This window comes from Pseudomonas sp. MYb193 (assembly GCF_002966775.1).
Lineage (GTDB): Bacteria > Pseudomonadota > Gammaproteobacteria > Pseudomonadales > Pseudomonadaceae > Aquipseudomonas > Aquipseudomonas paracarnis.
Genome location: NZ_CP023269.1, coordinates 3,793,935 through 3,850,768, shown reverse-complemented (window position 1 = coordinate 3,850,768; position 56,834 = coordinate 3,793,935). Strand labels below are relative to the sequence as shown.

Annotated in this window: 52 protein-coding genes (2 of these 52 cut by a window edge); 22 read left to right on the top strand and 30 right to left on the bottom strand. The window is 62.0% G+C overall.

Annotated elements, in window-relative coordinates; translation table 11 throughout:
- Positions 1-1,131: the 5' portion of a lipid IV(A) 4-amino-4-deoxy-L-arabinosyltransferase gene (gene arnT, locus CLM72_RS17400; protein ID WP_105227263.1), read on the bottom strand. Its footprint begins 525 nt before the window's first position; the window shows 1,131 of its 1,656 coding nt (coding positions 1-1,131); the start codon lies at positions 1,129-1,131; its stop codon lies off the left edge, out of view.
- A 181-nt stretch (positions 1,132-1,312) separates the two neighbouring features.
- Complete coding sequence (locus CLM72_RS17395) at positions 1,313-1,993, bottom strand: histidine phosphatase family protein (RefSeq protein ID WP_105227262.1); 681 nt, start codon at positions 1,991-1,993, stop codon at positions 1,313-1,315.
- 274 nt (positions 1,994-2,267) lie between these two features.
- On the opposite strand from CLM72_RS17395, the gene CLM72_RS17390 reads away from it, so the two are divergent.
- From CLM72_RS17390 to CLM72_RS17360, 7 genes are all read left to right on the top strand, one after another.
- The gene (locus CLM72_RS17390; protein ID WP_020301318.1) at positions 2,268-2,936 is read left to right on the top strand and encodes an ABC transporter ATP-binding protein; all 669 of its coding nucleotides are present in this window, start codon (positions 2,268-2,270) and stop codon (positions 2,934-2,936) included.
- Position 2,937: 1 nt separating this feature from the next.
- Positions 2,938-5,400, top strand: a complete 2,463-nt coding sequence (locus CLM72_RS17385; RefSeq protein WP_105227261.1) for an FtsX-like permease family protein — start codon at positions 2,938-2,940, stop codon at positions 5,398-5,400.
- The gene (locus CLM72_RS17380; RefSeq protein ID WP_105227260.1) at positions 5,390-6,454 is read left to right on the top strand and encodes a lipocalin-like domain-containing protein; all 1,065 of its coding nucleotides are present in this window, start codon (positions 5,390-5,392) and stop codon (positions 6,452-6,454) included. The genes CLM72_RS17385 and CLM72_RS17380 overlap by 11 nt, the downstream gene beginning before the upstream one ends.
- 140 nt (positions 6,455-6,594) lie before the next feature.
- Positions 6,595-7,587 carry a hypothetical protein gene (locus CLM72_RS17375; protein WP_105229159.1) on the top strand — a complete coding sequence of 331 codons (993 nt, stop codon included), beginning with the start codon at positions 6,595-6,597 and terminating at the stop codon, positions 7,585-7,587.
- A 2-nt stretch (positions 7,588-7,589) separates the two neighbouring features.
- Positions 7,590-7,970, top strand: a complete 381-nt coding sequence (locus CLM72_RS17370; RefSeq protein ID WP_034128173.1) for a hypothetical protein — start codon at positions 7,590-7,592, stop codon at positions 7,968-7,970.
- A gap of 126 nt (positions 7,971-8,096) precedes the next feature.
- Entirely contained in the window at positions 8,097-8,453 is a 357-nt protein-coding gene (locus tag CLM72_RS17365) for a hypothetical protein (RefSeq protein WP_105229158.1), read from the top strand.
- Positions 8,454-8,604: 151 nt separating this feature from the next.
- Positions 8,605-10,041: a hypothetical protein gene (locus CLM72_RS17360; RefSeq protein WP_105227259.1), complete on the top strand. Its 1,437-nt coding sequence runs from the start codon at positions 8,605-8,607 to the stop codon at positions 10,039-10,041.
- A gap of 65 nt (positions 10,042-10,106) precedes the next feature.
- Here CLM72_RS17360 and CLM72_RS17355 read toward each other — a convergent pair whose 3' ends face one another.
- Positions 10,107-10,778, bottom strand: a complete 672-nt coding sequence (locus tag CLM72_RS17355; protein ID WP_105227258.1) for a sterol desaturase family protein — start codon at positions 10,776-10,778, stop codon at positions 10,107-10,109.
- A gap of 294 nt (positions 10,779-11,072) precedes the next feature.
- Here CLM72_RS17355 and CLM72_RS17350 point away from each other — a divergent pair, with 294 nt between their 5' ends.
- The 6 genes from CLM72_RS17350 to CLM72_RS17325 all read left to right on the top strand — a co-directional run bounded on the left by CLM72_RS17350 (position 11,073) and on the right by CLM72_RS17325 (position 17,933).
- Entirely contained in the window at positions 11,073-11,996 is a 924-nt protein-coding gene (locus CLM72_RS17350) for a substrate-binding domain-containing protein (RefSeq protein ID WP_014719049.1), read from the top strand.
- A gap of 63 nt (positions 11,997-12,059) precedes the next feature.
- The gene (locus CLM72_RS17345) at positions 12,060-13,568 is read left to right on the top strand and encodes a sugar ABC transporter ATP-binding protein (RefSeq protein ID WP_105227257.1); all 1,509 of its coding nucleotides are present in this window, start codon (positions 12,060-12,062) and stop codon (positions 13,566-13,568) included.
- Complete coding sequence (locus CLM72_RS17340; RefSeq protein WP_105227256.1) at positions 13,534-14,526, top strand: ABC transporter permease; 993 nt, start codon at positions 13,534-13,536, stop codon at positions 14,524-14,526. Before CLM72_RS17345 ends, CLM72_RS17340 begins: the two co-directional genes overlap by 35 nt.
- Before the next feature lie 25 nt (positions 14,527-14,551).
- Positions 14,552-15,631 (top strand): alcohol dehydrogenase catalytic domain-containing protein, encoded by a 1,080-nt coding sequence (locus tag CLM72_RS17335; protein ID WP_034128169.1) that lies wholly within the window; start codon positions 14,552-14,554, stop codon positions 15,629-15,631.
- Between the two features lie 2 nt (positions 15,632-15,633).
- A complete protein-coding gene (locus CLM72_RS17330; protein WP_105227255.1) occupies positions 15,634-17,166 on the top strand; it encodes an FGGY-family carbohydrate kinase in 1,533 nt (510 codons plus the stop codon).
- Positions 17,167-17,207: 41 nt separating this feature from the next.
- Positions 17,208-17,933, top strand: a complete 726-nt coding sequence (locus tag CLM72_RS17325) for an SDR family oxidoreductase (RefSeq protein ID WP_105227254.1) — start codon at positions 17,208-17,210, stop codon at positions 17,931-17,933.
- On the opposite strand, the gene CLM72_RS17320 is transcribed toward CLM72_RS17325, so the two are convergent.
- The 14 genes from CLM72_RS17320 to CLM72_RS17240 all read right to left on the bottom strand — a co-directional run bounded on the left by CLM72_RS17320 (position 17,930) and on the right by CLM72_RS17240 (position 34,261).
- Positions 17,930-18,934: a LacI family DNA-binding transcriptional regulator gene (locus tag CLM72_RS17320; protein WP_054897430.1), complete on the bottom strand. Its 1,005-nt coding sequence runs from the start codon at positions 18,932-18,934 to the stop codon at positions 17,930-17,932. The genes CLM72_RS17325 and CLM72_RS17320 overlap by 4 nt on opposite strands.
- A 58-nt stretch (positions 18,935-18,992) precedes the next feature.
- The gene (locus tag CLM72_RS17315) at positions 18,993-19,856 is read right to left on the bottom strand and encodes a LysR family transcriptional regulator (RefSeq protein ID WP_073526797.1); all 864 of its coding nucleotides are present in this window, start codon (positions 19,854-19,856) and stop codon (positions 18,993-18,995) included.
- Positions 19,857-20,479: 623 nt separating this feature from the next.
- Positions 20,480-21,883: an amidase gene (locus CLM72_RS17300; protein WP_105227252.1), complete on the bottom strand. Its 1,404-nt coding sequence runs from the start codon at positions 21,881-21,883 to the stop codon at positions 20,480-20,482.
- Positions 21,880-23,148 carry a Zn-dependent hydrolase gene (locus CLM72_RS17295; RefSeq protein WP_105227251.1) on the bottom strand — a complete coding sequence of 423 codons (1,269 nt, stop codon included), beginning with the start codon at positions 23,146-23,148 and terminating at the stop codon, positions 21,880-21,882. The genes CLM72_RS17300 and CLM72_RS17295 overlap by 4 nt, the downstream gene beginning before the upstream one ends.
- A 13-nt stretch (positions 23,149-23,161) precedes the next feature.
- Entirely contained in the window at positions 23,162-23,857 is a 696-nt protein-coding gene (locus CLM72_RS17290) for an ABC transporter ATP-binding protein (RefSeq protein ID WP_003192343.1), read from the bottom strand.
- Positions 23,857-24,606, bottom strand: coding sequence for an ABC transporter ATP-binding protein (locus tag CLM72_RS17285; RefSeq protein ID WP_014719039.1), 750 nt, complete (start codon positions 24,604-24,606; stop codon positions 23,857-23,859). The genes CLM72_RS17290 and CLM72_RS17285 overlap by 1 nt, the downstream gene beginning before the upstream one ends.
- A complete protein-coding gene (locus CLM72_RS17280; RefSeq protein WP_105227250.1) occupies positions 24,603-25,613 on the bottom strand; it encodes a branched-chain amino acid ABC transporter permease in 1,011 nt (336 codons plus the stop codon). The genes CLM72_RS17285 and CLM72_RS17280 overlap by 4 nt, the downstream gene beginning before the upstream one ends.
- A gap of 1 nt (position 25,614) precedes the next feature.
- Positions 25,615-26,475, bottom strand: a complete 861-nt coding sequence (locus CLM72_RS17275; RefSeq protein ID WP_003192337.1) for a branched-chain amino acid ABC transporter permease — start codon at positions 26,473-26,475, stop codon at positions 25,615-25,617.
- Between the two features lie 57 nt (positions 26,476-26,532).
- Positions 26,533-27,735, bottom strand: a complete 1,203-nt coding sequence (locus CLM72_RS17270; RefSeq protein WP_105227249.1) for an ABC transporter substrate-binding protein — start codon at positions 27,733-27,735, stop codon at positions 26,533-26,535.
- A gap of 236 nt (positions 27,736-27,971) precedes the next feature.
- The gene (locus tag CLM72_RS17260) at positions 27,972-28,739 is read right to left on the bottom strand and encodes a FadR/GntR family transcriptional regulator (protein WP_034127984.1); all 768 of its coding nucleotides are present in this window, start codon (positions 28,737-28,739) and stop codon (positions 27,972-27,974) included.
- A 112-nt stretch (positions 28,740-28,851) separates the two neighbouring features.
- Positions 28,852-29,607, bottom strand: coding sequence for a hypothetical protein (locus tag CLM72_RS17255; protein WP_057975027.1), 756 nt, complete (start codon positions 29,605-29,607; stop codon positions 28,852-28,854).
- Positions 29,608-29,714: 107 nt separating this feature from the next.
- Positions 29,715-31,127: an efflux transporter outer membrane subunit gene (locus CLM72_RS17250; protein ID WP_105227247.1), complete on the bottom strand. Its 1,413-nt coding sequence runs from the start codon at positions 31,125-31,127 to the stop codon at positions 29,715-29,717.
- Positions 31,120-33,090, bottom strand: a complete 1,971-nt coding sequence (locus CLM72_RS17245; protein WP_057974970.1) for a MacB family efflux pump subunit — start codon at positions 33,088-33,090, stop codon at positions 31,120-31,122. The genes CLM72_RS17250 and CLM72_RS17245 overlap by 8 nt, the downstream gene beginning before the upstream one ends.
- 1 nt (position 33,091) lies before the next feature.
- A complete protein-coding gene (locus tag CLM72_RS17240; RefSeq protein WP_105227246.1) occupies positions 33,092-34,261 on the bottom strand; it encodes an efflux RND transporter periplasmic adaptor subunit in 1,170 nt (389 codons plus the stop codon).
- 326 nt (positions 34,262-34,587) lie between these two features.
- Between CLM72_RS17240 and CLM72_RS17235 the strand changes: the two genes are divergently transcribed.
- From CLM72_RS17235 to CLM72_RS17220, 4 genes are all read left to right on the top strand, one after another.
- Complete coding sequence (locus CLM72_RS17235) at positions 34,588-35,070, top strand: sigma-70 family RNA polymerase sigma factor (RefSeq protein ID WP_105227245.1); 483 nt, start codon at positions 34,588-34,590, stop codon at positions 35,068-35,070.
- Positions 35,071-35,189: 119 nt separating this feature from the next.
- Positions 35,190-36,527 (top strand): lysine N(6)-hydroxylase/L-ornithine N(5)-oxygenase family protein, encoded by a 1,338-nt coding sequence (locus tag CLM72_RS17230; protein ID WP_105227244.1) that lies wholly within the window; start codon positions 35,190-35,192, stop codon positions 36,525-36,527.
- A gap of 85 nt (positions 36,528-36,612) precedes the next feature.
- Positions 36,613-37,833 carry a putative DNA modification/repair radical SAM protein gene (locus tag CLM72_RS17225; RefSeq protein WP_014719028.1) on the top strand — a complete coding sequence of 407 codons (1,221 nt, stop codon included), beginning with the start codon at positions 36,613-36,615 and terminating at the stop codon, positions 37,831-37,833.
- A complete protein-coding gene (locus CLM72_RS17220) occupies positions 37,830-38,711 on the top strand; it encodes a TIGR03915 family putative DNA repair protein (protein WP_105227243.1) in 882 nt (293 codons plus the stop codon). Before CLM72_RS17225 ends, CLM72_RS17220 begins: the two co-directional genes overlap by 4 nt.
- A 274-nt stretch (positions 38,712-38,985) precedes the next feature.
- Here the strand turns inward: CLM72_RS17220 and CLM72_RS17215 are convergent, their stop codons facing one another.
- From CLM72_RS17215 to ctlX, 7 genes are all read right to left on the bottom strand, one after another.
- Positions 38,986-39,483, bottom strand: a complete 498-nt coding sequence (locus CLM72_RS17215; protein WP_003192319.1) for an Lrp/AsnC family transcriptional regulator — start codon at positions 39,481-39,483, stop codon at positions 38,986-38,988.
- A 4-nt stretch (positions 39,484-39,487) separates the two neighbouring features.
- Complete coding sequence (locus CLM72_RS17210) at positions 39,488-40,318, bottom strand: ABC transporter ATP-binding protein (RefSeq protein ID WP_272911835.1); 831 nt, start codon at positions 40,316-40,318, stop codon at positions 39,488-39,490.
- Between the two features lie 3 nt (positions 40,319-40,321).
- Positions 40,322-41,035: an ABC transporter permease gene (locus CLM72_RS17205; RefSeq protein ID WP_054897441.1), complete on the bottom strand. Its 714-nt coding sequence runs from the start codon at positions 41,033-41,035 to the stop codon at positions 40,322-40,324.
- Positions 41,032-41,733, bottom strand: coding sequence for an ABC transporter permease (locus tag CLM72_RS17200; RefSeq protein WP_014719023.1), 702 nt, complete (start codon positions 41,731-41,733; stop codon positions 41,032-41,034). The genes CLM72_RS17205 and CLM72_RS17200 overlap by 4 nt, the downstream gene beginning before the upstream one ends.
- Positions 41,734-41,909: 176 nt before the next feature.
- Entirely contained in the window at positions 41,910-42,689 is a 780-nt protein-coding gene (locus CLM72_RS17195) for an ABC transporter substrate-binding protein (protein ID WP_032896457.1), read from the bottom strand.
- Between the two features lie 227 nt (positions 42,690-42,916).
- Positions 42,917-43,963, bottom strand: a complete 1,047-nt coding sequence (locus tag CLM72_RS17190) for an ornithine cyclodeaminase (protein ID WP_034127975.1) — start codon at positions 43,961-43,963, stop codon at positions 42,917-42,919.
- Between the two features lie 11 nt (positions 43,964-43,974).
- Complete coding sequence (ctlX, locus tag CLM72_RS17185) at positions 43,975-44,901, bottom strand: citrulline utilization hydrolase CtlX (protein ID WP_105227242.1); 927 nt, start codon at positions 44,899-44,901, stop codon at positions 43,975-43,977.
- Positions 44,902-45,124: 223 nt separating this feature from the next.
- Between ctlX and CLM72_RS17180 the strand changes: the two genes are divergently transcribed.
- Positions 45,125-46,018 (top strand): GNAT family acetyltransferase, encoded by an 894-nt coding sequence (locus CLM72_RS17180; protein WP_072446150.1) that lies wholly within the window; start codon positions 45,125-45,127, stop codon positions 46,016-46,018.
- Positions 46,019-46,154: 136 nt separating this feature from the next.
- Here CLM72_RS17180 and CLM72_RS17175 read toward each other — a convergent pair whose 3' ends face one another.
- The 5 genes from CLM72_RS17175 to CLM72_RS17155 all read right to left on the bottom strand — a co-directional run bounded on the left by CLM72_RS17175 (position 46,155) and on the right by CLM72_RS17155 (position 52,323).
- On the bottom strand, positions 46,155-47,174 hold the full coding sequence (locus tag CLM72_RS17175; protein WP_003192309.1) for a branched-chain amino acid aminotransferase: 1,020 nt from the start codon (positions 47,172-47,174) through the stop codon (positions 46,155-46,157).
- 203 nt (positions 47,175-47,377) lie between these two features.
- Positions 47,378-48,757 carry a dihydrolipoyl dehydrogenase gene (lpdA, locus tag CLM72_RS17170; protein ID WP_105227241.1) on the bottom strand — a complete coding sequence of 460 codons (1,380 nt, stop codon included), beginning with the start codon at positions 48,755-48,757 and terminating at the stop codon, positions 47,378-47,380.
- Between the two features lie 4 nt (positions 48,758-48,761).
- A complete protein-coding gene (locus CLM72_RS17165) occupies positions 48,762-50,027 on the bottom strand; it encodes a dihydrolipoamide acetyltransferase family protein (protein ID WP_105227240.1) in 1,266 nt (421 codons plus the stop codon).
- The gene (locus CLM72_RS17160) at positions 50,028-51,086 is read right to left on the bottom strand and encodes an alpha-ketoacid dehydrogenase subunit beta (protein ID WP_005789444.1); all 1,059 of its coding nucleotides are present in this window, start codon (positions 51,084-51,086) and stop codon (positions 50,028-50,030) included.
- A 1-nt stretch (position 51,087) separates the two neighbouring features.
- On the bottom strand, positions 51,088-52,323 hold the full coding sequence (locus CLM72_RS17155; RefSeq protein WP_105227239.1) for a 3-methyl-2-oxobutanoate dehydrogenase (2-methylpropanoyl-transferring) subunit alpha: 1,236 nt from the start codon (positions 52,321-52,323) through the stop codon (positions 51,088-51,090).
- A 195-nt stretch (positions 52,324-52,518) separates the two neighbouring features.
- On the opposite strand from CLM72_RS17155, the gene bkdR reads away from it, so the two are divergent.
- On the top strand, positions 52,519-53,007 hold the full coding sequence (bkdR, locus tag CLM72_RS17150) for a Bkd operon transcriptional regulator BkdR (RefSeq protein ID WP_003174877.1): 489 nt from the start codon (positions 52,519-52,521) through the stop codon (positions 53,005-53,007).
- A 681-nt stretch (positions 53,008-53,688) separates the two neighbouring features.
- Here the strand turns inward: bkdR and CLM72_RS17140 are convergent.
- Positions 53,689-54,552, bottom strand: coding sequence for an MBL fold metallo-hydrolase (locus CLM72_RS17140; protein WP_072446136.1), 864 nt, complete (start codon positions 54,550-54,552; stop codon positions 53,689-53,691).
- A gap of 94 nt (positions 54,553-54,646) precedes the next feature.
- Here CLM72_RS17140 and CLM72_RS17135 point away from each other — a divergent pair, with 94 nt between their 5' ends.
- The 3 genes in view from CLM72_RS17135 to CLM72_RS17125 are tightly spaced (at most 51 nt apart) and all read left to right on the top strand, a layout consistent with a single transcriptional unit that may run on beyond the window.
- On the top strand, positions 54,647-54,982 hold the full coding sequence (locus CLM72_RS17135) for a helix-turn-helix transcriptional regulator (RefSeq protein ID WP_003174875.1): 336 nt from the start codon (positions 54,647-54,649) through the stop codon (positions 54,980-54,982).
- Between the two features lie 51 nt (positions 54,983-55,033).
- Positions 55,034-56,278 (top strand): FAD/NAD(P)-binding oxidoreductase, encoded by a 1,245-nt coding sequence (locus tag CLM72_RS17130; protein WP_105227237.1) that lies wholly within the window; start codon positions 55,034-55,036, stop codon positions 56,276-56,278.
- Positions 56,279-56,834, top strand: the 5' portion of a protein-coding gene (locus CLM72_RS17125) for a sulfite exporter TauE/SafE family protein (protein WP_032896475.1). It continues 251 nt past the right edge of the window; the window shows 556 of its 807 coding nt (coding positions 1-556); the start codon lies at positions 56,279-56,281; its stop codon lies beyond the right edge, outside the window.

The following is a 56,834-nucleotide window of genomic DNA, read 5'->3' as shown; positions in this document are numbered from 1 at the left end:
CTCCGCATGGCTATTGCCGTACAGCGGGCGGGTGATTTGCAGGTAGATCAGCGCCACCATGGCTGTCATGCCAAGCACGAAATTGAGCGCGCCGTTGATGACTAGGGTGCGGGCCTTGCCTTGCTTGATCAGGTCGATCAAACCGTGGCCCATCAACAAGGCCAGGGGCAACAGGCACGGCATGATGTAGGTCGGCAATTTGCCTTTGCTCAGGCTGAAAAAGCCCAGGGGCAGCAACAGCCACAGGGCAAGAAAGGCAATCGCCGGTTGGCGCTTTTCCTGCCAGGTTTTTAGCAGGGTGCCGGGTAGCAAGGCGGCCCACGGCAGGCACGCCACCACCATGATTGGCAGGAAGAACCACATCGGCCGCGCATGCTGTGCGTTGTCGGCGGCAAAGCGGCGGATGTGCTCATGCCAAAAAAAGAAATGCCAGTAATCTGGTTCGCGCAGGTGGATCGCCAGGGCCCATGGCAGGCATACCAGCACGGCAACCAGTACCGCCAGCGGCCCGTAGCGCATCAACTCACCGACGCGACGCTGCCAGACCAGGTAGGGCACGGCGATCAAGACCGGCAACAGCCAGGCCAGGAACCCCTTGGTCATGAACCCCATGGCGCAGGCCACGCCCAACATTGCCCAGGCACCCAGGCGTTCCCATGGCGTGCGGCAGTCCAGGGCAAACCACAACGCCACCAGGCTCAGGTTCACCCACAGAGTGAATTGCGGGTCGAGGTTGGCATACCCGGCTTGCCCGGCCACCAGGCCAAAACTCAGGTAGAGCAGGGCGCAGGCAAAGCTCTTGCGCGGCTCGTTCCACACGCGACGGGCGAGCAGGTAGGCCAGCACCACACTCAGGCCCGTACTCAGCACTGAGGCGATGCGCACGCCGAACAGGTTTTCACCGAACACCGCCTGGCCGAGGGCGATGAGCCAATAGCCGGCGGCGGGCTTCTCGAAATAACGCACGCCCATGAAGTGCGGCGCCACCCAGTTACCGCTCATCAGCATTTCCTGGCTGACCTGGGCGTAGCGGGTTTCGTCCGGCGTCCATAAACCGTGAAAGCCCAGGGGCAACAGGAAGAACACGGCAACGCCCAGCAATAGCCAGGACACAGGGTTTATGCGGGGCATGCGCACATCGCTCCATAACGTTCAAGTACGGGCAATGGCGGTATTAACTTAATAGGGCGAAGCATCGTAAGGGTCACTAAGTTGTTGTTGGAGAGCATAACTAACAGGCGCGGCTAAACATGCCAGAGTGGGGCTGTCGTTTTGCTGAACGTCTCAAGGCTTAATATGTAAACAAGTGTAATTAAAGTTGTTTAAGTGCGGCGGTCCACTCTTCGCTGTTCATGGTGCCCATGGCCTTGAAGGTGCCGTTGGGTAGTACCTTGACGAAAAGTGCGCTGCCGTACTCTGCAGCGACTGCGTGAGGGAAGCCCAGGCTGGTCTGGAAATCGCTCATGCAGGCGCTGTGGGTGATCAGCATCAGGTTGCGTCCCGGCTGCTTGTGGCCGAGGATTTCATCGCCCATGGCGTCGCCGCAGATGGCCAGCGGGCCGGGGGACAGCTCGGTCTTGCCGAACATGAACAGTGACGTCTGGGCGGTTCGCGTGGTGGGGCTGCTGAGCACGTCGGTCAGAGCCATGCCCAATGAATCAAAGGCTTTGCCCAGTTCGGTGGCGCGTTGAGTTCCGTTGATTGTCAGGCCATCGGCGGGCCCGAAGCAGGGGTTGGCTGAGCGGTCGCAGCGCTCTTCATGGCGCACCAATATCACCAGCTCACCCTCGCGCCAACTGGCGAGCACCCCGGAGGTGACCAGGCGATTGCCCACGCTCAGGTCCGGCGGCGAGCTGGGCCAGAATAAAAAGCCCGCCAACAACAAGGCAGTAACGCTGATGCCAAGCAGGTGCAGGCGGTATTTTCTCAGGCGTTTTAACCTTGATCTTTTGGGTTGGGGGTTGGCCAGGATCATGTCTGCCACGCTGTTCATCCTCGGCACTGTTAATGGTGTTTATAAAAAGGCGGCACAACTGGGCAGTTGCCCTTGGTGAGGCAGGAGACTGTCACAACTCCGCTGTCTTTTTGCTGAACACTTGCATGTCAGGAGTGTCACTTGGATTAACTAATAAGTTGTGAGTCACTACGAGTTGGCGGGCACTTTAAAGTTCGGCGGATGGGCAGACGGTGAAATCCATGTGAAAAATTTGCGTAGGCACGAGCGTCAGCCGTTATTCTCATTGCTGGTCCTTCAGATGAGCGTTCTTATGTTGCAGGTGCAAGGTGTTGTTAAAAACTACGCGACCCCGCAAGGCCCGCTGACCGTCCTGGCCGGCGTCGACCTGCACCTGGGTGAGCGCAGCAGCCTGGCGTTGATGGGCGAATCGGGCAGCGGCAAAAGCACCTTGCTGCACCTGGTGGCCGGGTTGGACCGAGTGGACGCCGGCAGCATCCGCATCGGCGAGCAGCGCCTTGACCAACTCAACGAAGGGCAACTGGCCCATTGGCGCCGCACGCAAATCGGCCTGGTCTTCCAGCAGTTCAACCTGATCGGCAGCTTGCGCGTGGAAGACAACCTGGCGTTCCAGGCGCGGCTGGCGGGGCGTTTCGACCCGCACTGGCAAGCGCAATTGGTCGAGCGCCTGGGGCTGGGCGACTTGCTCCGGCGTTACCCCGAGCAACTCTCCGGTGGCCAGCAGCAACGGGTTGCCGTCGGGCGGGCGCTGGCCTCGCGACCGGGTTTGTTGCTGGCCGACGAACCCACCGGCAACCTCGACGAAGCCACCAGCGATGAAGTGCTGCAACTGCTGTTGGACCTGCTGCGGGACAGCCCCACCAGCCTGCTGATGGTCACCCACAGCCCGCGCCTGGCCGCACGGCTTGACCGGCAAGTGGTGCTGCACCGTGGGCGTGTCGTGCCGATGGACGCTCGCTGAGATGGCGCTGTTTTACTGGACGCTGCGCGCGTTGCTGAGCCACTGGCGGCGTCATCCGGTGCAATTTTTCAGCGTGCTCACCGGCCTGTGGCTGGCCACCGCGCTACTGACTGGCGTGCAGGCCCTCAACAGCCAGGCGCGGGATAGCTACGCACGTGCCAGCCAATTGATCGGGGGCGAACCCCAAGCCAGCCTGGTTGCGCCGGACGCCGCCAGTTTCCCCCAGGCACTGTTTGCCGAGCTGCGCCGCGCCGGCTGGCCGGTATCCCCGGTGGTGCAGGGGCGAGTGGTGCTCCAGGGGCGTGACCAACAGCGTCTGCAACTGATGGGCATCGACCCGGTGTCGTTGCCCGGCAGCGGCAGCGTGGCGGGGCAACGCTTGAGCCAGGCGCAGATGCTGGCGTTTTTCGAGCCGCCGGGGCGTACCTGGGTCGCTGCGCAAACGTTAGAGGCGCTGGGGTTGCAGGCGGGCGAGCAGCCGCTGACGTCCACCGGGCAACGCCTGCCACCGTTGCAGGTACAGGCCGATATGGCGCCCGGCCTGCTGCTGACCGATATCGGCTTTGCCCAACCCCTGCTCAACATGCCTGGGCGCCTGTCGCGCCTACTGTTGGACAACACCTTCGCCGCCCACCACCCCACGCCACCCGCCGCGCTGCAACTCAAGCAGGGCGAGGACAGCAACCTGTCACGCCTCACCGAAAGCTTTCACCTGAACCTGGATGCGGTGGGTTTTTTATCCTTTGTGGTGGGGCTGTTTATCGTGCATGCGGCCATCGGCCTGGCCCTGGAACAGCGCCGCGGCCTGCTGCGAACCTTGCGCGCCTGTGGGGTCAGCGCACGCATGTTGATCCTGAGCCTGGGCGTCGAATTGGGCGCTTTGGCGGTGTTGAGCGGTGTGCTCGGTATCGCCAGCGGCTACCTGCTGGCCAGCCTGTTGCTGCCGGATGTCGCCGCCAGTTTGCGCGGCCTGTACGGCGCCGAAGTCGCCGGCCAATTGAACTTGAGCCCCTGGTGGTGGCTGGCCGGCCTGGGCGTGAGCCTGCTCGGTGCGTTGCTTGCCGGAGCCGGCAGCCTGTGGCGCGCAGCGCGTTTGCCGTTACTGGCGCTGGCCAACGCCCAAGCCTGGCATCAAGCCCATGGGCGCTGGCTGCGGCGCCAGGGGTGGGTGGCGTCCGCGGCCCTGGCGATCGCGCTGTTGGCGCTGTGGCTGGGCGATAGCCTGGCCGCCGGGTTTGTGCTGATGGCGGCCTTGCTGTTGGGCGCGGCGTTGGCATTACCGGTGCTGCTCAACGGGTTATTGAAAGCGGTGCTGGGGCGTAGTCGCTCGGTACTGGGCCAGTGGTTCCTGGCCGATTGCCGCCAGCAACTGCCGGCCTTGAGCCTGGCGCTGATGGCGTTGCTGTTGGCCCTGGCGGCGAATATCGGCGCCGGCTCCATGACCTCGGGCTTTCGCCAGACCTTCACCCATTGGCTGGAGCAACGCCTCACCGCCGAGCTGTACCTCAACCCGCAAAATCCGCAGCAGGCCGAGCAACTGAAGACGTGGTTGACCCGTCAGCCCCTGGTGCAGGCCGTACTGCCCGCCTGGCAGGTGGCGGTGCAGCTGCAAGGCTGGCCCGCGGAGGTGTTCGGCGTGGTCGACAACCCCACTTATCGTCAACACTGGCCGCTGCTGGAGGCGGTGGACGCGCCCTGGGACCGTTTGCTGCAAGACGACAGCCTGATGCTCAGCGAACAACTGGCGCGACGCCTGAAGGTGCAACTGGGCGATACGGTGTCCATCCCCACCCCGCAGGGCACCTGGGCGCCGAAGATCGTCGGCATTTATGCCGACTACGGCAACCCCAAGGGCCATCTGCTGGTCAATGCCCGGCACCTGTTGGCGCATTGGCCGACGCTCTCACCGGCACGCTTCAACCTGCGGGTAGCGCCCGCCGACGTGCCGTCGCTGATACGTGAAGTGCAGCGTGAGTTCGCCCTGGAAGACAGCCGCATCGTCGACCAACAGCAACTCAAGGGGTGGTCCAGCCAGGTCTTCGAACGCACCTTCGCTGCCACCGCCGCGTTGAACAGCCTGACCCTTGGCGTCGCGGGCGTGGCGTTGTTCATCAGCCTGCTGACCCAGAGCCAAAGCCGACTCGGCCAACTCGCGCCGTTGTGGGCGCTGGGCGTGACGCGCCGACAATTGATGCTGCTCAACCTCGGCCAGACCTGGCTGCTGGCGGTACTCACGTTGATCCTGGCGTTGCCGCTGGGGCTGTTGCTGGCGTGGTGCCTGGATGCGGTGATCAACGTGCAGGCCTTCGGCTGGCGCCTGCCGCTGCAGGTATTCCCCGGGCAGCTTGCGCAATTGCTGGGGCTGGCGATGCTTGCCACCTTGCTCGCGTCGGCCTGGCCCTTATGGCAGTTGTACCGCAGCCGTCCGGCGGATTTGTTGAGGACGTTCGCCCATGAAGATTAAGGCATTGGCGTGCATTGCCTGGTTACTGCTGAGCGGCTGCGACCAAGCGCCCGCACCCGAGGACAGTTTCGCCGGGCTGGGCAGCGATGCGGCGGACTTTGCCCAGGTAGTGCCCGGCAAAGTCTTCAGTTTTCCCGAGGACCACGGGCCCCACGACGGCTTTCGTATCGAATGGTGGTACGTCACGGCCAACCTCAAGGATGCCCAGGGCAATGTCTTCGGCGTGCAATGGACGCTGTTTCGCAACGCATTGAAGGCCGGCCCCGTCCAACCGGGCTGGCGCGATTCAACCGTGTGGCTCGGCCACGCCGCCGTCACCTCCGCCACCCGCCACTACGCCGCCGAACGCCTGGCCCGGGGTGGCGTGGGGCAAGCCGGGGCCCAGGCAGAGCCGTTCAACGCCTGGATCGACGACTGGAACTTCGCCAGCCGCCCCGGCGCCGCCAGCCCCCTGGCCGACATGCAACTCAAGGCCAGTGGCGCGCAATTTGCCTACGACCTGCACCTGACCTCCAGCCGCCCGCTGGTGCTGCAAGGCGACCATGGCTACAGCCGCAAATCCGACCAGGGCCAGGCGTCGTACTACTACAGCCAGCCGTTTTTCACCGCCAGCGGCAGCGTCAGCCTCGACGGCCACACCTACCAGGTCAGCGGCCCAGCGTGGCTCGACCGCGAATGGAGCAGCCAACCCCTTGCCGCCAGCCAGACCGGCTGGGACTGGTTCTCCTTGCACCTGGACCGCGGCGCGCAACTGATGCTGTTTCGCGTGCGGCAGAAAGACGGCGCCGGTTACCTCACCGGCACCTGGATCGACGCCCAGGGCCACACCGAGACCTTGCACAACCGCGACATCCAGCTCACACCGCTGACTACCACGGCCATCGACGGGCGCAGTATTCCCACACGCTGGTCGCTGAAAATTCCCGGCAAACAGCTGGACATCACCACCGAGGCCGTCAACCCGAAGGCGTGGATGGACTTGGGTATTCCGTACTGGGAAGGGCCGGTGCGGTTTGAGGGTGGGGTGGGTTATTTGGAGATGACGGGGTATTAGGGGCGCTTTCTGTAGGCGTTCATCTTTTGCTGTGTAGGCAACTTCCCAAACGTAATTTTTGACCCCCGCCTGCTTGTGTCCGGGCTGTGGGTGCTTACTTATATTTCGATGCCATCTTTCTCGGTATCGGAATCCAGGACATGGCGTACGGCTACATCAATCAACAGGCTACATCCTACTCATTTTTGAAATCACAGCTATGGCACGCAGGGTTGTTGCAGGGCCCAGATCATTTTGATGTGCTGAATAAACACCTGCGCCAAGGAATGGTGAGGCCGGGTGAGTTGGTGATTGTTCCAGAAACGTCCAGTGCCCATTGCTCAATCGAAGAAGCCTGGTTGATGCGCCATGCTGAAGAGATTAGTCGCCAACTGGACCAGAATGTGCCGCTCGATAGAGCAAGAAACACAAATTACGACTTGGCGCAGAGCATTCTGGGGTATGGGTCGATAGGCATCGGCAGCGCAACGTCGGCTTGGAGCCGGCACCTGCAGGCGGTTGCACAGACTTTGGAGGAAATCGAGCAGTTGCATCGGCAATTGAAGGACGGTGGTTTGGACAAAGAGTTGTTTATACGACAGCGTCAAAGGATGTTTGGCGTTTTGGATATGCAACTGCAAGGGGCTGCGCGATTTGGTTCTGGATTGCGTGGCAATCAACCGCTTAAGGAGGCGCTTGGGATCTCGACCAAAAGCTATCTGCATCAAGGCGAAATTGTGGGGTATGCGCAACGGGTTCAGACGATTACGCAGATGTCGAGATGGTTAAAGCAAGGAACATATCTGGGGTTGGCGTTGGATGTAGGCGTGGCGGGTTTGGAAATCAAGGAGGCGTGTGTGGTGGGAAGGGAGGCGCAGTGTCGGCGGGCGAAGTATGTGGAGACGGGGAGGTTGCTGGGTGGAGTATTTGGGGCTGCTGTTTTGGGCAAGCGTGGAGCAACTATTGCTCGCAGTGCATGCCGGATTGCATTGGGTGTTTCACTGAAAGGCAACGGTGAACTGGCTTGTGGAATTATCGGAGGGGCTGTGGGTGGGGCGGCGGGAGGCGCTTTTTTTGGTGAGTTTGGTGGGTTTTTGGGGGGAAGAATATTGGCAGTCGACGGCGATCTGATATTCCAACCCGAGGGCACATAACGATGTCCCTTTTTCTTGTGTATAGCATTGTGATGTTCGCTTGGGTGTTTGTCGTCTTCGTACTGATAGTGTTTGCTGAATACGCAAAGTTGGATGAACTGGAAAGTTACTTCAGTGAGAACGAGAAGGTTCTTAGACATAAGCGTTTCAGGGAAGGATATGATCCGATCGATAGATATCATCGAATGAGCCTGATGATCGACATCCTGTCAGGGCCGAAAGCTTTTCTGAAGGCAGGCCTTGTGACCGAAGCCGAGCTGGCGTCTGTCCCCTTGACGCTTAAGCGCTGGGCCTTGTGGCCGTATCGCCTCGCGGATGTTTGTATCATCGAAATGATTGTGTGGGAAGTATGGCGCAGATGGTGCGATATCCCAATTCCATAGAACTAGGCCTCACTCGCGAAAACACCTCATGAGTTGGCAATTGGTAGACGTGCGCGAACCTGCAGGCGGTCATTACGGGGCGTTATAGATCAAGAGTGATTCGATTTTCCCACCTGGGGCATGACAATGTCGTTTTTTCTCGCTTACACCCTGGTGATGGTGGTTGGAGCGTTCGTCATTTTGGGATTAATGCTCTTTGTCGAACGAACAAAACTCGAGGCGTTGGAAGGTTACTTCATTGAAAACGTGCAGGTGCGTAAATATCAGCAACGCTGGGGACGAAACCAGCGACTCGTCAGGTTTCATCGCATGTGTCTCATGATTGATATCCTCCGCGCGCCAGAACGCTCCGTGAAAGAAGGTTACATGACCGAGGCAGAGCTAGCCGTCATTCCGCCAGCGCTCAAGCGTTGGGCTGTATGGCCCTATCGGCTCGCGATAATGTGGGCGATCAGTTGGGGCTATTGGTGCACCTGGCTTTAGAGGTGCTCTCGCTTCTTGAGCCTGAATTCCAGGCTCACATTTTTTAGAAAAGTGCTGTACATGCATACAGTCTTATCCTACAGTCCATCCCAGGTGACCGGATGTCACCGGTTACCTGAGCTTCAATTTTTTAACTATGGATGGATAAAAAATGAAATCGAAAATAGCCTTTATGCTAGGCGCGGCCATGATGGCCTCCTGCTTCGTTTCGGCCTTTGCCCTGGCTGATCAAGCGCCTGCGAAACTCAGTGCCGAAGCGGTCAAGCAGGCCGTGAACAAAGCGCTCAAGTCCGGCGGCAAGCTGGACGCCTCGAAGGTTTCGACCGAACTCAAGAAAAAACTGCTGGTGGCCAAGTCTGGTCAGTCCAAGGCCGTGACCCGATCCCTCAAGTCCGAGCCGTTCGACAGCGTGGTGAGTGAGTTGAAAAAGCCGGCGCAAGGCGCGTTGAAAGGTGCGGCTATCGCGGCGTTTGAACCGCTGTTTCCAACCCTGGATATCAACACGCTTTACACCGTCGATGCGGTGCAGGCCGGTAACGAGTTTGCCTACCACTTCAACCTGCCGCAGAACGCACGAGTGCAGGTGCAACTGGTCAACCAGAGTGCAGGCGCGGATATGTCGCTGACCCTGTTTCAGGATGACGGCCAGGGCAACCTGAGTGTGGTCGGTTCGTCGGATGCTGCAGGCAATGCCGATGAATACCTCAACGGTGTGCTGCCGGCCGGCGACTACTACTGGTACATGGTGGCCAAGGTCGCCGATAACGCGCAGTTCAGTTTCGGCGTGGCGGTGGACAGCAACATCGACGCGTTCGAGCCCAACGACAGCGCGCAAACCGCGTTCGTATTGCCCGATTCGATGAACAAGGTCAGCGGCAATCTCGACAGCGCCAACGATGTCGATTACTTCGACTTCACGGCGGTCCGTGGCCAAAGCGTGAGCATGTACCTGGCGGGCGACGAGAACGGCAGCCGAAACCAGTGGATCTTCGACCGCTTTGATGGCGCCAACTGGGTCACCGTGCCGGCCGGTTCTACCTCGACCTACCCGAGCGTCGCGCCGGGCACCACGGTGAAGGTGCGTGTACGGGCCAACCCGGCGGTGGCGCAGGACCCGAGCAAGTATTACCAACTGAGCCTGGGTTCCACACCGCGCTTGAACACCAGCAGTGTCAAAGGTGACAACATCGTGCGGGTGACGGAAGTGTGGCTGGCCACGCAAACCGCTCGGCTGTTGAACTGGTCGACCCAATGGTCGGACTCCACCGGCGCGCCGTTGCTGGGGGTCACGCCGGTATTGCGCGTCGATAACCACTTCGTCGACTTGAACTACCGTTGGGTTGACTACAAAGCGACTACCAACAGCGCGGGTGTATCAGAGGCCACGGCTAATATCGGTACTTGCTTCGGTGACTACACAACGGTGATAAACGACAGCAGCACCGGTGTGCCGTACAAGTGGCGTACCACCTACAACGAGGGTGGCTGGCGTATTGAGCTGGCCGAGTTCCCGGGTGTGGGCGTTGGCGGTGAGAACGTGCAATACGTCAGCCTGGGGCATATCTGCACTCAGGACATCATCCACTGATAGCGTGATGTGAAGTAGAAGGGGCGGCCTCTAGAGGCCGCCCCTTTTTTGTGGCTTTTTCCTGATCATTTCTGGCTATCGGGAGGACGCGGCTCCCAATACAAAGTGCCAAACAGATAGTCCATCAACGGCAGCACGATGTTGAAATTACGCCCCTGCATCAGCTCACGGCGGTGGTGCAAGGCATGCAGGCGGTGCATCTGGCGAATCCATGGCAGGCGTGCCACCGGGTGTTCGGCAGGCAGGTGTTCGCAGGCATGGAACACTTCGTAGAGCAGGTAGCCAAGGATCATGCAGCCTGCAAACAACCCGGCAACGTTGGGGCTCAGTTGGCTGAGCAGCCACCAGGCGGGAAGGGTGATGGCCAGGCTGTGCAGCATGATCAGCCAGGCTGGAAAGAGGATGACGCGCCAGTCCCGAGGGCTGTCGTAGGTCATGTGGCCGGGGGTGAAGAAGCTGTGGTGATCGCCGGTGTGGCGTGCGTAGAACAGCCGGGCGAATGCATGTTTGTGATGGCCCAGGTGGCGGTGCACGAGGTAGATGCACAGGTTGAAGAACAGCAGGGTCAGGGGCACGGTCAGCCACTGCAGGGCGGTGATATCGGCGGTGGAGGACCAGGCCAGCGTGATGCACGCGATGCCGTAGCCAAGCACGAATGCGGCGTGCAGCCAGGGGTTGTAACGCGGGTTGACGCTTGCGCGGTAACGGTCGCGGAAAGTCTCGGTCGGGTGGGGCATGGCCGGCTGCTCGCTGTGTTTTTATTTGAGGCTGAGCTTAGTTGGCGTAAGCGGATGTGCGAGTTTTTACTGACCACCTCATCCCCCTGTGGGAGCTGGCTTGCCTGCGATGGCGGTGTATCAGGGCCAGATAAGTAGACTGACACTGCGCCATCGCAGGCAAGCCAACTCCCACATTTTTGCCCGAGACCGACCAGTGGAGGCTTGCACAGGTCTGAATTACTTGTTAGTTTCTGGCAAAATGTTAACGATAACATTTGCTCTAAAAATAAAAACAAAACAGAGACCCACGCCATGAAAATGCTCCCCAAAACCCTGTGTTTACTGGCTGCCAGCATCACCCTGGGCAGCGCGACCCCCGCTTTTGCCGACGCTGCCAAGCCCATCCGCATCGGCGCCTCGTTCCAGGAAATCAACAACCCCTATTTCGTCACCATGAAAAACGCCCTGGAAGAAGCCGGCGCGACCATCGGTGCCAAGTTGATCATCACCGACGCCCGCCACGACGTGTCCAAGCAGGTCAGTGATGTCGAAGACATGCTGCAAAAGGGCATCGACATCCTGCTGATCAACCCCACTGATTCGGTCGGCGTGCAATCGGCCGTCAAGTCGGCCCATGCTGCCGGTGTCGTAGTGGTGGCGGTGGATGCCCAGGCAGATGGCCCGTTGGATTCATTCGTGGGGTCGAAGAACTTCGACGCCGGTTTCCAGGCCTGTGAGTACCTGGCTAAAACCATCGGTGACAAAGGCAATATCGCCATCCTTGACGGCATCGCCGTGGTGCCGATCCTCGAACGTGTGCGCGGCTGCAAAGAGGCGGTGGCCAAGCACCCGGACATCAAGATCGTCAGCATCCAGAACGGCAAACAGGAACGCGATCAGGCCCTGACCGTCACCGAAAACATGTTGCAGGCCCAGCCCACCCTCAAGGGCATTTTCAGCGTGAATGACAATGGCTCCCTCGGCGCGCTGTCGGCCATCGAAGCCAGCGGCATGGACGTGAAGCTGGTCAGCGTCGACGGTGCGCCGGAAGCGATCAAGGCGATCCAGAAACCCGGCAGCCATTTCATCGCCACCTCGGCCCAATACCCCCGCGACCAGATCCGCCTAGCCCTGGGCATCGCCCTGGCCAAGAAGTGGGGCGCCCAAGTACCGGCCAGCGTGCCGGTGGACATCACCCTGATCGACCAGGCCAAGGCCAAGGACTTCAGCTGGTAAACCCAACAGGCCCCGCGTAGTTCGTGGGGCCCAGGTCTTCCTTCTGAGTGCGAGGTCGGCGGTATGAGCAGTCTTCTGAAGCTGGAAAACATCTGTAAGCGTTACCCGGGGGTGCAGGCCCTCAAGGCCATCAACCTGCAAGTGGAGCGCGGCGAAATCCACGCCTTGCTCGGGGAAAATGGCGCGGGCAAATCCACCCTGATGAAGATTCTGGGCGGTGTCGAGCATCAGGACGAAGGGCAGATCCTTATCGACGGGCAGGCCCGAAAATTTGCGACCTATCGGGATGCGATTGCCGCCGGGATTGGCATTGTGTTCCAGGAGTTCAGCCTGATTCCCTACCTCACGGCGGTAGAAAATATCTTCCTCGGCCATGAACTGAGCAACCGCTTCGGCCTGTTGCGCAAGCGCGAAATGGCCGAGGCCGCGCAGGCGTTGTTCGAGCGCCTCGGGGTCAGCATCGATCTGCACTGCGCGGTCAAGCACCTGAGCGTGGCCGAGCAGCAGTTTGTCGAAATCGCCAAGGCCCTGGCTTTGGACGCACGCCTGCTGGTGCTCGATGAGCCGACCGCGACGCTGACTCCCAGTGAGGCCGAGTTGCTGTTCGGCATCATGCGCGAACTCAAGCGCCAGGGCGTGGCGGTGATTTTTATCTCGCACCATCTGGAAGAGATTTTCCAGATCTGCGACCGCATCAGCGTGCTGCGCGACGGCGGCAATGCAGGCGTCACCGAGGTGGCCGACAGCGACATCGACCACCTGGTCGAGATGATGGTCGGCCGTCGCCTGGAGTGCAGCTTTCCGCCTAAACCCACTACCGCACGCGGTCCGTTGCTGCTGGAGGTCAAGGACATCCAGCTGGTGCGCAACGGCCCCCATAACCGTTTCAATGTGCACAAGGGCGAGATCCTGGGCTTCGCCGGTCTGGTGGGCTCGGGCCGCACTGAACTGGCCCTGGGCATGATGGGCGCGCTGCCCACGGTGAGCAAAGACGTGTGGCTGCGCGGAGAAAAAGTCAGCCTCGATGACCCGGCCCAAGCCCTGGCCTGCGGCATCGGCCTGCTCCCCGAAAGCCGCAAGAGCGAAGGGCTGATCACCGCCTTCAGCATTCGCGAAAATATCTCGCTGAACAATTTGCCCAAGTATCAGCACGCCTCGGGCCTGATCGACAAGGCCCGCGAGTGCGCCAGCGTCGAAGCGCTGATGCGCCAGCTGTCGATCAAGGCACCCAGTGGCGAAAGCCTTGTGGTGAACCTCAGCGGCGGCAACCAGCAAAAAGTCGTGATCGCCCGCTGGATCAACCACCACTGCGACGTGCTGGTGTTCGACGAACCCACACGCGGCATCGACGTGGGTGCCAAGGCGCAGATCTACGCGTTGATGCGCAGCCTCACCGAACAGGGCTACGCGATCATCATGATTTCCTCCGAGCTGCCCGAAGTCATCGGCATGTGCGACCGCGTCGCCGTGTTCCACAAGGGCGCCATCGTCAAGGTACTGGAAGCGTCCGCCGTCAATCCTCAAGAGGTCATGCGCCATGCAACAGGGGGCTCAAGTGAATACGTCCATTAACACCGCCGGCAACGGCCGCTTGCGCCTGAACCTGGCGCGGCTGCTGCGTTCGCCGGCGTTTTATCCCTTTGTCGGGCTGGTGGTGGTGACCCTGGTGATGATCCTCGCCAGTGACACCTTCCTCACTGCCAGCAATCTCTCCAACATCGCCCGCCAGGTGTCGATCAACGCGATCATCGCAGTGGGCATGACCTGCGTGATTCTCACCGGTGGCATCGACTTGTCGGTGGGGCCGGTGATGGCGTTGTCCGGCACCTTGACCGCCGGGCTGATGGTCGCCGGGTTGCCGCCGGGCCTGGCGATTGGCGCCGGGCTGCTGGTGGGCGTGGCCTTCGGCATCGGCAACGGGCTGTTCGTGGCGTACCTGCATATGCCGCCGATCATCGTCACCCTGGCGACCATGGGCATCGCCCGCGGGTTCGGGCTGATGTACACCGACGGCTACCCGATTTCCGGCTTGCCAGAGTGGTTCGCGTTCTTCGGTCGCGCCAGTGTGTTTGGCCTGCAGGTGCCGATCCTGATCATGCTGATCACCTACCTGGCGGCCTATGTGCTGCTGCAACACACCCGCATCGGCCGCTACATCTACGCCATTGGCGGTAATGAAGAAGCGGTGCGCTTGTCCGGGGTGCGAGCGGCGCGTTTCAAGCTGCTGGTGTATGGCATCAGCGGCTTCACCGCCGCGATTGCCGGGCTGGTGCTCACCTCGCGCTTGATGAGCGGCCAGCCGAATGCCGGCGTGTCGTTCGAGCTGGATGCGATTGCCGCCGTGGTACTGGGTGGTGCGTCGATTGCCGGCGGCCGCGGCGTGATTATCGGCACCTTGCTCGGCGCCATGCTGCTGGGCGTGTTGAACAACGGTTTGAACATGCTTGGCGTGTCGCCCTACGTCCAGAGCGTGATCAAGGGCGGGATCATCTTGCTGGCGATTTTTATCAGCCGTCAGCGCCATCGTTAATACCTCACCACACAGGACCGAACACATGGACAAGCACACTCACATGCAAGCCGTCGTCTGCCACGGCCCGAAAGACTACCGCCTGGAGCGCATCGGCAAACCCCAGGCGCGTGCCAATGAGCTGGTGATCCGTATCGCCGCCTGCGGCATCTGCGCCAGTGACTGCAAGTGCCACTCGGGCGCGGCGATGTTCTGGGGCGGCGACAACCCCTGGGTCAAGGCACCGGTAGTACCGGGCCACGAATTTTTCGGCTACGTGGTCGAAGCCGGCGAGGGCGCCGAGGAGCACTTTGAGGTCAAGGTCGGTGACAAGGTCATCGCCGAACAGATCGTGCCGTGTGGCAAGTGCCGCTTCTGCAAGTCAGGCAAATACTGGATGTGCGAAGTGCACAACATCTTCGGCTTCCAGCGCGAAGTGGCCGAAGGCGGCATGGCCCAGTACATGCGCATTCCCAAGACCGCCATCGTGCACAAGATCCCTGAGTCGGTGTCCCTGGAAGACTCGGCGCTGGTGGAGCCGATGGCCTGCTCGATCCATACCGTCAACCGTGGCGATATCCAGCTCGACGACGTGGTGGTGATTGCCGGCGCGGGCACCCTGGGCCTGTGCATGGTCCAGGTCGCCGCGCTGAAGACCCCGAAAAAACTGGTGGTGATCGACATGGTCGATGAACGCCTGGAGCTGGCGAAAAAGTTCGGCGCGGATGTGGTGATCAACCCCGCCCGTGACAACGCTCGCGAGATCATCAACGGGCTGACGGACAACTACGGCTGCGACGTCTATATCGAAACCACCGGCGTACCGGCCGGCGTCACCCAGGGCCTGGACCTGATCCGCAAGCTCGGGCGCTTTGTCGAGTTCAGCGTGTTTGGCGCCGAGACCAGCGTGGACTGGTCGATCATCGGCGACCGCAAGGAGCTCGACGTACGCGGCGCGCACCTGGGCCCGTATTGCTACCCCATCGCCATCGACCTGTTCGAGCGTGGCCTGGTCACCTCCCAAGGCATCGTCACCCATGATTTCCCGCTGGACGACTGGGCCGAGGCGTTTGAATTGGCCAACTCGACCAAGTCGATTAAGGTGCTGTTGAAGCCGGTGCTCTGAATATGGACTACGTCATCGGTGTAGACATTGGCACCCAGAGCACCAAGGCGCTGCTGGTGGATGCCCAAGGCACGATCATCGCCCAGCATAGCCAAGGCTACCGGGTGGACACCCCGAAAGTGCGCTGGGCCGAGCAGTGGCCGCAGGTGTGGCTGGATGCTGTCGAAACGTGCGTGGCCCAGTGCATGGCCAAGGCCGGGGTGCCGGCGCCGCAGGTCAAGGCGCTGTGCATCAGCAGTTTGTACGGCGGCTCGGGCATTGCCGTGGATGCGCAGATGACGCCGCTGCACCCGTGCCTGATCTGGATGGACCGGCGCGCCGGCGAGCAGGTGGCCTGGGTGCGTGAGCATGTGGACCTGGAGCGCTTGTTCGCCATCACCGGCAACTCGCTGGACAGCTACTACGGCTTCACCAAGATGCTCTGGCTCAAGCAGCACCAGCCTCAGGTGTGGGCGAATACCCGTTACCTGTTGCCGCCCAACAGCTACATCAATTGGTGCCTGACCGGCGAGTTGGCGGTGGACCACAGCAGCGCCGGGAATATCGGCGGTGTCTACGACGTGGCGGCGCGCAACTGGTCAGGCGAGATGCTGGATGCGCTGGGTATCGCGCAGTCGATGATGCCCGAGCGGTTGCTGTATTCCGGCGAGGTGGTGGGTGGTTTGCTTGCAGACTGGGCCGCACGCCTGGGCTTGCAGGCGGGCACGCCGATCCTCGCTGGGGGCGTGGACGCGGCCATGGCGACCCTGGCGGCGGGTGTCACTCAGCCAGGCAATCATGTGGCGATGATCGGCACCAGCATGTGCTGGGGCTATCTGAACCAGCAGGTGGATGCACGTCACGGTTTGGTGAGCATGCCCCACGTCTACAACGGCCACCGCGACCTGTACATCTTCGGCGGTGCGATCACCGCCGGGGCCTCGGTCAGCTGGTTTCGCGAGCAGTTCTGCCAGGCCGAAGAACAGCAGGCCCAGGCCACGGGGCAAGACAGCCTGGCGCTGCTGGAGCAGAGCGCGATGAAGATTCCGGCAGGCAGCGAAGGCGTGGTGTTTTTGCCTTACTTGATGGGCGAGCGCAGCCCGGTGTGGGATGACCGCGCCAGCGGCAGTTTTGTCGGGCTCAACCTCTACCACAGCCGCTTTCACCTGTACCGCGCGGTGCTGGAGGGCGTGAGTTTTGCCCTGCGCCACAATATCGAAGCGGGCAGCCAGGGCGCGCATTCCCTGGACCCGCGCTTGATTGTGGTGGGCGGGGCGAGCCATTCGGACCTGTGGATGCAGATCATCGCCGACGTCACACGCTACCCGGTGTACACGATCGTGCAGGAGGTAGAAGCAGCCCTGGGCGCGGCGTTGTTGGCGGCGCATACGATGGGGTTGGTGAGTGATGGGCAGATGGACACGGGTTGGGTGCAGTTGCAATTGCGGGCGCAGCCCAAGCGGGAGAATGTCATGACCTATGACCGGGCGTTTGCCGAGTACCTGAAGCTGTATCCGGCCCTGAAACCGGTCATGCACAACCTGCAATCCACCTGATTCAACACAGTGGGTCTTCATTGGCTTTGAGATCTTTATTTATGTCTACCACCTTCGACTTCTCGTACCAGCGCATCCTCGTCACCGGTGCCAGCAGCGGCATCGGTCGCGAAATTGCCCAGCAACTGATCGCCAGCGGCGCCGAAGTCTTCGCTCTCGGTCGCGATGCCCAGGCGTTGGCGGCATTGGGGTGCCGCACCTTGTGCGTGGATATCGCTGACAGCATCGCCCTCGATAAAACCCTGCAAGATTTGCCGCCTCTGCACGGCCTGGTCAACTGCGCCGGTATCTCACGCCTGGAGCCCGCCGCTGCCATCAGCGCCAACGCCTTCGACCAGGTAATGCATGTCAACGCCCGCGCCGCTGCGCAAGTGGCCAGCCGGGTCGCGGCAAAGATGATCGAGGCGAACATGGCCGGCAGCATCGTCAACGTCTCCAGCCAGGCGTCGTTGGTGGCGCTGGACGATCACCTGAGCTACTGCGCCTCCAAGGCTGCACTGGATGCGATCACCCGCGTGCAATGCGCCGAGTGGGGCCGTTTTGGCATACGCGTCAACAGCGTCAACCCCACCGTGACCTTGACGCCGATGGCGGCCATGGCCTGGTCCGACCCGGCCAAGCGCGACCCGGCGCTGGCAGCGATTCCGTTGGGGCGTTTTGCGCAACCGGTGGAAGTGGCGCTGCCGGTGCTGTTTTTGCTTAGCGACGCGGCGAGCATGATCAGTGGCGTGAGCCTGCCTGTGGACGGCGGCTACACCAGCCGCTAGCCGTTTTCCAACTGCCCGGCGATAACCACTTTGTCCCGTGGCTTGTGCGGGTCTTGCAGGCGATCAAGCAGCAGGCGCACCGCACTGCTGCCGGCCAGGGATGCGTCGTGGGCCACGCAGGCAATCGGCACGCCAAAGATATCGGCGAAGGGCAGGCGGTCGATGCCGCAGATGGTCAGGCTGTCATGGGCGATGTTATGCATGCGCAACGCACGCAGGGCGCCCAGGGTGATCAACTGGTTGAAACCCATGATCGCGTCCGGTGCCGAGTGCGCGGCCAGGTAATCGAGGGTATGCAGGTAAGCCGGCATCAGCGTGTAGTCGCCCGCTTGCACCTCGACCTGAATGTCGGGGTGTTCGGCCAGCACTTCCCGCAGGCCCTTGAGGCGTTCCACGCTGATACGCGAGTGCTCGGGGCCGGTCAGCACCAGCAGGCGCTTGAGGTTCGGGGTTTGGCGTAACAGGTAGTGCGCGGCTTGCAGGCCGCTGTGGTAGTTGTCGAGCACCACGCGGCTGAACGGGCTGTCGTGGATCGTGCGATCGAGCAGCACCACTGGGGTCTTGCCGTTGCCCAGGCGCTCCAGGTAATCGGGCTGGTAGCTCGGCTCGTCGGAGACCGGCGACAGGATGATCCCCGCCACGCGATAGCCCAGCAGGGTATCGACCGCCTTGCTTTCCAGTTCTTCCAGCTCATCGGTGTCCACCAGCATGATGGTGTAGCCGTGCTTTTTCGCCTCGCGGGAAATCGCCTTGATCATCTCGCTGTAGAACGGGTTGTCTACCGATGCGGTGATGACCCCGATGATCAGGCTTTCACTGCGCTTGAGCCCGCGGGCGAAGGCGTTGGGCACGTAGTCCAGCTCGCGTGCCACTTCCAGGATGCGCGCCAGGGTGGCGGGTTTGACCAGGTCGGGTTTGCTCAAAGCGCGGGACACCGTAATGGTGGTCATGCCGACCCGTTTGGCGATGTCGCTGATGGTGACGGACTTTTTCTTGTTCATCGGTAAGACTGCGAGAGTAAACACCAGCAGGCTAGCATGCGCGCAGGCGTAGAGTGATTCAAATCAGCGGATCCCAGCGTTGCGACCAGTCGCCTTCGGCCTTCACCACCTCTCGCAGCAGTTCCAAGGCCTGCTGCAACACCGCTGAATCTCGCGCCCGCGAATACACAAGGTAGGTCGGAAAGCTGAATTCCGGCGCCTTGGGCACGCGCTGCATGACGCCGCTGTCCAGGTAGCTCTGCACCACCCGCGTGCGGAAGTAACCAGCCCCGCCATTCTCCAGGATGTACTGCAACGCCAGCGGCCCCAGGTTGAAACTCAACGCAGCACGCGCACGGTCGGGCAGGGCGGCGTCGTGTTGCTGGCGAAAACCCTGGCCCCAGTCGATATACACGTAGGGCGAGGGTTTGCTCGCCAGTTGCACCAGAATCAGTTTTTCTTCCAGCACCTGCTCCACCTGCAAGCCCGGCCAGTATTGCGGCTGGAACACCAAGGCGGCGTCGAGCACACCCAGCTCCAATTGGCGCAGCAGGTATTCGCCTTCACGCACTTCGGTACGCAGCGCGTGCCCCGGTATCTGCTCGCGCAGCGCCTTGGCCCAGCCGAGCATCAACGGGTTGCACAGGCTGACCTCCCCGCCGATATGCAGCACATTGCGATAGCCGTCCGGCAATGGCAGGTCACGGCGGGCGGCTTCCCAGGTTTGCAGCAACTGGTTGGCGTACACCACGAAGGCCTCGCCGTCGGCGGTCAGCCGCGCACCGGCACGGTTGCGCACGAACAGCGTGCAGCCGAGCTGGTTCTCGAGGTTTTTGACACGAGCGGTGATGGCGGTCTGGGTGACGTGCAGTTTCTCGGCCGCCGCGGCCAGGCTGCCGCAGCGGGTGATTTCGAGGAAGGTGCGTGCCAGTTCGATGTCCATGAAGCCCCCGGGGATGAATGGGGGACAGTATAAAGGAATGCGGTCAAACCTGTGGGAGCGGGCTTGCCTGCGATGGCGGCCTTTCAGCCGACGCTTCTCTACCTGACACCCCGCAATCAAACTGTGGGAGCGGGCTTGCTCGCGAAGGCGGCCTGGCAGTCAACACAGTTGGATGGTGTACATATCCATTGCTGCGGTAACGGCCACTTAGGGTTCCGCCCTGACGGCGGCTCACTTTGCAAAAGCGGCAAAGTAAGCAAAACGCTCTTGCCCCACCACTCGGCACCTCGCTTAGGCTCGGTGTGCCCGTAATCCGCCAGTGATTTGGGGGGGCGCCGCCACGCGCCATCCATGGCGCGGGGCGGCTAAACCGGCATCCCTGCCGGTTTACCCCCCAAATCACTGTCGAATTCCGGCCAGCGTGGTTTAACGGGGCGCCTGAGATCAAGATCAAAAGCAGATCAAGAGCAAGATCAAGAGCGGCTCGCTTCGCATCGTGGTTACCGTTGGCTGCTACAACCTACAAAATTGTGTAGAAGCTGCGACGGCGGTGTGTCAGAGGCCAATGTGCTGACTGAACCTGTGCTATCGCAGGCAAGCCAGCTCCCACAGTTGTAGGTATTTCAGGTCGGGATTTTCGGTGTGTGCAAGTGCGCTGTGGGGAATGCTTGTGCATACGCGTGACACACCCTAAGTACCTGCTCATCGGCAAACCGTGCACCCACCACATGCAAGCCCACCGGCAAGCCATTTGCCGCCAACCCACAGGGCACTGACGCCGCCGGTTGCTGGGTGAGGTTGAACGGGTAGGTGAACGGCGTCCATTCCATCCACTCAGTCATTCCCGAACCCGGCGGTACGTTGTGCCCGGCTTCGAACGCGGTGATCGGCATCATCGGTGACACCAACACATCGTAATGCTCATGGAAGGCTGCCATCCGTGCAACCAGCGCCGCCCGGGCTTCCAGGGCTGCGTTGAAATTGTCCAGGCTCAAGCGCTCGCCCCGTTGCGCAATGCGTAGCAGCCCTGGGTCGAGCAGTTGCCTTTGCGCCTCGCTCATCGTGCCGGTCAGGCGAGCGGCACCGGCGGCCCACAAGGTGCTGAAGACATCCAACGGGTCGCTGAAGCCAGGGTCGATCTGCTCGACATGGGCGCCCAGTTGCACCAGGCCCTGCACAGCCTGATCCACTACCTGGGCAACTTGCGGGTCGACTTTCACATAGCCGAACGTGGGGCTATAGGCGACACGCAACCCTTTCAAGTCCGTCCCTGGAACGAGCCAGGGCGTGGTTCGCGGCGCGCCGATCAAGCCGTCCCGTGCATCCGGTCGCGCCACGGCTTGCAGCATCAGCACACTGTCTTGCACGGTGCGCGTCATCGGCCCCAGGTGCGACAGGATCGTCATGGAGCTGGCCGGCCATTGCGGCACATAGCCGAAGGTCGGCTTGATCCCGAAGGTGCCGGTAAACGCACAGGGAATACGGATCGAGCCGCCGGCGTCGCTGCCCTGGTGCAGCACGCCCAGGTTCAACGCCGCCGCCGCAGCGGCGCCCCCGGACGAACCACCGGCGGTGGTGCGCGTGTCCCACGGGTTGCGGGTGATGCCGTACAGCGGGTTGTCGGTCACGCCTTTCCAGCCGAATTCCGGGGTGGTGGTCTTGCCCAGCAGCACCGCGCCGGCCTTGCGCATGAAGGCCGAGAAGGGCGCGTCCACGTCCCACGGGCCCTCGGCACTGGAGGTGCGCGAGCCTTTGCGCGTGGGCATGCCGACTGTCAGCGTGAGGTCCTTGATCGACGCCGGCACGCCATCCAGGGCGCCGCAAGGTTCGCCCTTGAACCAGCGTTGTTCCGACGTCCGCGCAGCGTCCAGAGCGCCTTGCGGGTCGACATGGCAGTAAGCATTCACTGCCGGGTTGTAGCGCTCGATGCGCAGCAACGCGTCTTCGGTGACCTCCACGGGCGACAAGGTCTTGTCGCGAAAGTGCTGCAGCAGTTGCACCGCCGTCAATTGGCCGATCTCACTCATGCTGGAACTCCCTGCGCCGCGTTGACCATGGCGCGCAGCAACACCGCGCAGCCTGCGGCCAGATCATCCGGCGCGGCGTTTTCGATTTCGTTATGGCTGATGCCGCCTTCGCACGGCACAAAGATCATCCCGGCCGGGCCCAGTTCAGCAACGAAGATCGCGTCATGCCCGGCGCCGCTGACAATGTCCATATGGCTCAAGCCCAATGCCTGGGCAGCCTCGCGCACGGCATTGACGCAGGCAGGGTGGAAGTCCAGCGGCGGGAAGTCGGCAGTCGGCGTCAGTTCAAACGTCAAGCCGTGGCGGGCGGCCGCGTCTTCGATCACTGCGCGCACTTCATCGACCATGGCTTGCAGCTTGTCGGCGTGCAGGTGACGCAGGTCGATGGTCATGTGCACCTGGCCGGGGATCACGTTGCGCGAGCCAGGGTGCAGGTTAAGGCAGCCGACGGTGCCGCAGGCGTGAGGCTGATGCTGATGAGCGATACGGTTGACCGCGCTGACCACCTCGGCAGCGCCCACCAGGGCATCCTTGCGCAGGTGCATGGGCGTAGGGCCCGCATGCGCCTCTACGCCGGTGAGGGTCAGGTCGAACCACTTCTGGCCCAGGCAGCCCATCACCACGCCCAGGGTAATCGCCTGGTCCTCCAACACCGGGCCTTGCTCGATATGCGCCTCGAAATAAGCGCCCACCGGATGGCCCAGCACCGCACGCGCACCGGCATAGCCGATGCGCTGCAATTCGCTGCCCACCGACAGGCCTTGATCGTCGAGCTTGTCGAGGGTCTCCTGCAAGTCGAACTTCCCGGCAAATACCCCGGAGCCCATCATGCACGGCGGGAAGCGCGAGCCTTCTTCGTTGGTCCACACCACCACTTCGATGGGGGCCTGGGTTTCGATCTGCAAGTCATTGAGCGTGCGGATCACTTCCAGCCCGGCCATTACCCCGTAGCAACCGTCGAACTTGCCGCCGGTGGGCTGGGTGTCGATGTGGCTGCCGGTCATGACCGGGGGCAGGGTGGGGTTGCGTCCAGGGCGCCGCGCGAAAATATTGCCGATGGCATCCACACTGACGCTGCACCCGGCGGCTTCGCACCACTGCACGAACAGGTCGCGGGCCTGGCGGTCCAGGTCGGTGAGGGCCAGGCGACACACGCCGCCCTTGGCCGTGGCGCCGAGCTGGGCCAGGTCCATCAGTGACTGCCACAAACGGTCGCGGTTGATCAGCGGGGCATCGCTCTGGAGCGGTTGCGCAAGACTATTCATCAGGAATCTCCACTCAGGCACTCAAGGCCAGGTAACGGTTTTTGATCGTCGGGTCGGCGCGGAAGTCAGCGGCGCTGCCCTCGTACACCACGCGGCCCTGTTCGAGCACGTAATGGCGGTCGGCGAGCTTGTCGCAGACCATCAGGTTCTGTTCCACCAGCAACACCGGCAGGCCCTCGTCCTTGACCTTGCGCAGGATCTTCACCAGCTCGTCGACGATCACCGGGGCCAGGCCTTCAGTGGGTTCGTCGAGGATCAGCAGCTTGGGGTCGTTCAGCAGGGCGCGGGCGATGGCGAGCATCTGCTGTTCGCCGCCGGACAACGCATGGCCGGCGTTTTTGCGCCGCTCCTTGAGGCGCGGGAACATGGCGTACACGTCTTCCAGCTGCCAGCGGCTGTGCTTGCGGGCGGCGATGCGCAAGTTTTCCTCCACCGTCAGCAGGCGGAAAATCCCGCGGTTTTCCGGTACCAGCGCCAAGCCCTGGCGCGCAATTTCAAAGATCTTTTGCCCCACCAGCGCCTGGCCGTTGAAGTGGATCTGACCCTGGCGCGGGCAGATGATGCCGAGGATGCTGCGCAGGGTGGTGGTCTTGCCGGCACCGTTACGGCCGAGCAGGGTCACCAGTTCGCCAGGGTTGACGCTCAGCGACACGCCCTCCAGCACATGGCTTTTGTCGTAGTAGGAATGGATATTCTCGACGATCAGCATCAGGCAGCCTCCCCAAGATAGGCAGTACGCACACGTTCATCGGCGCGCACGAACTCCGGCGTGCCTTCCACCAGAATCTGCCCATGGCTCATCACCGTGATGCGTTGGCTGATGGACATGACGATGCTCATGTTGTGTTCGATCAACAGCACCGTATGGTCGCGGCCAAGGTCGCTGATCAGTTGGGTCATGATCGGGATATCGTCGATGCCCATGCCCGAGGTGGGCTCGTCGAGCATCAACAGTTTGGGTTTGGAGCAGATCGACATGCCCACCTCCAGCACCCGTTGCTGGCCGTGGGACAACTCACCGGCCAGGGTGTCGGCGCGTGCCGTGAGTTGCAGGCGTTCCAGCACCTGGTCGGCCATCTCCAGGTGTTCGCGCTGGCTGTCCACTCGACGCCAGAAGTTCAAGGCACGCGAGCCATCGCGGCCCTGGGCGGCCAGGCGCAGGTTTTCGCGCACGCTGAGGTTCTGGAACAGGCTGGTGAGTTGGAACGAGCGCGCCATGCCCAGGCCGACGCGGCCGTGGGCGGGCTTGCGCATCAGGTTCTTGCCGTCGAAATGGATCGCCCCGGCGGTGGCCTGGCGTTCACCTGTCAGGCAGTGGAACAGGCTGGTCTTGCCCGCGCCGTTGGGGCCGATGATGGTGTGGATGGTGCCGGCTTCAACCTTGAGGTTGACGCCATTGACCGCATGGAACGCGCCGTAGGCCAGCTCCAGGTTCTGGGTTTCAAGCAAGATACTCATAGCCCGTCCTCCTTGGCGACGACCGCGGGTTTGCGCGCGCCGCGCACCTTCTCGAATAGCGACGCGAGGCCGCCCCACAAACCGCCGCGCATGAATATCACCACCAGGATCAGGATTACCCCCAGCAGCATCAGCCAGCGCGGCCACAGGTCGGAGAGAAAGTCGCCCAGCAGCACGATGGAGCCGGCGCCCAACAGTGAGCCGAACAGCGAGCCGGTGCCGCCGACGATGGTCATGATCAAGATGTTCTCGGACATTGCCAGGTCGATATTCGACAGCGGCACAAAGTGCAGCAGCATGGCGTACAACGCCCCGGCAATCCCGGTGACCGCACCGGACAGCACGAACACCAGGATCTTGAAGTGGCGCGTGTCGTAGCCTATGGCCGAGGCGCGGGTTTCGTTCTCGCGGATCGCCATCAGCGTGCTGCCAAACGGCGAAGCGATGACCCGGCGTGCGCCGATGAAAATCAGCAGGAACAGCACCGCGACAAAACCATAGAAGGCACGGGCATCGGTCAGGGACAGCAACACGGTGTCGCCCACACGAATTTCCGGGCGCGGCACGCTGAGCAGGCCGTTGTCGCCGCCGGTCCAGTCGCTCAGGGTGTAGGCGACGAAGTACGCCATCTGGCTGAACGCCAACGTGAGCATCACGAAGTAAATGCCCGTGCGCCGAATTGCCAGGGCGCCCACCAGCAGCGCCAGGAAACCACCGGCAATCGCCGCGCCGAGCAACGCGGTGAACAGGCCCAGTTGCAGGTGAATCATCAACAGCGCCGCACAATAAGCACCGGCACCAAAGAAGATGCCTTGGCCGAAGGACAGCAGCCCGGTATAGCCCAGCAGCAGGTTGCAGGCCAGGGCGGCCATGGCAAAGATCAGGATCTCGGTGGCCAGGGTCGCCGAGGGCAACACCAACGGCAGGCCGATCAGCACGGCCAACACCCACAGCAACATGGCTCTGGATTGGGTCTTGGCAAACGGCAGCGGGTTTTTATCGCTCATGTCAGGCTCTCCCGAACAGGCCATAAGGGCGTACCAGAATCACCACGGCCATCGCACCGTAGATCATCAGGCTCGCACCCTGGGGCCAAAGTGTGGTCATCAGGCTTTGCACCACGCCCACCAGCAAACCGCCGACCAGCGCACCGCTGAACGAGCCCATGCCGCCGATCACCACCACCACGAAGGCGATGCCCAGAATCTCCGGGCCGACGAAGGGCTGGGCGCCGCGCAACGGCGCGAACAGCACCCCGGCGACACCGGCCAGGGCGACGCCGAGGGCGAAGGTCATGGAGAACAGGCGGAAAATATTGGTGCCCAGTAGCGACACGGTTTCGGTGCTTTCACTGCCAGCGCGCACCAGAGCACCGAAGCGCGTACGTTCCAGCAACAGCCACAGGCCCAGGCCCACCAGGCCGGAAAACACGATAAGGAACAGGCGGTAGTAGGGGTAGACGAAATCACCCACCACCAGCACGCCGCGCAACAGTTCCGGCACGGCGACGCTTTTGCCCACCGGGCCCCAGATCATCACGCTGGCTTCCTGGATGATCAGGGCGATCCCCAGGGTCACCAGAATCTGGAACATGTGGGGCAAGTGGTAGATGCGCTGGATCAGCAAGCGCTCGATCACCCAGGCCAGTGCGGCCACCACCAGCGGCGCGATCAGCAGCGCCAGCCAGAAGTTGCCGGTGAGGCTCACCGCGGTGTAGCAGATGTAGGCACCGAGCAGGAAAAACGCGCCGTGGGCGAAATTGACGAAGTTGAGCAGGCCGAAAATGATCGTCAGCCCCACTGCGATCAGGAAGTAGATCATCCCCAGCCCAAGGCCGTTGAGAATCTGGAACAGGTACAAATTAAGCATGCAGGCACCCTCCGCAGACGGCCGCTTGCACGGCCCTGCGCGACAAAAGTTAAGCGGTCAGCCGAGCGTGCAGCCCGTCGCCTCGACTGCGGGGAACGATTGGCCAGCGCTGAGCACTTTGGCGAGGTCGTCCTTGTCGGCCATGTCGCCGCTGGCCTTGCCGATCAGCAGGTAGTAATCCTTGATCACCTGGTGGTCGCCGGCGCGGATTGACTCCTTGCCGGTCGGGCCTTCGTAGCTCAAGCCTTGCAGGGCCTTGGCCACGGTCGGGCCATCGAAGCTGCCGGTCGCGATGATGGTGTCGAGCATGACTTTGGTGCTGATGTAGTCGGCGGCCAGCGGGTAGGTGGGGTTGATGCCGTACTTGGCCTGGGTCAGCTTGACCAGTTCACGGTTGAGCGGGGTGTCGACCTGGTGCCAGTACTGTGCGCCGAGGTACACGCCCTCGAGCACATCGCTGCCCAGTTCCTGGAACTGATCCAGGCCGGCAGACCACACCAGCAGCACCTTCATGCGCTCCTTGATGCCGAAGTTCACGGCCTGGCGCAGGGTGTTGGACGATTGGCTGCCAAAGTTGAGCAGCACCAGCACATCGGGCTTGGTGGAAATGGCGTTGGTCAGGTAACCGGAGAATTCCTGTTCCTGCAGCGAGTGGTAGCTGTTGCCCACGTGTTCCAGGCCATGTTCCTTGAGTACGCTTTTGGCGCCTTCGAGCAAGGCTTCGCCGAACACGTATTGCGGGGTGATGGTGTACCAGCGCTTGGCGTCCGGCAGCAGCTTGATCAGCGGCACCATGGTTTCGCGTATCGCGCCGTAGGTGGGCACCGACCAGCGGAAGGTCGCCTTGTTGCAGTCCTTGCCGGTGACTTCATCGGCGCCCACCGGGGTCATGAACACGCCGCCGACCTTGTCCACTTCCTTGGCCACGGCCAGGGCGGAAGACGACAGCGTGCAGCCCTGGAAGAACCGTGCGCCGTCCTGCGCGATGGCCTCCTGCACCTTGCGCACTGCCTTGCCGGCGTTGCCTTCGGTGTCGATGACCTTGTAGTTCAGTGGGCGGCCGAGCAATTGGGCGTGTTGCTGCACCGCCAGGCGCGAACCCATGTCGGCAAATTTGCCATAGCTGGCAAAGGCGCCAGACATGGACTTGAGGCCGTAAAAGGTAAAGGGCTCGGCGGCGAATGCCGAACGCACGCTCAGCGGAAGGCTGAGGGCGGCGGCCGCGGTGAGGCTGGCTTTCAATAACGTACGACGCTGCATGGGGTGACTCCCTGGTTTAGTTATTGGCAGGAGCGGCAAGGGCGATACGGTGGAGCAAGGGCCTGTGGGCAGGCTTGTTGTTGGATAACTCGATTTCGCGGGTGAACGGGGTCAACTGTGGGAGCTGGCTTGCCTGCGATGGCATCGACTCGGTCCCTCTGTAACACCGAGGCGCCCGCATCGCAGGCAAGCTGATCCCACATTGATCGGGTTCCCACATTGGATTGTTGGCGTGTTTAAGGGTGGTCGAACTCCAAGAGGAAATGCGGGCTCACCTGGCCTTCCAGCGCGGTCATATGGTGTTCGGCATCGCACATGTGTTCATGCATCAAGCTGCGCACCGCGCTTTCGTCCCCGGCGCGAAAGGCGATCAGCAGTTGCTTGTGATAGTCGAGGTTGGCCGCGTCGAACTGCTTGCGCTTGGGCTTGTAGGCTTTTTTCAGCACCACCAGGTCGCGCAGCAAGTCATTGAGAAACTGCGCCATGAAGCTCAGCAGCGGGTTGGGGCAGGCCCGGGCCAGCAGGTTGTGGAACTCCAGTTCCGCCAGGCGTTGTTCGCGCTGGCCGGCTTCGCTGTCTTCGGGGGCGCTGCAAAAATCCACATTGGCTTGCAGGGCGGTGTAATCGTTTTCGCTCAAACGCCCGAGCACCGACACCGCCAATTCCACTTCGATGACCTTGCGCAGTTGGTAGACCTGCTCGCCGTCCAGGTGCTGGAAGTGCAGGTAATTGCGCAAGGCGCGGCTGGCCGGCTCGGTGCCGGCCTGGTTCAAGTAAGCCCCGCCGCTGGGGCCGGTGCGCGTGCTCACCAGGCCCTCGACCTCCAACGCCTTGAGCGCTTCGCGTGCCGAGCCTTTGGAACACTGGAAGCTTTCCATCAACTCGCGCTCGGTGGGCAGGCGGTCGCCGGGCTTCAAGGCGTCGGTGACGATCGAGCGCTTGACCGACTCGACAATCACATCGGACAGCTTCTGGCGTTTGCGGCGTAGCGGGCGAGTCAGCATGGCGGTGATTTATCGTATTAATGCGGATAAATAGCACTTAATAACGATTGGGGAAGTGCGTCAACGCAGGCTGTCGTTTTTGGTGGCAAGAGGTCGTAAATGCGTGGGCTACTTACTCCCAGGCGCTGAGGTCGAGACAGCGCGTGGACGCCGGCGGTTGTCTACCATAGGCGAGAAAATCCCCCAGCCAGCGGTTGACACAGCCGTCGGCGCCTGCGCGCGCCGACTCCTTGAGCAAAAGTTGCTCGACACCGGTGGCGACTGCTTCGCCAGGCTCGGCATTGATCAGCACCATGCGCCCGACACGCTCGGGAAACAGCGTACCGTAGCGGCTGCCGAGGCGGGTGGCAGCGGCGTTGCCCAGGTAGTTGAGGCGCGCCTCGTCAAGTTGCCCGCGCACGAACTCCATGTCCCGCGCGGCCTGTTCCACGGCATTGCCCTCGCGCAGGTCGCGGGCGCTCAGCTCGATGACGTCATAACGGTCGACCAGGGTGCGATAGGCCTGGGTGGCAAGCGACTCCCAGCGGCTGGCGAGGTGAAGAACGAAAGGCGCGTCCTTGGCCTGGAGGGGTTCGCCGGCCTGGATGAACACGACACCTTCACGGTTGAGCGGTTGCCGTGCGCCTACCCGTGTCACGCTCAAGCTTAGGCGGCCGCGCTGGGGGGCGGCATGGTCGCGGGGGACGTTGACCAGGCCGCATTGGGTGCGGCCAACCACTTGCGGGTTCAAGTGCGCCGTCGTGGTGAGGGGGCAGTCCAGCAGCCAGTCGATTGCGGTGGGGGCGATCAAGGGCTTGGCCAGCGCCAGGTTCGGTATCAACCAGCAGCCAATGCAGGCCAGGCCTTTTACAACAACGCTGGGTTTCATCATGAGGTCCCGGGCTTCCGTGTGATAACGGCTTTTTTACCAAGGACCTTGAGGTGGAGAATGTAGGGTGAAGAAACAACTCGTGTATGAAATATGAGTTTCGTTTATCAGATGTTGGTTTTCCAGCCACCGCCTAATGCCTTGTACAGGGCGATGCTGGCTTGTAGGCGCGACAGGCGCAGTAGCACGTTCTGGTCCTGGGCGCCGTACAAAGTGCGCTGGGTTTCCAGCACCGTGAGCAGGTCTTCGGCACCGGCTTCGTAGCGGCTCTGGGCAATCTGAAACGCGGTCTGCGCCTGTTGCAGCTCCTCGCTTTGCCACTGGCGTTGCTGGTCAAGGCGGGTGATGCTGCTGAGGGCTTTCTCCACATCGGCAAAGCCATTGATGATCGCTCCGCGGTAGGTTTGCAGCAGTTCATCCTGGCGTGCCCGAGCCTTGTCGCGTTCGGCGCTCAGCCGGCCATTGTTGAAGATTGGCGCCATCAGGCCCGAGGTCAGGGTGTAGAAGGGGCTGCGCAGGACCTCTTGGGCCTTGTATGCGCCAGAGCCGAGGGTCGCGCCCAATGTCACTGAAGGCAGCATCGCTGCACGGGCCACCGTGACGTCGGCACGGGCCGCTGCCAACTGGGCCTCGGCCTGGGCGAGGTCGGGGCGCCGGCTCAATAACTGGCTCGGTACACCGGGCCCGATACTCGGCCAGGTCAATGCCTGGAAGGGTTCAGCGCCCAGTTCCAGAGCCTGTACCGGTTGACCGAGCAAGGCGGCCAAAGTGATTTGCGACTCTTCGACCGATTGCTGGATCAGCGGCAACTGCCGTTGCTGGCTGGCCACCAGGCTCTTCTGTTGTGCCAGTTCCAGGGCCGTGGCGGAACCTGCGTCGTGGCGGGTCTGTACCAGGTTCAGCACATTGCGTGCATTGGCCAGGTTGAGCTCGGCAATCTGCAGGCGCTGGCGTGCGGCCAGGGTTTGCGCGTAGCGGTCGGCGACATTGCTGAGCAGGGTCAGCTCTACGTTGGCCTGATCGAACTCACTGGCGTGCAGGCTGTGCACGGCGCTGTCGCGCGCAGCGGCGCGGCCCCCCCAGAAGTCGATTTCATAGCTGGCGGTGAGGCTGGCGTCGTAGCTGTTGACGGTCCGGTTGCTTTCGGTGGCGTCCAGGTCCGAGTTGCCGCTGCCGCGCAACAGCCTTTGCCGGCTGGCGGTGAGGTTGAACTTCAGTTCCGGCAGCAGCGGTGCGCCGGCAATCACCGCCGTGGCCTGGGCCTGACGGACCCGCGCCATGGCGGCTGCTACGTCGAAACTGTCACGACGGGCCTGGTCGATCAGGCGGTTCAACGCCGGGCTGCCAAACTGCGTCCACCAGCGCTGGTTGATGGCTTGGGTCGCTTCGCGTTCTGCATAGTGCCAGGTGGCGGGCGCGGCGAGGCCGCTATCAATGGCGGGTGGGTTAGCGCCACAGGCCGTGAGCAACAGGCACAGGCTGAGCGCTGACAACGGCGGGGTGATTGATCGTTTATTCACTGGTCAACGCCTTAACCGGATCGAGCCGGGCAGCTTTACGGGCCGGCATAAAGCCGAATACGACGCCGGTGACCAGCGCACAGCCAAACGCGCCGAGCACCGCCACCAGGGAAAACTGCACCGCCACTTCAGCCAGCACCAGCACGCCGCCCACCAGCAATGCCAGGGCAATACCGAACAGGCCGCCGACCACCGAGAGCATCACCGCCTCGGTGAGGAACTGGCGCAGGATGTCGCGCTGGCGCGCCCCGGTGGCCATACGGATGCCGATTTCACGGGTGCGTTCGCGCACGGTCATCAACATGATATTCATCACGCCGATGCCGCCCACCAGCAGGGAAATCGCCGCAATCGAGCCGAGCATCAGCGACAGGGTGTTCTGGGTGCGGGCTTCGGCCTGAATCATCGCGGCATTGTTGGTCAGCTCGTAGTCGCGCTTGCCGTTGTGCAGCTTCAGCATCAGCTGGTCGATGGCGCGTTCGGCTTCATGCACCTTGCGTGCATCGGTGGTGGCAATCGCCACGTATTCGGGGTTGTAGCTGCCGAACAGGCGGACACTGGCGGCGCTGTAGGGAATGGCGACACGGTCGTCACTGTCCTTGTTGCCGGAGCTTGAGCCTTTTTCCGCAAGTACGCCGACCACCTGGAAGGGTACGTTCTCGATCAGGATGTATTGGCCGATAGGGTTGGCCACGTCCTTGAACAGTTTTTGGCGGATGCGCGCGCCGATCACGGCGACCGTGGCGGCGGCGCGTTCGTCGGCCTCGGTGAAGTAGCTGCCCTCGACCACCGGCCAGTTGAAGATCTCCGGGAAGTTGGTGTCGTTGCCCCCCACGTAAGCCATGTAGTCGACGTTGCCGAAGCGCACACCCGCGTCGGTGCCGTTGACCGGCATGATGCGCTTGACTTGAGGCAGCGTCGCCAGGGCCGCGACATCGTTGAGGGACACGATACCCAGCGGCGTACGCGGGTTGGGCGAAGACCCGCTGAGGTAGATGATATTGGAGCCGAACGCGCCCATCTGCGCCATGACCTGGCGCTTGCTGCCTTCGCCCACTGCCAGCATCACCACCACCGACGCGACGCCGATGATGATGCCCAGCAGCGTCAGCGCCGTGCGAAAACGGTTAATCCACATCACCCGCCAGGCGGCCTGCACGGCGTCCAGCAATTCGGCTTTCCAGGCACCATTGTGCTCGGCGCCGTCGACCAGGCGTTGGCGCAGGTCCACGGCGTGCAAGGCGCCGGCCGCCACGCTGGGCGTGGCCGCGCGGGTGTCAGCCGAATCGCTGATGATCTGGCCGTCGCGAATCTCAATGATGCGGTTGGCTCGCGCCGCCACTTCACGGTCGTGGGTAATCAGGATGACCACATGGCCCTGGCTCGCCAGTTCGTCGAGCAAGGCCATGACCTCGGCGCCGCTATGGCTGTCGAGGGCGCCGGTGGGTTCGTCGGCGAGGATGATATGGCCGCCGTTCATCAGGGCGCGGGCGATGGACACCCGTTGCTGTTGCCCACCCGACAGCTGGTGCGGCCGATTGCCGGTGCGCTCGGCCAGGCCCAGGCGGGTGAGCAGGGCGCTGGCGCGGGCATGGCGTTCGGCGGCGCTGATGCCGGCATAGATCGCCGGCATCTCGACGTTTTCCTGGGCGGAGCCTGAGGGAATCAAGTGGTAGCCCTGAAACACAAAACCGAAGGCTTCGCGGCGTAGCCAGGCCAGTTCGTCGCTTCCCAGGTGGGCGACGTTTTCCCCGGCGAACAGGTAGTCGCCCTCGGTGGGGCGGTCGAGGCAGCCGAGGATGTTCATCAGCGTCGATTTACCCGAGCCCGACGCGCCGACAATGGCGACGAACTCGCCGGCATGGATCGACAGGTCGATGCCGCGCAACACATCGACCTGCGGGCTGTCGCCGCCGCCGTAGGATTTGCGGATGCCTTTGAGTTCAATCAGGGGCGTGGTCATTTCAGCCCCCATGGCTATCAGCCGGGCCGATCAACAGGTGGTCGCCCTCGCTCAACCCCTCGAGCACTTCCACCCGCAGGCGGTCGCTGATGCCCAGGCGCACTTCACGGTCTTCGATGGCTCCGTTTTTGGCGACCACCCGGGCGATTTGCGCTGCGGAGCCGGGCACGCTTTGCAAGGCGGCGACGGGTACGGTGAGGGCGTCCTTGACCTGGCTGGCGACGAAAAAGACCTGGGTGGTCATCTCGGCCATCAGCGCGTTGTCGGCGTTGTCCACGTCCAGCAGCACCGTGTACAGCACCACTCGGCCAGTGCCGCTCTTGCTGGTGCTGCTCGGGCTGCCGCTGCCCTGGGTTTCGTTCAAGGGCTTGGGCGGGATCGGCAGGATCTGGCGCACGGTGCTGGTCCAGCGCCGACTGCCACCGCTCAGGGTAGTGAAATACGCGCTCATGCCAGGTTTGACATGGCCGATGTCGGCTTCGGAGACTTCCGCCCACACCGTCATGGGCGACAGCTTGGCGATGCGCAGGATCAGCGGCGTTTGCTGTTGCGCGTTGAGGGTCTGGCCGACGCGCGCGTCCACGGCCACCACGGTACCGGTCATCGGCGCGTAGATGCGCGTGTATCCCAACTCGGCCTCATCGCTGCGCAGACTGGCCTGGGCCTGGCGGATCTGTGCCTGGAACATCTCGACCCGCGCCTGGGTCGCGCGCAGTTCTGCCTTGGCGGTCTGCACGTCTTCCTCGCGGGTGGCGTTGCCGGCACTCAGGCGCTGCTGACGCTGGTACTTCTGGTGGGCCAGTTGGTGCTGGGCTTTCTGCTCCTGCAACTGGGCCTGCAGGTTTTCGATGGCATAGCGGCTGGCGTCGAGCTTGGCTTTTTGCGTGGCGGGGTCGATCTCCACCAGCAATTGGCCCTCTTGGACCTGGTCGCCGGCCTCGACGTGGATCTTGCGGATCTGCCCGGAGGCCTGGGCGCCGACGTCGACGTAACGTCGCGGTTGCAGGGTGCCCAGGGCGGTGACGCTGTTTTCGATGTCGGCGCGGGTCACGGTGACGGTGGCCAGGGCGTCGCGGCCCGGCGTCAGGCCCTGCCAGGTGGCAAACGCAACGATGGGAATCAGGCACGCCACCACAAGCAGGGCGCGTCGGGCAGGTCGAGGGCGTTTCATGGGTAGCTTCCAGCCAGGAAAGTTCGGGGCGCAGTCGCGCAGAGCTGACAGGTAAACGAGGAAAATGCTCCGAAATTTAGGCTGTTACATAAGTAGTTACAGCTCCAATTGCGAAAAAAACCGACCGCTGATGAGAGAGTTCTTTAAAAGTAGATGAGAATTACTATAAATTGCACACACTCAAACTGCCATCATCGGTGATGGCTAAACCGCCAATGATTGCGGGCGCATCCAGATAAGGGGGTGCGCTCTTGGGTTTTTCGCGAGCAAGCTCGCTCCTACAGGGGCTGGGTGTCGTTTGTACCAAGGCCGTGGGGTCAGGAGTCATGTTGGAAAACTACTATCGCGAGCTGGTGTGTTTCCTCAACGCCAAGCTGGGCAACCGTCAGGTGGCCGAAGATGTGGTGCATGACGCTTATGTGCGGGTGCTCGAGCGCGCAAGCGACACCCCGATCGAACAGCCCCGCGCCTTCCTGTACCGCACCGCCTTGAACCTGGTGATCGACGGCCATCGGCGCAACGCCTTGCGTCAGGTCGAGCCCCTGGAGGTGCTGGACAGCGAAGAGCGCTTCGCCGCCTGTTCCCCCCACGCCAGCCACGACCAGGGCCAGCGCCTGGAGATGCTCGAGCGCGCCTTGGCCGAGCTGCCGGCGGCCTGTCGCGACAGTTTCCTGTTGCGCAAGCTCGAAGGCCTGTCCCATCTGCAAATCGCTGAACGCCTGAACATTTCCCGCAGCCTGGTGGAAAAACACATCGTCAACGCGATGAAGCACTGCCGGGTGCGCATGCGCGAGTGGGAAGCGCACTGATCGGCTGTTAGTTAAATTTTATTTCACTGTCCTCGTTTCCTATCAACACACGGCCTGTTGTTCAGGCCATGAAGGTATTCCCGCCCCACCGCCATGGGGCTTATCCAGAGGACACTGGAATGACACAGGCAATTGCTTCGCCCGCGGTTCATGACCTGATCGGGATCGGTTTCGGCCCTTCGAACCTGGCGCTGGCCATCGCCCTGCAGGAGCGTGAAAAGGCCCAGGGCAAGCTGGACGTGCTGTTTCTCGACAAACAAGCCGACTACCGCTGGCACGGCAATACCCTGGTGACCCAGAGTGAACTGCAGATTTCCTTCCTCAAGGACCTGGTGACCCTGCGCAACCCCACCAGCCCGTACTCCTTCGTCAACTACCTAAAGGCCCACGACCGCCTGGTGGACTTCATCAACCTGGGCACCTTCTACCCCTGCCGCATGGAGTACAACGACTACCTGCGCTGGGTGGCGGGGCAGTTCCAGGCTCAGGCCAACTACGGCGAGGAAGTGCTGGCCATCGAGCCGATCCTGCATCAGCAGCAGGTCGAGGCATTGCGTGTGATCTCCCGTGATGCCCAGGGCGAGCAGCATGTGCGCACCACCCGTTCGGTGGTGGTCAGCGCCGGCGGCACACCGCGCATCCCCGAGGCATTCAAGGCGCTCAAGGGTGATAGCCGGGTGTTTCACCATTCCCAGTACCTGGAGCGCATGGCCAGCCAGCCGTGCGTAGACGGCAAGCCGATGCGCATCGCCGTGATCGGCGGCGGCCAGAGCGCGGCCGAAGCTTTTATTGACCTCAATGACAGCTTCCCGTCGGTGCAGGTCGATATGATCCTGCGCGGTTCGGCGCTCAAACCGGCCGACGACAGCCCGTTCGTCAACGAAGTGTTCTCGCCGGCCTTTACTGACCTGGTGTTCCAGCAAGTCGGTGCCGAGCGCGAGCGTTTGGTCGCCGAATACCAGAACACCAACTACTCGGTGGTGGACCTGGACCTGATCGAGCGAATCTACGGGATTTTCTACCGCCAGAAAGTTTCCGGCATCGCCCGCCAGGCGTTCCGCACCCTGACCGTAGTGGAGAAGGCCACCCCAGGCCCGCTGGGCATCGAGCTGGCCCTGCGCAATAGCGCCACCGGCGAAACCAGCCTCAACCATTACGACGCGGTAATCCTGGCTACCGGCTACGAGCGCCAGATGCACCGTGAACTGCTGGCACCGCTGCACGCTTATATGGGCGACTTCGAAGTGGCCCGCGACTACCGCATCGTCACCGACGAGCGCTGCAAGGCTGGCATTTACATCCAGGGCTTCAGCCAGGCCAGCCATGGCTTGAGCGATACCTTGCTGTCGGTGCTGCCGATCCGGGCCGATGAGATTGCGGCGTCGTTGTATGCGCTGGACCATCACCGTGACAAGGCGCGTTCGGTGCAGGACTTGCTCCTGGCTACTGCCAGCTGACTGAGAGCGCTTGCTCCTACAGACGGCACTTGTGACAAAGTGTGGCTATTGGTACTGTACAAAAAACCAGTATCGGTAGCCCTCCATGCAGTTGATCGAAAAACTCAGCATCCTCGCCGACGCCGCCAAGTACGACGCGTCCTGCGCCAGCAGTGGTGCGCCCAAGCGCAGTTCCGAGGGCAAGGCGGGGCTGGGTTCCACCAATGGCATGGGCATCTGCCACAGCTACACGCCCGATGGCCGTTGCGTGTCGTTGCTCAAGGTGTTGCTCACCAACTTCTGCCTCTACGACTGCCAATACTGCGTCAACCGCCGCTCCAGCGACGTGCCCCGTGCGCGCTTCAGCCCGGAGGAGGTGGTCACCCTGACCCTGGATTTCTACAAGCGCAATTGCGTCAGTGGGCTGTTCCTCAGTTCCGGGATCATCCGTTCGTCGGACTACACCATGGAGCAACTGGTGCGGGTCGCCAAGCTGCTGCGCGAAGAGCATGACTTTCGCGGTTATATCCACCTCAAGACCATTCCCGATGCCGACCCGGCCCTGATCGCCGAGGCTGGCCGTTATGCCGATCGCCTCAGCGTGAATATTGAACTGCCCACCGACGCCAGCCTGCAAACCCTGGCGCCCGAGAAGCAGATCGGCTCGATCAAGCAGGCCATGCAGACCATCTACACCGGCGAACAGACGGTGCTCAACGAACCCCGCGCGCCACGTTTTGCCCCGGCCGGGCAGAGCACACAGATGATTGTCGGTGCCGACGACACCGACGACAGCACCATCCTGCACGGTGCCGAGGCGTTGTACGGTAATTTCAAGCTGCGCCGCGTGTATTACTCGGCGTTCAGCCCCATCCCCAACAGCCCGAAAAGCGTACCCCTGGCCGCGCCGCCCTTGATGCGCGAGCACCGCTTGTACCAGGCTGATTTCCTGCTGCGCAGCTACGGTTTCAGCGCCAATGAGCTGTTCGCCGGCCCCGGTGACCTGGCACTGGATATCGACCCCAAGCTGGCCTGGGCCCTGGAGCATCGCGAGGTGTTCCCCCTGGACCTGAACCGCGCCGAGCCGACCCTGATCGCACGTATCCCCGGCATTGGCCTGCGCACCACCCAGCGCCTGGTCGACCTGCGCCGTGAACGCAAGATCCGCTTCGAAGACCTGGCGCGCATGCGCTGCGTGCTGGCCAAGGCCAAGCCGTTTTTCATCACCAGCGACTACCACCCGCAACAGGCCGACAGCACCAGTGTGTTGTTGCGCGAACAACTGCGTGACCGCCCGCAGCCGCAACAGATGGGGCTGTGGGGATGATCAGCCTGGAGTGCGACAACCTGTTCAGCACCTGGCGCGAACAGGCCCGCTGGTTGCTCAGCCATCAGGTCGACCCCAGCCAAGTCAGCTGGGGCGAGGTGCAGGCGGCGGACCTGTTCGCTACCGATGAACCGATCCCACCAGGGTTGGGGCCGTTTCAGGCGCGCATACCCAAGGCGTTGTTGCAATTGTTGGAGTCCGCTGCCTGTTATCACGGTGATCAGCGCTGGAGCCTGTTGTATGAAGTGCTGTGGCGGGTCAGCCATGGTGATCGCACGGCCATGCTCGCGGGGGACAAGCTTGGCAGCGAATTGCAGCGGCGCATCAAGCAAGTCAGCCGGGAAGCCCACCACTTGCATGCGTTTGTGCGCTTCATCGCGCTGCCGGACGGGGCCGGGCCGGAACTGCCGGAGTACGTGGCCTGGCATGAACCAGCCCATGACATTCTCAAGAGCGCCAGCGAGCATTTTATCGGGCGCATGGGCCGCCATCGCTGGATGATCGCCACGCCCCTGGACGGTGTGTATTACGACGGCGAGCAACTGATTCATCAGCGCCAGTGCCCCGAGGCCTGGCAGCAACTGGCGCAGAATGTTGAAGATCCCCACAGTGCGATGTGGTTGACCTACTACAGCCACATCTTCAACCCGGCGCGGCTCAATCCCAAGGTGATGGAAGGGCACTTGCCCAGCCGCTTCTGGAAGAATTTGCCGGAGGGCAAGTTGATCCCGGGGCTGATCAGCGAAGCCCGCACGGGCAAGCAGAAGGATGGGCAGGCGAAGCTGGTGGGGGCCAAGCCAGGTAAAAGAATTGCAAACCCGGTCAATGTGGGAGCTGGCTTACCAGCGATGGCGGTCGACCAGTCAGATGTGGGGTGACTGATGCACCGCTATCGCAGCATGGATATCTACATAACTTTGTGGGCTGTAGAGCAGACGGTAACCACGATGCGAAGTGAGCCGCTGTCAGAGCGGAACCCTAGGTGGCCGTAACCTCAGCAATGGATATGTACACAGTCCAGCTGGGTTGACTGTCAGGACGCCTTCGCGAGCAAGCCCGCTCCCACAGTTTGATCGTGGTGGGTCAGATAGATAGGTGTCGGCTGTCAGGCCGCCATCGCAGGCAAGCCAGCTCCCACACAAACCAGCTGGATCAGGCCAGTTCGGTCGCGGTGTTCTTGACCACCGCCAACTCCGGATGCGCCACCAGCTTATCAATGTGCAACTCATCATTGTTCAACCAGGTCTCGGTCAGCACCCGGTAATGTTCCATATCCCGGCAGCGCATGCGCAGGCTGTAGTCGAACGGCCCGCTGATCAACTGGCATTCGAACACCTGCGGGCAGGCTTTCACGCAGGCTTCGAAGGCCTTTTGCGCCGAGCGCCCGCTTTGGTTGGACAGGGCCACCAGCACCAGCAGCGACAGCCCCGGTGAGACCATCTGCACATCGATGATCGCCCCATACCCACGGATCACCCCGCGTCGCTCCAGCTTGCGCACCCGCTCCAGGCAGGGCCTGGGGGTGAGGTGCACCAGTGACGAGAGCTTTTCGTAGGTGATACGCCCCTGATGCCTGAGTACGTCGATGATCGCTTCGTCGATGCGATCCAGCGTAGGGGAAGAATGGGGTCCGTTGGCCTTGGTATCCATGAGTTCACTTCAAACGGTTGGAAAGAAATTGCTGCAAGCGTTCGCTGGTGGGATGGTCGAGGATCTCGGCGCCGCCGTGTTCTTCGACTCGGCCCTGGTGCAGGAACAGTACTTGGCTGGACACCTGGCGGGCAAAGCCCATTTCGTGGGTGACCATCAGCATGGTACGACCTTCCTCGGCCAACGTCTGTATGACTTTAAGCACTTCTCCTACAAGCTCCGGGTCCAGGGCCGAGGTGGGTTCATCAAACAGGATGATCTCCGGCTCCATCGCCAGCGCCCGCGCAATCGCCACGCGCTGCTGCTGGCCACCGGACAGGAACGCCGGATATTGGTCCGCCACGCGGCTCGGCAGGCCGACCTTGTCCAGGTACAGCCGCGCACGTTTCTCGGCTTCGGCGGCGCTCACGTTCAGCACCCGGCGCGGGGCCATGGTGATGTTTTCCAGCACGGTCATGTGGCTCCACAGGTTGAAGTGCTGGAACACCATGGCCAGGCGCGTGCGCAGGTTTTGCAGTTGCGCCTGGTGCGGCGCGCGGGTGCCGGCGCGGCTTGGTTGCATTTCGATGCTGATGCCGTCCAGGGTGATCACCCCGGCGTCAGGCTGTTCCAGAAAGTTGATGCACCGCAGCATCGTGCTTTTGCCCGAGCCGCTGGCGCCGATCAGGCTGATCACATCGCCCTGGCGTGCATTGAGGGACACGCCCTTGAGCACTTCGTGTTCGCCGTAGCGTTTATGGATACCTTCGACTTGCAGCTTGATGGCCGCCGTGGCGGTTTTGCCGACGGGTACATCCATTGGATAAGCGGCCAGGGCCTGCGCGGACTGATTCATGGGTTAGCCTCGGGTAGGAACAAGAAAGCGCATCCAGCGACGTTCGGCCAGCCTGAACAGGCCCACCAGTGCAAAGGACAGCAGCATGTAAAGCAGGGCGGCGATGCCGAAAGCCTGGAAGGTCAGAAACGTCTCAGCATTCGCATCGCGGGCGACCTTGAGGATGTCGGCGACGGTGGCGGTAAACGCCAGTGACGTGGCGTGCAGCATCAGGATCATTTCATTGCTGTAGGCCGGAAGGGCGCGACGCAGCGCGGCGGGCACGATCACAAACAGGTTCAGCCGCCAGCCGTGCAGGCCATAGGCGCGTGCCGCTTCGATCTCGCCATGGGGAATGTTGCGGATTGCCCCGGCGAAGATTTCCACGGTGTAGGCGCAGGTGTTGAGCACAAACGCCAACAGCGTGCAGTTCAGCGCATTGCGGAAAAACTGGTTGAGCAGGGCGTTGTCCTGCACCACTTCGAGGCTGTACAGCCCGGTGTAGCAAATCAACAGTTGGATATACAGCGGCGTGCCGCGGAACAGGTAGGTATAGACCTCCACCGGCCAGCGCAGCCAGAAATGCTCTGACACGCGTGCCAGCGCCAGGGGGATCGACAGGGCGAAGCCCAGTACCACCGAGATAATGAACAGCCACAAGGTCATGGCGACACCGGACAGGCCGCTGCCATCGCTGAACAGGTAGGCCAGGCCGTATTGCTGGAACAGTTCGATCATCGCGCCATCCCCTTGATGCCCAGGTTATAGCGCCGTTCCAGGCGCTTGAAGATGCGGTTGGAGAGGGTGGTAATCACCAGGTACACCAGGCCCGCGAGGATCAGGAAGTACAGCGGCTCGCTGGTGGACTTGCCGGCGTTCTGCGCGGCCTTGACCAGGTCTGACAGGCCGATGATTGACACCAGCGCCGTGGACTTGAGCAGCACCAGCCAGTTATTGCCCAGGCCCGGCAGGGCAAAGCGCATCAGTTGCGGGAACAGCACCAGGTGAAAGCGCTGCCAGCGGCTCAGGCCGTAGGCGGTGGCGGCTTCCAGTTGGCCCGCCGGCACGCTGAGGATCGCTCCCCGGAAGTTCTCGGTGAAATATGCACCGTAGATAAACCCCAGGGTGATCACCCCGGCGGTAAACGGGTCGATTTCAACGTAGTCCCAGCCGAACGCTTCGGTCAGGTCGTTGAGCCACAATTGCAGGCTGTAGAAGATCAGCAGGATCAGCACCAGGTCCGGCACGCTGCGAATCAACGTGGTGTAGAGCGTGGCCGGCACGCGCAGCCATTTGGCGCTGGAGAGTTTGGCACCTGCGGCGACCAGGCCCAGGGTAAGGCTCAGGGCCAGGGCGAGGAACGCCAGCTTGAGCGTCATCCAGGCACCCTGGGCCAGCATGGGGCCGTAGCCTTGCAGGTTGAGGAGGTCGTTCATGGGGAAGATCTCGAAGGAGTGCACGGATTTACTGTGGGAACTGCTTGTTGTGGCGAGGGAGCTTGCTCCCGTTCGACAGCGTAGCTGGAGCCGGCTTTTTGGGGGCGCTTCGCACCCCAGCGGGAGCAAGCTCCCTCGCCACAACACGCCCGCTCCCACATGGGCACGGTTGCCGGTTACTCGTTGTAGATGTCCTGATCGCCGAAGTATTTCTTCTGGATCTGGGCGTAGGTGCCATCGGCCTGGACGGCGGCGATGCCCTTGTTGATCAGCTCACGCAATGCCTGGTCGTTCTTGCGCAGGCCCATGGCGATGTCCAGGGGCAGGGTTGGGTCCTTGAAGGCCGGGCCGGTCTTGAAGTCGGCGCCTTCGGGCTTGGACAGGAAGTTGAGCTGGGCTTCGAGCTTGTCCGTCAGGGTGGCGTCGAGGCGGCCGTTTTGCAGGTCGGCGTAGTTCTGTTCCTGGGACTGGTACGCCTTGATCTGTGCACCGAGCTTGGCCAGGTGCGCGCGAGCATAGGCTTCCTGCAACGAGCCTTGCAGCACGCCAACCTGCTTGCCGTTCAGCGACTCGGGGGTATCGCCGAAGGTGGCGTTTTTGCGGGTGATCACCGAGGTGGGGCTGAGGAACAGGCGGTCGGTGAAGTCGATGACTTTCTCGCGGGCCGGGGTCACGGCCATGGAGGACATGATCGCGTCGAACTTGCGCGCACGCAGGGCCGGAATCATGCCGTCGAATTCGTTGTGCACCCAGGTGCATTTCACTTCGAGCTTGGCGCAGATAGCGTTGCCCAGTTCGATATCGAAACCTTGCAGGCTGCCGTCGGCGGCGACGGATTCGAAGGGCGGGTATTCGGGGAACACGCCAAACCGGATTTCTTTCCAGTCCTGGGCGTGGGCAGCAGTGGCGCACAGTGGCAACAGCAACGCAGCGAAGAGTGATCGCAGAGGAGTCATGTGTCGGTCCCTATATTTTGTAATTGATGTCAGGGGCAGTGAATAACTGGGAGCAGAGAATGCTTCATGATGGTGCGTTTTTTGTGTCGTTTACCCCCTGCGCAAAGCGCAAATTGCGCTGTTAAAACAGGCAATGCAGCGGAATCGGCTGTGACACCGGCAATATCGGCTTTCAACCCACCCGAATCTGGCCTGCCCTGGGCGCAAAGCGGCAAGCCAGAGCGGTTTCAGGCGCGCTTTTTATGCTGTACCACAGGTTGCTGGGCCAGGCGTGCGAACAGGTCTTTCGGATCGGCCAGGTCTGGCACCAGCTCCAGCTCGCTGCCCACATCCAGGGCCTTGGCCACGTCCAGTACATAGCGCAGGGCCGAGTAGTCTTCGATGGCAAAACCCACCGAGTCGAACAGGGTGATTTGGCGCTCATTCTCGCGGCCCGGCTGTTGGCCGTTGATCACTTGCCACAGCTCGGTGACCGGCGAATCTTCCGGCATGTGCTGGATTTCGCCTTCGATGCGGCTTTGCGGTTCGTACTCGACGATCACCCTGGCGCGCTCGACGATACGGCGGTCCAGCTCGGTCTTGCCCGGGCAGTCACCGCCCACGGCATTGAGGTGCATGCCTGGCTCGATCATCTCGTCTGTCAGGATGGTGGCGTAGGCCTTGTCTGCAGTCACGGTGGTGACAATGTCCGCGCCTTTGACTGCCTCGGCGACGCTGGCGGCCAGGATCACCTTGATCGCCGGGAACGCCTTGAGGTTGGCGGCGAGCTTGGCGGTGGCCTGGGGGTCGATGTCGAACAGGCGGATTTCAGTAATGCCAAGCATGGCGTGGAAGGCCAGTGCCTGGAATTCGCTTTGGCAGCCGTTGCCGATCAGCGCCATGCTGCGGCTGTTGGCGCGGGCCAGGTAGCGCGCAACCAGGGCCGAGGTGGCAGCGGTGCGGATCGCAGTGGTCAGGGTCATTTCCGCCAGCAGCACCGGTTTGCCGGTGTCGACGTCGCCCAGGGCACCGAACGCCATCACGGTGAGCATGCCGGCCAGGGTGTTTTTCGGGTGGCCGTTGACATACTTGAAGGCGTACAGCGAGGCGTCGGACACCGGCATCAGCTCGATCACGCCATCCGGTGAATGGTTGGCCAGGCGCGCGCATTTTTCGAAATCCTGCCAACGCAGGTAGTCGGCGCGAATGTAGTCGGCCATCTCGGTGATGCAGGTTTGCAGGCCTTTTTGCGAAACCAGGTAGCTGAGGTCGTTGACGTCGATATAACGGGTCATGGCAAGACTCCTTATTGAAATGAGTGGCGGGCCGGCAGATGCACTTCGGCCAGCATGCAGCGGGCACTGCCGCCGCCGATGCGTTCGATGTTGTCGATATTCACCACCACCGGCCGCGTATGGCGCTCCACATGCTGACGCTGTTCCGGATGCAGGGCGCCCCAGGCACTGGCGGACATCACCAGCAATGGTTGGCCGTCCCGGTCGTGGACTTCCAGCATGTTGCCGGCGAAGGCTTCCAACTGGTCGAAGTCCAGGCTGAGGATGTCCTTGCCGGTGTCACGCAGGGAGCGTTCCAGGGCCAGGCGCTCGCTGTCGTCGGGCAGGGCCTGCAGGCACACCACCGCAAGGTCGCGGCCAACGCTCATCATCACGTTGCTGTGATAGATGGGGGCCTGGTGACGGTCCAGGGCATGGAACACACAGAGTTGGTAGTCGAGGCGTTCGGCAAACTGGCGCAGGGCCGCGTGGTGGGTGCGCCCCGAATGGCAGGCGTAGCTGATGCGGTGCTGGCGGTCGAGTACCATGCTGCCGGTGCCTTCCAGGAAGATGTTCTGTTGTTCCAGGTGGCTCAGGTCGATGGTGGTGTTGATCGCAAAGCGTTGCTCCAGTACTTGCAGCACGCCCTTGTTGCGCTCCAGTCGGCGGTTCTGGCCTTCCATGGGGTAGAGCACCAGGCTGCCGTCAGCATGGCTGCTCCACCAGTTGTTGGGGAAGATCGAGTCGGGCGTATGAGGCGCCGGCGTGTCCTGCACCACCAGTACCTCCACGCCATGCTGGCGCAGGGTGTCGACATAACCGTCGAACTCCTCCAGCGCTTTGTGCTGTGCACTGAGCGGGTCCAGCGGCGGGCGTTGGAAACGGTTGTTGATCGCGGTATCCGGGTTGAAGGCAAAGCGCGCCGGGCGGATCATCAGGACGGTGTTGGTGGTTTGCATGGGGGCACGGGTCCGTTGGGGATCTTGTGCCGCTATTGTGTGCGTTGCGGGGAAAGGATCCCGGCTGAAACAGCGGGGTGGCTCAGCCAAGAAAGCTGAAAACGGGAGTGGCGCAGCCGAATCGGCTGTCAGATTGAAATACGATCAGCCTGTGGGAGCAGGCAAGCCAGCTCCCACATTGGTATTGTGGTGATTGTTATCGTTGTGTCAGCCAGGAGGAACCATGTCTACCGCTGTTCGCCTTGCCCAACCTTCCGATGCCGAGGGCATCAGCCAGGTCATCCTGGCTGCGCTGCACAGCAGCAACGCACGTGATTACCCAGCAGATGTGATTGCGCGGGTTGCCAGCAACTTCACCCCCGACGCGGTAATGGCGTTACTCCAGCGGCGTGTGGTGTTGGTGGCGACTCAGGATCAACTGATCGTCGCTACGGCCGCACTGGATGGCAATGTGGTGCGCTCGGTGTTCGTCAACCCGGCGCTGCAAGGGCAGGGCATCGGTCGGCTATTGATGATCGAGATCGAACTGCGCGCCCGTGAAGCCGGCGTGACGGTGTTGAGCGTGCCGTCCTCGCTGACGGCGCAAGCCTTCTACGCCAAGCTGGGTTTTCACAACGTGCGTGACGTGTACCACGGCAACGAGCGCACGTTGGTGATGGAAAAGGCGCTGTTGTCCCGCCACCCCATCGGGCCATATCGCGACCGTCAACACCGTGCCCAGGTGATCGAGTTATGGCAGCAGGCGTTTGGCTATGACACCGCGCATAACCTGCCGAGCCTGGCGATTGATAAGAAACTGGCGGTCAATGACGGGTTGTTCTTCGTTGCCACCGACAACAAAGCCGTGATCGGTACCATCCTCGCCGGTTATGACGGGCACCGCGGCTGGTTGTATTCGGTGGCAGTGCATACCGACTATCGGCGCCATGGCCTGGGGTCGTCGCTGGTGCGCTATGCCGAGCAGGCGTTGACAGCGCTGGGTTGCATGAAGATCAACCTGCAGATCACCGGCGGCAATGACGTGGTGGTGGGGTTTTATGAGGCGTTGGGGTACGGGGTGGAGCCGAGGATCAGTATGGGCAAGAAGATTGCCGAGAATATTACGCCACGCTCTTGAAGGCGCAGAAACCAGTGTGGGAGCGGGCTTGCCTGCGATAGCGGTGGGTCAGTAGCCAATATGCTGGCTGACAGACCGCTATCGCAGGCAAGCCAGCTCCCACAGGGTTTTGTGGTGTCGCTGGCTTTTTTGGCTGTCAGACCTTGACGATCCAACCCGCCGGCGCTTCCACGTCACCGGTCTGCACACCGGTCAGCTCTTTGTAGAGCTTCTGGGTGATCGGGCCGACTTCGGTCTCGCTGTGGAACACGTGCAGCTTGCCGTTGTACTGGATGCCGCCGATAGGCGAGATTACCGCAGCGGTACCGCAGGCGCCGGCTTCCTTGAATTGGTCCAGCTTGTCGATGAACACTTCGCCTTCTACCACTTCCAGGCCCAGGCGGGTCTGGGCCAGTTCGATCAGCGACAGGCGGGTGATGCCTGGCAATACCGAAGGCGACTTCGGCGTGATGAACTGGTTGTCGTGGGTGATACCGAAGAAGTTGGCCGAGCCGACTTCTTCGATTTTCGAGTGGGTCATCGGGTCCAGGTAGATCGCGTCGGCGAAACCGGATTTCTTCGCTTCCGAGCCGGGCATCAGGCTGGCGGCGTAGTTGCCACCGACCTTGGCGGCACCGGTGCCTTGCGGCGCGGCGCGGTCGTAGCCGGAAATCTGGAAGTTGTGCGGCACCAGGCCGCCCTTGAAGTAGGCACCGACCGGGATGCAGAACACCGAGAAGATGAATTCCGGCGCGGTACGCACGCCGATGTTGTCACCGGTGCCGATCACGAACGGGCGCAGGTACAGCGCGCCGCCACTGCCGTACGGCGGGATGAAGCGCTCGTTGGCCTTGACCACTTGTTTGCAGGCGTCGATGAACGCGTCGGTTGGCACTTGTGGCATCAGCAGGCGGCCACAGCTGCGCTGCATGCGGGCGGCGTTCTGGTCCGGGCGGAACAGGTTGATCGAACCGTCTTTGCAACGGTAGGCCTTCAGGCCCTCGAAGCATTGCTGGCCATAATGCAGGGCAGTGGAGCCCTCGCTGATGTGCAGCACATTGTCGTCGGTCAGGGTGCCAGCTTGCCATTCGCCGTTCTTCCAGACCTGGAGAAACCGCTTGTCGGTCTTGATGTAGTCAAAACCCAGCTTGTCCCAATTGATGCTCTCGTTACCCATGACACCCTCTATCTCTGGTCAAGTCGGATTTTTTTCTGGATGGCGCAACAATACTGCATTCTTGGCCGGTGTGGGAGCAGGGCGGTGGACCATTCAACCTCTGCATTGGCTGATCCACCGCTATCGCGGGCAAGCCCGGCTCCCACATTGGAATGCATTCCAAGTGTGGGAGCTGGCTTGCCTGCGATAGCCACGCCACGGTTTTACAGGTGCAACGCGTGCCCCAATGCCCGCAGCGCGGCTTCCTGCACCGCTTCACCCAGGGTCGGATGGGCATGAATGGTGCCGGCCACATCCTCCAGGCGCGCGCCCATTTCCAAGCTCAGGCCAAACGCAGTGGAGAGTTCCGACACCCCAGCCCCCACCGCTTGCCAGCCAACAATCAAGTGATTGTCACGCCGCGCCACCACCCGCACGAAGCCGGCCTTGGACTCCAGCGTCATGGCCCGGCCATTGGCGGCGAACGGGAAGCTCGACACAATGCAATCCAGGCCAGCCGCCTTGGCCTCGTCCGGGGTCTTGCCGACCACCACCAGTTCCGGGTCGGTAAAGCACACCGCCGGAATTGCCGCCGGGTTGAATTCGCGGGCCTTGCCGCTGATCAGTTCGGCAACCATTTCGCCCTGGGCCATGGCCCGGTGCGCCAGCATCGGCTCGCCACTGAGGTCGCCAATGGCGTACACGTTGCGCATGCTGGTCTGGCAGCGGCTGTCGATCTTGATCGCCGCGCCGTTCATGTCCAGGTTCAGCGCTTCGAGGTTCCAGCCTTGGGTGTTGGGTTTGCGCCCCACGGCGACCAGCACCTGGTCGGTGTCCAGCGCCAGGGTGTCGCCATTGGGTGCACGTACTTGCAGCTTGTTGTCGGCAAAACCGGTGACGCTGTGTTCCAGGTACAGCTTCACGCCGAGTTTCTTCAGGGATTCAGCCACCGGCAGGGTCAGCTCGGCGTCGTAGGCCGGCAGGATGTGCGCCTGGGCCTCGACCACACTGACGTCGGCACCCAGCTTGCGGTAGGCAATCCCCAGTTCCAGGCCGATATAACCACCGCCCACCACGATCAGGCGCTTGGGCACACGGGTCGGTGCCAGGGCTTCGGTGGACGAGATAATCGGCCCGCCAATCGGCAGCATCGGCAGGTTGACGCTTGTCGAGCCGGTGGCCAACAGCAGGTGTTCGCACTGGATGCGTTGCTCGCCCACCTCGACGGTCTTGCCGTCGATGACTTTGGCCCAGCCATGGATCACCTGCACCTTGTGTTTTTTCAGCAGTGCGGCGACGCCGGTGGTCAGGCGGTCAACGATGCCGTCTTTCCATTCCACGCTCTTGCGGATGTCCAAAGTCGGCACATCCACTTCAATGCCCAGCTGCGAGCCCTGGCTATGGTGCACGGTTTGCTGGAACTGCTCGGCCACATGGATCAGCGCCTTGGACGGAATACAGCCGATGTTCAGGCAGGTGCCGCCCAGCGCCTGGCCTTCCACCAGAATGGTGGGGATGCCGAGTTGGCCTGCGCGAATCGCCGCGACATAACCGCCGGGGCCGCCGCCGATAATCAGCAGCGTGGTGTGCAATGTCTGAGTCATGCCCTTACTCCAGGAACAGGCTGGCGGGTTGTTCGAGCAGGCCGCGAATGGCCTGGATGAATTGCGCCGCGTCCATGCCATCGACCACGCGGTGATCGAAGGAGCTGGAGAGGTTCATCATCTTGCGCACCACGATCTGGCCCTTGATCACCATCGGCCGCTCAACGATGCGGTTGACGCCGACGATGGCCACTTCCGGCAGGTTCAGCACTGGCGTGCTGACGATGCCGCCCAGAGCGCCAAGGCTGGTCAGGGTAATGGTCGAACCGGACAGCTCTTCACGGCTGGCCTTGCCTGTACGTGCGGCGTTGGCCAAACGCGCGATTTCTTCGGCAGTGCCCCACAGGCTGCGGGCTTCGGCGTGACGCACCACCGGCACCATCAGGCCCACGTCGCTCTGGGTGGCGACGCCCACATGCACGGCACCAAGGCGAGTGATGACCTGGGCTTCGTCGTCGTAACGGGCGTTGATTTGCGGGAAGTCGCGCAAGGCGACGACCATGGCCCGCACGATAAACGGCAGCAGGGTCAGCTTGCCGCGTGTCGCACCGTGCTTCTCGTTGAGGTGCACGCGCAACTCGTCGAGGGCGGTGACGTCGATCTCTTCCACGTAGCTGAAATGCGCGGCGCGGCGGGTGGCGTCCTGCATGCGCTGGGCGATCTTGCGGCGCATGCCGATCACCGGGATCTGGTGTTCGTCAGTGCGCTCGGCATACGGGTTGGCGGCGCTGGCGGCCGTTGTCGGGCCCTGGCGCAAGTAAGCCTCCAGGTCTTCATGCAGAATCCGGCCCGCAGGCCCTGTGCCCTGGACCAAGCGCAGTTGAATCCCTGCATCCAGCGCGTGTTTGCGCACGGCAGGCGAGGCCAACGGGCGTTCGCTGGCTTCACGGGCCACGGGCGCTTGCGGCGCTTTCACTGCTGCTGCGGGCTTGCTTTCTACCGGCGCCTGTACCGGTTTGGCTTCGGCCACAGGTGGCGCGGCCTTCGCCGGCTCGGCAACCTCCGGCATATCCTTGGTATTGCCTGCGCCTTCCACTTCAATGCTGATCAAAATGCTGCCCACTGCCATGACCTCACCCGGCTCGCCGCCGAGGGAAATCACCTTGCCGTGGACCGGCGAGGGAATATCCACCATCGCCTTGTCAGTCATCACATCCGCCAGCACCTGGTCTTCAACCACCAAGTCGCCGACCTTTACATGCCATACCGATAATTCAACTTCCGCGATGCCTTCGCCAATGTCTGGCATCTTGATAACGTGCGTGCCCATTCAGACCTCCATGACCCGTTTCAACGCCGCGCCCACTCGGGACGGCCCTGGGAAATACGCCCATTCCTGCGCGTGCGGGTAGGGGGTGTCCCAACCGGTGACGCGTTCGATCGGCGCTTCCAGGTGGTGGAAGCAATGTTCTTGCACCAGCGAGACCAACTCGGCACCAAAGCCGCAGGTGCGCGTGGCCTCATGCACCACCACGCAACGGCCGGTCTTTTTCACCGACTTGACGATGGTCTCCAGGTCCAGCGGCCACAGACTGCGCAGGTCGATGACCTCGGCGTCGATGCCGGTTTCTTCAGCGGCGACTTGCGACACATACACGGTGGTGCCGTAGGTCAGCACCGTCACAGCCGAACCTGGGCGCACGATAGCCGCCACGTCCAGGGGCACGGTGTAGTAGCCGTCCGGTACCTGGGCTTGGGGGTGTTTGGACCACGGCGTTACCGGGCGGTCGTGGTGGCCGTCGAACGGGCCGTTATACAGGCGCTTGGGTTCGAGGAAGATCACCGGGTCATCGTTTTCGATGGAGGCGATCAGCAGGCCCTTGGCGTCATAGGGGTTGGACGGCATCACCGTGCGCAGGCCGCAGACCTGAGTGAACACTGCTTCGATACTCTGGCTGTGGGTCTGGCCGCCATAGATGCCGCCGCCGCAGGGCATGCGCATGGTCAAGGGCGCAGTGAACTGGCCGGCCGAGCGATAACGCAGGCGCGCCGCTTCGGAAATGATCTGGTCAGTGGCGGGGTAGACGTAGTCGGCGAACTGGATTTCCGCCACCGGGCGCAGGCCATAGGCGCCCATGCCCACGGCCACGCCGACGATGCCGCTTTCCGAGATCGGTGCGTCGAACACCCGCGAGCTGCCGTATTTGGTTTGCAAACCTTCGGTGCAACGGAACACGCCGCCGAAGTAACCGACGTCCTGGCCGAACACCACCACGTTGTCGTCACGCTCAAGCATCACATCCATGGCCGAGCGTAGCGCCTGGATCATGGTCATGGTGGTGGTGGTCATGGCGGTTTCCAGTTCGATACTGTTGTTGTGGTCGTTCATGTCACACCCCCAGCTCTTGACGCTGGCGCTTCAAGTGCTCCGGCATCTCTTTATAGACATCCTCGAACATGGTCGCGGCGCTTGGAATCTGGCCGCCGGCCAGGGTGCCGTACTGTTCGGCTTCCTTCTGCGCCTTGACCACTTCGGCTTCAAGTTCTGCACTGACCGCCGCGTGTTCCTCTTCGGACCACTGGCCAATCTTGATCAGGTGCTGCTTGAGGCGGGCAATCGGGTCGCCCAGGGGGAAGTGGCTCCAGTCGTCGGCGGGACGGTACTTGGATGGGTCATCGGAGGTGGAATGCGGGCCGGCGCGGTAGGTGACCCACTCGATCAGCGTTGGCCCCAGGTTGCGGCGCGCACGTTCGGCGGCCCAGGCCGAGGCGGCGTACACGGCGATAAAGTCATTGCCGTCCACGCGCAGGGAGGCGATACCGCAACCGACGCCGCGTCCGGCGAAGGTGGTGGCTTCACCGCCAGCGATGGCCTGGAAGGTGGAAATCGCCCACTGGTTGTTGACCACGTTGAGGATCACCGGCGCGCGGTACACGTGGGCGAAGGTGAGGGCGGTGTGGAAGTCAGATTCAGCAGTGGCGCCGTCGCCGATCCAGGCCGAGGCGATCTTGGTATCGCCCTTGATCGCCGAGGCCATGCCCCAGCCCACACCCTGCACGAATTGGGTGGCGAGGTTGCCGGAAATAGTGAAGAAGCCCGCCTCCTTGACCGAATACATGATCGGCAACTGGCGGCCCTTGAGCGGGTCGCGCTCGTTGGACAGCAGTTGGCAGATCAGGTCCACCAGCGGCACGTCGCGGGCCATCAGGATGCTTTGCTGGCGATAGGTGGGGAAGCACATGTCGTCGATATTCAAGGCCAGGGCCTGGGCGCTGCCGATGGCTTCTTCGCCAAGGCTTTGCATGTAGAACGACATTTTTTTCTGGCGCTGGGCGACCACCATGCGGTTGTCGAAAATGCGTGTCTTGAGCATGGCGCGCATGCCGCGGCGCATGATCTCGGTGGAGACACCTTCGGCCCACGGGCCCAGTGCCTGGCCCTTATCGTCGAGCACGCGGATCAGGCCCTTGGCCAGGTCGGCGGTGTCGGCGGGCTCTACGTCGATGGCGGGTTTGCGTACCAGGCCGGCGTCGGTCAAACGCAGGTAGGTGAAGTCGGTCTTGCAGCCTGGGCGGCCCGAGGGTTCGGGAACGTGCAGGCGCAGCGGTGCATACGGCTGGGTCATGGCTTTCTACGCTCTATCTTGTGAATTTCTTGTAGTGGGCGCGCTAGCTGACAGTCAGTCTTCGGGTAGAAGAAATCTTGTCCTACAACAATCATAGGCGTGGCGTAGAAGAATATTTATCTCTGTTTCATTGCGTCGTCGGCTATTTGCGGATAAAAAAACTGCATAAACATAATAAACAGGTGATTTTGTCTCATGCGCAAACTGGACCGTACCGATATCGGCATTCTCAACGCCCTGCAGGAGAATGCCCGCATCACCAATGCCGACCTGGCTCGCTCGGTCAACCTGTCGCCCACGCCGTGTTTCAACCGGGTCAAGGCGATGGAAGAACTGGGGTTGATTCGTGAGCAGGTTACGTTGCTGGATGCTGATCTGCTGGGGCTGCACGTCAATGTGTTCATCCACGTGAGCCTGGAAAAACAGAACGAGCTGGCGCTGCAGCAATTCGAAGGGGCGATCTCGGATCGGCCTGAGGTGATGGAGTGCTACCTGATGGCCGGCGACCCGGACTATTTGATCCGCGTGTTGGTGCCCACGATCCAGTCGCTGGAGCGCTTCATGATGGACTTTTTGACCAAGGTGCCTGGGGTGGCGAACATTCGCTCCAGCTTTGCCTTGAAGCAGGTGCGCTACAAAACCGCACTGCCATTGCCGGCCAACGGCATCAGCCTTGGTTCCTGATTCAACACGGGACAAAATGTGGGCTTGCCTGTGATGACGGCACCCCACGATCCAACTGTGGGAGCTGGCTTGCCTGCGACGGCGGCCTGACAGCCGACGACTATCTACCTGACACCCTAACGATCCAACTGTGGGAGCTGGCTTGCTTGCGATGGCGGCCTGACAGCCGACGACTATCTACCTGATACCCTAACGATCCAACTGTGGGAGCTGGCTTGCCTGCGAAGACGGCCTCACAGTCAATGCAGCTGGATTGTGTACATATCCATTGCTGCGGTAACGGCCACTTAGGGTTCCGCCCTGACGGCGGCTCACTTTCGAAAAGCGCGAAAGTAAGCAAAGCGCTCTTGCCCCACCACTCGGCACCTCGCTTAGGCTCGGTGTGCCCGCAATCCGCCAGTGATTTGGGGGGCCGCCGCCACGCGCCATCCATGGCGCGGGGCGGCTAAACCGGCATCCCTGCCGGTTTACCCCCCAAATCCCTGTCGAATTCCGGCCAGCGTGGTTTAACGGGGCGCCTGAGATCAAGATCAAAAGCAGAGCAAGAGCAAGAGCAAGAGCAAGAGCGGCTCGCTTCGCATCGTGGTTACTGTTGGTCGTTATTGAGCTGTCTATCGGGCAAATAGGCCAACTGACCCACCGCTATCGCAGGCAAGCCAGCTCCCACAGGGGGCGGTGCTTCTAGAGTTGGTTGAGAGGGATTTTCAGGTACGTCACGCCGTTCTCTTCTGCCGGCGGCATATTTCCAGCCCGCACATTCACCTGGATCGCCGGCAGCAACAACGTTGGCATGCCCAATCCAGCATCACGCTGGGTGCGCATCTGTACAAACGCCGCTTCATCCACGCCATCATGCACATGAATATTCCCCGCTCGCTGTTCCGCCACGGTGGTCTGGCACTTGGCCTCTCGACCCTCGGGCGGGTAGTCATGACACACGTACAACTTGGTGTCCGAAGGGAACGCCAACAGCTTGCGCATCGACGCGTACAACTGCCGCGCATCGCCGCCGGGAAAGTCGCAGCGGGCGGTGCCGACGTCGGGCATGAACAGGGTGTCGCCCACCAGGATCAAGCGGCCGTCGATCAAATAGGCCATGTCGGCGGGGGTGTGCCCGGGCACATGCAACGCTTGGGCCTTCAAGTTGCCGATATGAAAGATTTCATCAGGCGCAAACAGGTGATCGAACTGCGAGCCGTCCACGCGAAATTCCGGCTCCAGGTTGAACAGGTTCTTGAACACGCCCTGCACCTTGCTGATCGACTCGCCTATCGCGATCTTGCCGCCAAGGGTGCGGCGCAGGTAGGGCGCGGCGGACAGGTGGTCGGCATGGGCGTGGGTTTCCAGCAGCCACTGCACGTGCAGGCCATGCTCGCGCACAAAGGCAATCACCTTGTCGGCTTGTGCCGTATCGGTACGCCCCGAAGCCGGGTCGTAATTGAGCACCGAGTCGACGATGGCGCAGGGGCCGCCATCGGCTTCATAGACGATATAGGTGTAGGTCGACGATGCGTCATCCAGAAAGGCTTGAATCAACGCTGGCATGGCGGCTGTCTCTGCTGAAGAAAAAAGTGGTTACAATCAGTTTACGTTTACACATAATGTTTTGAGCTTAAGTGACATAAAGGACCCGAGGCAAATGGAATCTACGTTGAGTGAGGGCGAGGTCGCCCAGTTGCGTGCATCGGCGTCCAAGGCCTGTGCCTTGCTCAAGGCCCTGGCCAACGAAGATCGCTTGTTGATCCTGTGCCAGTTGACCCAGGGCGAGCGCAACGTCGGCGAGCTGGAAGCCCTGACCGGCGTACGCCAGCCCACCCTGTCACAACAGTTGGGCATCCTGCGCGATGAAGGGCTGGTCGCCACCCGTCGGGAAGGCAAATACATTTTCTACGGGCTGGCCAGCCACGAAGTGATTCAAGTGATGAAGACCCTGTCCGGGCTGTATTGCGGCGCGGTCATAAAAAGTTGGGCGTGACGCCATCCGGCAGCGACCCTTGTGTGCATTGACTCAAAAAGGCAGTAGACAATGACCGAACAACACTGGGGACCCACCATCAGTGGCGATATCGTAGTCATCGGCGGCGGCTCGGCAGGCATCGGCCTGCTGGCCAGCCTGCTCAAGCGTGACCCGCACCTGAACATCACCCTCATCGAACCTAACGACTACCACTGCTACCAGCCGGCCTGGACCCTGGTCGGCGGCGGCGCCTACGACCTGCACAAGACCCGACGGCCCCTGGCCGATGTGCTGCCCAATGGCGTCAGTTGGGTGCAGGCCGCCGTCAGCGAACTGCTTCCCGATGAAAACACCCTGGTGCTCGACAGCGGCCAGCGCGTCACGTGGAAGAACCTTATCGTCTGCCCTGGCCTGCGCCTGGCCTGGGAAAAAATCGAAGGCCTGCAGGACACCCTCGGCCAGCACGGTGTCACCTCCAACTACAGCTACGAGCATGCCGCGTACACCTGGCAGTTGGTGCAGCAGCTCAAGGGTGGCAAGGCGTTGTTCACCCAGCCGGCGATGCCGATCAAATGTGCCGGCGCGCCGCAAAAAGCCCTGTACCTGTCCTGCGACCACTGGCTCAAGCAGGGCGATCTCAAACACATCGACGTCGAGTTCAACCTGGCCGGTGCCGCGTTGTTCGGTGTGCCAACCTTTGTGCCGCCGCTGATGAAGTACGTCGAAAAATACAACGCTCGCCTGGCGTTCAACTCCAACCTGGTGAAAGTCGACGGCCCGGCGCGCAAAGCCTGGTTTGAAGTCAAAGACGCCGAAGGCAACGCGACGGTCGAAGAGAAAACCTTCGACATGCTCCACGTCGTACCGCCGCAGTTGTCCCCGGACTTTATCCGCCAGAGCCCGCTGGCCGACGCCGCCGGCTGGTGCGAAGTGAACCCCCATAGCCTGCAACACCTGCGCTACCCGCATATCTTCGGCCTGGGCGATGTGTGCGGCACCACCAACGCCAAGACGGCGGCAGCGGTGCGCAAGCAAATTGTGGTGGTGGCCGAAAACCTGCTGGCCCTGCGCAAGCAGGCACCTTTGCCGCTCAAATATGACGGCTATGGTTCCTGCCCACTGACGGTGGAGAAGGGCAAGGTGGTGCTGGCCGAGTTTGGCTATGGCGGCACGTTGCTGCCGACCTTTCCCCTCGACCCTACGCAAGCACGCCGTTCGATGTGGTTCCTCAAGGCCACGCTGCTGCCGTGGTTCTACTGGAATGGCATGCTCAAGGGCCGCGAGTGGCTGACCCGTCTGAGCAAGGTGGACTGAATGCTGCTCGCCAGTCTGTTAGGGGTATTGATGGGCCTGGTCATGGGCCTGACTGGCGCGGGCGGCGGCATCCTTGGGGTGCCGGCGCTGGTGCTGGGGCTGGGCTTGACCATGACCCAGGCCGCGCCGGTGTCATTGCTTGCGGTGGGCGCAGCGGCAGCGGTTGGCGCCATTGATGGCTTGCGTCATGGCTTGGTGCGTTACCGTGCGGCGTTACTGATCGCCCTGCTCGGGGCGCTGTTTTCGCCGTTGGGCGTGTTTGTCGCCCACCAACTGTCGGAACCGGTGCTGATGGGGCTGTTCAGCGCGCTGATGGTGCTGGTGGCCTGGCGCATGCTGCAACGGGAAAAGCGCGAGGCTGGGCCGAGTGACCATGGTGCGGCGTCGTGGGGCCAGAAAAACTGCATGCTCAACCAGCAGACCGGTCGCCTGGCCTGGACCGCCAAATGCAGCGCCACCCTGGCGGCGTTGGGAGCCGTGACCGGCGCCGTTTCAGGTTTGCTGGGCGTGGGCGGCGGCTTCCTGATCGTGCCGGCGTTCAAGCAACTGACCGACG

Coding starts and splice junctions, on each gene's coding strand:
- CLM72_RS17395 (WP_105227262.1), bottom strand. CDS start 1,993: ATGAACAGCGTGGCAGACATGATCCTGGCCAACCCCCAACCCAAAAGA.
- CLM72_RS17390 (WP_020301318.1), top strand. CDS start 2,268: ATGTTGCAGGTGCAAGGTGTTGTTAAAAACTACGCGACCCCGCAAGGC.
- CLM72_RS17385 (WP_105227261.1), top strand. CDS start 2,938: ATGGCGCTGTTTTACTGGACGCTGCGCGCGTTGCTGAGCCACTGGCGG.
- CLM72_RS17380 (WP_105227260.1), top strand. CDS start 5,390: ATGAAGATTAAGGCATTGGCGTGCATTGCCTGGTTACTGCTGAGCGGC.
- CLM72_RS17375 (WP_105229159.1), top strand. CDS start 6,595: ATGGCGTACGGCTACATCAATCAACAGGCTACATCCTACTCATTTTTG.
- CLM72_RS17370 (WP_034128173.1), top strand. CDS start 7,590: ATGTCCCTTTTTCTTGTGTATAGCATTGTGATGTTCGCTTGGGTGTTT.
- CLM72_RS17365 (WP_105229158.1), top strand. CDS start 8,097: ATGTCGTTTTTTCTCGCTTACACCCTGGTGATGGTGGTTGGAGCGTTC.
- CLM72_RS17360 (WP_105227259.1), top strand. CDS start 8,605: ATGAAATCGAAAATAGCCTTTATGCTAGGCGCGGCCATGATGGCCTCC.
- CLM72_RS17355 (WP_105227258.1), bottom strand. CDS start 10,778: ATGCCCCACCCGACCGAGACTTTCCGCGACCGTTACCGCGCAAGCGTC.
- CLM72_RS17350 (WP_014719049.1), top strand. CDS start 11,073: ATGAAAATGCTCCCCAAAACCCTGTGTTTACTGGCTGCCAGCATCACC.
- CLM72_RS17345 (WP_105227257.1), top strand. CDS start 12,060: ATGAGCAGTCTTCTGAAGCTGGAAAACATCTGTAAGCGTTACCCGGGG.
- CLM72_RS17340 (WP_105227256.1), top strand. CDS start 13,534: ATGCAACAGGGGGCTCAAGTGAATACGTCCATTAACACCGCCGGCAAC.
- CLM72_RS17335 (WP_034128169.1), top strand. CDS start 14,552: ATGGACAAGCACACTCACATGCAAGCCGTCGTCTGCCACGGCCCGAAA.
- CLM72_RS17330 (WP_105227255.1), top strand. CDS start 15,634: ATGGACTACGTCATCGGTGTAGACATTGGCACCCAGAGCACCAAGGCG.
- CLM72_RS17325 (WP_105227254.1), top strand. CDS start 17,208: ATGTCTACCACCTTCGACTTCTCGTACCAGCGCATCCTCGTCACCGGT.
- CLM72_RS17320 (WP_054897430.1), bottom strand. CDS start 18,934: ATGAACAAGAAAAAGTCCGTCACCATCAGCGACATCGCCAAACGGGTC.
- CLM72_RS17315 (WP_073526797.1), bottom strand. CDS start 19,856: ATGGACATCGAACTGGCACGCACCTTCCTCGAAATCACCCGCTGCGGC.
- CLM72_RS17300 (WP_105227252.1), bottom strand. CDS start 21,883: ATGAGTGAGATCGGCCAATTGACGGCGGTGCAACTGCTGCAGCACTTT.
- CLM72_RS17295 (WP_105227251.1), bottom strand. CDS start 23,148: ATGAATAGTCTTGCGCAACCGCTCCAGAGCGATGCCCCGCTGATCAAC.
- CLM72_RS17290 (WP_003192343.1), bottom strand. CDS start 23,857: ATGCTGATCGTCGAGAATATCCATTCCTACTACGACAAAAGCCATGTG.
- CLM72_RS17285 (WP_014719039.1), bottom strand. CDS start 24,606: ATGAGTATCTTGCTTGAAACCCAGAACCTGGAGCTGGCCTACGGCGCG.
- CLM72_RS17280 (WP_105227250.1), bottom strand. CDS start 25,613: ATGAGCGATAAAAACCCGCTGCCGTTTGCCAAGACCCAATCCAGAGCC.
- CLM72_RS17275 (WP_003192337.1), bottom strand. CDS start 26,475: ATGCTTAATTTGTACCTGTTCCAGATTCTCAACGGCCTTGGGCTGGGG.
- CLM72_RS17270 (WP_105227249.1), bottom strand. CDS start 27,735: ATGCAGCGTCGTACGTTATTGAAAGCCAGCCTCACCGCGGCCGCCGCC.
- CLM72_RS17260 (WP_034127984.1), bottom strand. CDS start 28,739: ATGCTGACTCGCCCGCTACGCCGCAAACGCCAGAAGCTGTCCGATGTG.
- CLM72_RS17255 (WP_057975027.1), bottom strand. CDS start 29,607: ATGAAACCCAGCGTTGTTGTAAAAGGCCTGGCCTGCATTGGCTGCTGG.
- CLM72_RS17245 (WP_057974970.1), bottom strand. CDS start 33,090: ATGACCACGCCCCTGATTGAACTCAAAGGCATCCGCAAATCCTACGGC.
- CLM72_RS17240 (WP_105227246.1), bottom strand. CDS start 34,261: ATGAAACGCCCTCGACCTGCCCGACGCGCCCTGCTTGTGGTGGCGTGC.
- CLM72_RS17235 (WP_105227245.1), top strand. CDS start 34,588: ATGTTGGAAAACTACTATCGCGAGCTGGTGTGTTTCCTCAACGCCAAG.
- CLM72_RS17230 (WP_105227244.1), top strand. CDS start 35,190: ATGACACAGGCAATTGCTTCGCCCGCGGTTCATGACCTGATCGGGATC.
- CLM72_RS17225 (WP_014719028.1), top strand. CDS start 36,613: ATGCAGTTGATCGAAAAACTCAGCATCCTCGCCGACGCCGCCAAGTAC.
- CLM72_RS17220 (WP_105227243.1), top strand. CDS start 37,830: ATGATCAGCCTGGAGTGCGACAACCTGTTCAGCACCTGGCGCGAACAG.
- CLM72_RS17215 (WP_003192319.1), bottom strand. CDS start 39,483: ATGGATACCAAGGCCAACGGACCCCATTCTTCCCCTACGCTGGATCGC.
- CLM72_RS17210 (WP_272911835.1), bottom strand. CDS start 40,318: ATGAATCAGTCCGCGCAGGCCCTGGCCGCTTATCCAATGGATGTACCC.
- CLM72_RS17205 (WP_054897441.1), bottom strand. CDS start 41,035: ATGATCGAACTGTTCCAGCAATACGGCCTGGCCTACCTGTTCAGCGAT.
- CLM72_RS17200 (WP_014719023.1), bottom strand. CDS start 41,733: ATGAACGACCTCCTCAACCTGCAAGGCTACGGCCCCATGCTGGCCCAG.
- CLM72_RS17195 (WP_032896457.1), bottom strand. CDS start 42,689: ATGACTCCTCTGCGATCACTCTTCGCTGCGTTGCTGTTGCCACTGTGC.
- CLM72_RS17190 (WP_034127975.1), bottom strand. CDS start 43,963: ATGACCCGTTATATCGACGTCAACGACCTCAGCTACCTGGTTTCGCAA.
- ctlX (WP_105227242.1), bottom strand. CDS start 44,901: ATGCAAACCACCAACACCGTCCTGATGATCCGCCCGGCGCGCTTTGCC.
- CLM72_RS17180 (WP_072446150.1), top strand. CDS start 45,125: ATGTCTACCGCTGTTCGCCTTGCCCAACCTTCCGATGCCGAGGGCATC.
- CLM72_RS17175 (WP_003192309.1), bottom strand. CDS start 47,174: ATGGGTAACGAGAGCATCAATTGGGACAAGCTGGGTTTTGACTACATC.
- lpdA (WP_105227241.1), bottom strand. CDS start 48,757: ATGACTCAGACATTGCACACCACGCTGCTGATTATCGGCGGCGGCCCC.
- CLM72_RS17165 (WP_105227240.1), bottom strand. CDS start 50,027: ATGGGCACGCACGTTATCAAGATGCCAGACATTGGCGAAGGCATCGCG.
- CLM72_RS17160 (WP_005789444.1), bottom strand. CDS start 51,086: ATGAACGACCACAACAACAGTATCGAACTGGAAACCGCCATGACCACC.
- CLM72_RS17155 (WP_105227239.1), bottom strand. CDS start 52,323: ATGACCCAGCCGTATGCACCGCTGCGCCTGCACGTTCCCGAACCCTCG.
- bkdR (WP_003174877.1), top strand. CDS start 52,519: ATGCGCAAACTGGACCGTACCGATATCGGCATTCTCAACGCCCTGCAG.
- CLM72_RS17140 (WP_072446136.1), bottom strand. CDS start 54,552: ATGCCAGCGTTGATTCAAGCCTTTCTGGATGACGCATCGTCGACCTAC.
- CLM72_RS17135 (WP_003174875.1), top strand. CDS start 54,647: ATGGAATCTACGTTGAGTGAGGGCGAGGTCGCCCAGTTGCGTGCATCG.
- CLM72_RS17130 (WP_105227237.1), top strand. CDS start 55,034: ATGACCGAACAACACTGGGGACCCACCATCAGTGGCGATATCGTAGTC.